61 protein-coding genes and 7 pseudogenes (1 of these 68 cut by a window edge) are annotated in these 55,375 nt (G+C 52.2%); 6 read left to right on the plus strand and 62 right to left on the minus strand.

The annotated features are described in order from the left end of the window. Nucleotides 1-74: 74 nt before the first annotated feature. Nucleotides 75-245 carry a DUF6404 family protein gene (locus ACJHX4_RS24005; RefSeq protein WP_001531603.1) on the minus strand — a complete coding sequence of 57 codons (171 nt, stop codon included), beginning with the start codon at nucleotides 243-245 and terminating at the stop codon, nucleotides 75-77. Between the two features lie 128 nt (nucleotides 246-373). On the opposite strand from ACJHX4_RS24005, the gene ACJHX4_RS24010 reads away from it, so the two are divergent. Beyond that, on the plus strand, nucleotides 374-709 hold the full coding sequence (locus tag ACJHX4_RS24010) for a colicin 1A immunity protein (protein WP_001080729.1): 336 nt from the start codon (nucleotides 374-376) through the stop codon (nucleotides 707-709). A 21-nt stretch (nucleotides 710-730) separates the two neighbouring features. Here the strand turns inward: ACJHX4_RS24010 and ACJHX4_RS24015 are convergent, their stop codons facing one another. The 45 genes and pseudogenes from ACJHX4_RS24015 to traM all read right to left on the minus strand — a co-directional run bounded on the left by ACJHX4_RS24015 (nucleotide 731) and on the right by traM (nucleotide 41,113). Next, nucleotides 731-2,611 (minus strand): colicin Ia central receptor-binding domain-containing protein, encoded by a 1,881-nt coding sequence (locus ACJHX4_RS24015; RefSeq protein WP_001283335.1) that lies wholly within the window; start codon nucleotides 2,609-2,611, stop codon nucleotides 731-733. Nucleotides 2,612-2,796: 185 nt separating this feature from the next. After that, on the minus strand, nucleotides 2,797-3,645 hold the full coding sequence (locus ACJHX4_RS24020; protein WP_001057989.1) for a 3'-5' exonuclease: 849 nt from the start codon (nucleotides 3,643-3,645) through the stop codon (nucleotides 2,797-2,799). Between the two features lie 45 nt (nucleotides 3,646-3,690). Continuing rightward, on the minus strand, nucleotides 3,691-3,969 hold the full coding sequence (gene yacB / locus ACJHX4_RS24025; protein ID WP_001384452.1) for a type II toxin-antitoxin system toxin YacB: 279 nt from the start codon (nucleotides 3,967-3,969) through the stop codon (nucleotides 3,691-3,693). Continuing rightward, nucleotides 3,969-4,238: a type II toxin-antitoxin system antitoxin YacA gene (gene yacA / locus ACJHX4_RS24030; protein WP_000079941.1), complete on the minus strand. Its 270-nt coding sequence runs from the start codon at nucleotides 4,236-4,238 to the stop codon at nucleotides 3,969-3,971. The genes yacB and yacA overlap by 1 nt, the downstream gene beginning before the upstream one ends. Nucleotides 4,239-5,153: 915 nt before the next feature. Further along, nucleotides 5,154-5,982: pseudogene (gene repA / locus ACJHX4_RS24035) on the minus strand (incFII family plasmid replication initiator RepA). Further along, nucleotides 5,975-6,049, minus strand: a complete 75-nt coding sequence (gene tap, locus ACJHX4_RS24040) for a RepA leader peptide Tap (RefSeq protein ID WP_001365705.1) — start codon at nucleotides 6,047-6,049, stop codon at nucleotides 5,975-5,977. The pseudogene repA and the gene tap overlap by 8 nt, the downstream one beginning before the upstream one ends. A 224-nt stretch (nucleotides 6,050-6,273) precedes the next feature. Then, entirely contained in the window at nucleotides 6,274-6,534 is a 261-nt protein-coding gene (locus ACJHX4_RS24045) for a replication regulatory protein RepA (protein ID WP_000083819.1), read from the minus strand. Nucleotides 6,535-6,773: 239 nt separating this feature from the next. Continuing rightward, nucleotides 6,774-7,364: a DUF2726 domain-containing protein gene (locus ACJHX4_RS24050; RefSeq protein ID WP_000766816.1), complete on the minus strand. Its 591-nt coding sequence runs from the start codon at nucleotides 7,362-7,364 to the stop codon at nucleotides 6,774-6,776. 38 nt (nucleotides 7,365-7,402) lie between these two features. After that, nucleotides 7,403-7,612 (minus strand): hemolysin expression modulator Hha, encoded by a 210-nt coding sequence (gene hha, locus ACJHX4_RS24055; protein ID WP_001514235.1) that lies wholly within the window; start codon nucleotides 7,610-7,612, stop codon nucleotides 7,403-7,405. Nucleotides 7,613-7,657: 45 nt separating this feature from the next. After that, nucleotides 7,658-8,119: a thermonuclease family protein gene (locus tag ACJHX4_RS24060; RefSeq protein WP_001514236.1), complete on the minus strand. Its 462-nt coding sequence runs from the start codon at nucleotides 8,117-8,119 to the stop codon at nucleotides 7,658-7,660. Between the two features lie 244 nt (nucleotides 8,120-8,363). Then, the gene (locus tag ACJHX4_RS24065) at nucleotides 8,364-8,576 is read right to left on the minus strand and encodes an ANR family transcriptional regulator (protein WP_001371875.1); all 213 of its coding nucleotides are present in this window, start codon (nucleotides 8,574-8,576) and stop codon (nucleotides 8,364-8,366) included. Nucleotides 8,577-8,708: 132 nt separating this feature from the next. Next, a complete protein-coding gene (locus ACJHX4_RS24070; RefSeq protein WP_000840464.1) occupies nucleotides 8,709-9,269 on the minus strand; it encodes a fertility inhibition protein FinO in 561 nt (186 codons plus the stop codon). A gap of 102 nt (nucleotides 9,270-9,371) precedes the next feature. Then, a complete protein-coding gene (locus ACJHX4_RS24075) occupies nucleotides 9,372-10,232 on the minus strand; it encodes an alpha/beta hydrolase (RefSeq protein ID WP_000704522.1) in 861 nt (286 codons plus the stop codon). 58 nt (nucleotides 10,233-10,290) lie between these two features. Continuing rightward, nucleotides 10,291-11,037 (minus strand): conjugal transfer pilus acetylase TraX, encoded by a 747-nt coding sequence (gene traX, locus ACJHX4_RS24080; protein WP_000205766.1) that lies wholly within the window; start codon nucleotides 11,035-11,037, stop codon nucleotides 10,291-10,293. A gap of 19 nt (nucleotides 11,038-11,056) precedes the next feature. After that, entirely contained in the window at nucleotides 11,057-16,309 is a 5,253-nt protein-coding gene (gene traI / locus ACJHX4_RS24085; protein WP_021533534.1) for a conjugative transfer relaxase/helicase TraI, read from the minus strand. Further along, on the minus strand, nucleotides 16,309-18,462 hold the full coding sequence (traD, locus tag ACJHX4_RS24090) for a type IV conjugative transfer system coupling protein TraD (protein ID WP_001514238.1): 2,154 nt from the start codon (nucleotides 18,460-18,462) through the stop codon (nucleotides 16,309-16,311). Before traD ends, traI begins: the two co-directional genes overlap by 1 nt. Before the next feature lie 252 nt (nucleotides 18,463-18,714). Further along, a complete protein-coding gene (traT, locus tag ACJHX4_RS24095) occupies nucleotides 18,715-19,446 on the minus strand; it encodes a conjugal transfer complement resistance protein TraT (RefSeq protein ID WP_000850424.1) in 732 nt (243 codons plus the stop codon). 13 nt (nucleotides 19,447-19,459) lie between these two features. Next, nucleotides 19,460-19,969 carry a conjugal transfer entry exclusion protein TraS gene (gene traS, locus ACJHX4_RS24100; protein WP_000628099.1) on the minus strand — a complete coding sequence of 170 codons (510 nt, stop codon included), beginning with the start codon at nucleotides 19,967-19,969 and terminating at the stop codon, nucleotides 19,460-19,462. Beyond that, nucleotides 19,966-22,791 (minus strand): conjugal transfer mating-pair stabilization protein TraG, encoded by a 2,826-nt coding sequence (gene traG / locus ACJHX4_RS24105; RefSeq protein ID WP_001007045.1) that lies wholly within the window; start codon nucleotides 22,789-22,791, stop codon nucleotides 19,966-19,968. The genes traS and traG overlap by 4 nt, the downstream gene beginning before the upstream one ends. Next, on the minus strand, nucleotides 22,788-24,161 hold the full coding sequence (gene traH / locus ACJHX4_RS24110) for a conjugal transfer pilus assembly protein TraH (protein ID WP_001137358.1): 1,374 nt from the start codon (nucleotides 24,159-24,161) through the stop codon (nucleotides 22,788-22,790). Before traH ends, traG begins: the two co-directional genes overlap by 4 nt. After that, on the minus strand, nucleotides 24,161-24,523 hold the full coding sequence (gene trbJ / locus ACJHX4_RS24115) for a P-type conjugative transfer protein TrbJ (protein ID WP_010379880.1): 363 nt from the start codon (nucleotides 24,521-24,523) through the stop codon (nucleotides 24,161-24,163). Before trbJ ends, traH begins: the two co-directional genes overlap by 1 nt. Beyond that, nucleotides 24,453-24,998, minus strand: a complete 546-nt coding sequence (gene trbB / locus ACJHX4_RS24120; protein ID WP_000052618.1) for a type-F conjugative transfer system pilin assembly thiol-disulfide isomerase TrbB — start codon at nucleotides 24,996-24,998, stop codon at nucleotides 24,453-24,455. The genes trbJ and trbB overlap by 71 nt, the downstream gene beginning before the upstream one ends. Then, nucleotides 24,985-25,269 (minus strand): type-F conjugative transfer system pilin chaperone TraQ, encoded by a 285-nt coding sequence (traQ, locus tag ACJHX4_RS24125; protein ID WP_000624110.1) that lies wholly within the window; start codon nucleotides 25,267-25,269, stop codon nucleotides 24,985-24,987. Before traQ ends, trbB begins: the two co-directional genes overlap by 14 nt. A gap of 118 nt (nucleotides 25,270-25,387) precedes the next feature. Continuing rightward, nucleotides 25,388-25,735 carry a conjugal transfer protein TrbA gene (gene trbA, locus ACJHX4_RS24130; protein WP_001287677.1) on the minus strand — a complete coding sequence of 116 codons (348 nt, stop codon included), beginning with the start codon at nucleotides 25,733-25,735 and terminating at the stop codon, nucleotides 25,388-25,390. Between the two features lie 15 nt (nucleotides 25,736-25,750). Continuing rightward, nucleotides 25,751-26,494, minus strand: coding sequence for a type-F conjugative transfer system pilin assembly protein TraF (traF, locus tag ACJHX4_RS24135; RefSeq protein ID WP_001514239.1), 744 nt, complete (start codon nucleotides 26,492-26,494; stop codon nucleotides 25,751-25,753). After that, nucleotides 26,487-26,744 (minus strand): conjugal transfer protein TrbE, encoded by a 258-nt coding sequence (locus ACJHX4_RS24140; RefSeq protein WP_000864325.1) that lies wholly within the window; start codon nucleotides 26,742-26,744, stop codon nucleotides 26,487-26,489. The genes traF and ACJHX4_RS24140 overlap by 8 nt, the downstream gene beginning before the upstream one ends. Before the next feature lie 26 nt (nucleotides 26,745-26,770). After that, complete coding sequence (gene traN / locus ACJHX4_RS24145) at nucleotides 26,771-28,579, minus strand: type-F conjugative transfer system mating-pair stabilization protein TraN (protein WP_000821846.1); 1,809 nt, start codon at nucleotides 28,577-28,579, stop codon at nucleotides 26,771-26,773. Further along, a complete protein-coding gene (trbC, locus tag ACJHX4_RS24150; RefSeq protein ID WP_000777693.1) occupies nucleotides 28,576-29,214 on the minus strand; it encodes a type-F conjugative transfer system pilin assembly protein TrbC in 639 nt (212 codons plus the stop codon). The genes traN and trbC overlap by 4 nt, the downstream gene beginning before the upstream one ends. An 8-nt stretch (nucleotides 29,215-29,222) precedes the next feature. Beyond that, nucleotides 29,223-30,215, minus strand: coding sequence for a conjugal transfer pilus assembly protein TraU (traU, locus tag ACJHX4_RS24155; RefSeq protein WP_000830839.1), 993 nt, complete (start codon nucleotides 30,213-30,215; stop codon nucleotides 29,223-29,225). Next, entirely contained in the window at nucleotides 30,212-30,844 is a 633-nt protein-coding gene (gene traW / locus ACJHX4_RS24160; protein WP_001203720.1) for a type-F conjugative transfer system protein TraW, read from the minus strand. The genes traU and traW overlap by 4 nt, the downstream gene beginning before the upstream one ends. Further along, nucleotides 30,841-31,227 carry a type-F conjugative transfer system protein TrbI gene (gene trbI / locus ACJHX4_RS24165; protein WP_000214082.1) on the minus strand — a complete coding sequence of 129 codons (387 nt, stop codon included), beginning with the start codon at nucleotides 31,225-31,227 and terminating at the stop codon, nucleotides 30,841-30,843. Before trbI ends, traW begins: the two co-directional genes overlap by 4 nt. Further along, nucleotides 31,224-33,851, minus strand: a complete 2,628-nt coding sequence (gene traC / locus ACJHX4_RS24170; protein WP_001064252.1) for a type IV secretion system protein TraC — start codon at nucleotides 33,849-33,851, stop codon at nucleotides 31,224-31,226. Before traC ends, trbI begins: the two co-directional genes overlap by 4 nt. A 159-nt stretch (nucleotides 33,852-34,010) precedes the next feature. After that, on the minus strand, nucleotides 34,011-34,232 hold the full coding sequence (gene traR / locus ACJHX4_RS24175; RefSeq protein ID WP_001278689.1) for a conjugal transfer protein TraR: 222 nt from the start codon (nucleotides 34,230-34,232) through the stop codon (nucleotides 34,011-34,013). A gap of 134 nt (nucleotides 34,233-34,366) precedes the next feature. Continuing rightward, nucleotides 34,367-34,882, minus strand: coding sequence for a type IV conjugative transfer system lipoprotein TraV (traV, locus tag ACJHX4_RS24180; protein WP_000809841.1), 516 nt, complete (start codon nucleotides 34,880-34,882; stop codon nucleotides 34,367-34,369). Beyond that, complete coding sequence (trbG, locus tag ACJHX4_RS24185) at nucleotides 34,879-35,130, minus strand: conjugal transfer protein TrbG (RefSeq protein ID WP_001038342.1); 252 nt, start codon at nucleotides 35,128-35,130, stop codon at nucleotides 34,879-34,881. The genes traV and trbG overlap by 4 nt, the downstream gene beginning before the upstream one ends. An 11-nt stretch (nucleotides 35,131-35,141) precedes the next feature. Then, a complete protein-coding gene (locus ACJHX4_RS24190; RefSeq protein ID WP_001324648.1) occupies nucleotides 35,142-35,339 on the minus strand; it encodes a conjugal transfer protein TrbD in 198 nt (65 codons plus the stop codon). After that, the gene (gene traP, locus ACJHX4_RS24195) at nucleotides 35,326-35,916 is read right to left on the minus strand and encodes a conjugal transfer pilus-stabilizing protein TraP (RefSeq protein WP_000002796.1); all 591 of its coding nucleotides are present in this window, start codon (nucleotides 35,914-35,916) and stop codon (nucleotides 35,326-35,328) included. Before traP ends, ACJHX4_RS24190 begins: the two co-directional genes overlap by 14 nt. Continuing rightward, nucleotides 35,906-37,333 (minus strand): F-type conjugal transfer pilus assembly protein TraB, encoded by a 1,428-nt coding sequence (gene traB, locus ACJHX4_RS24200; RefSeq protein ID WP_000146685.1) that lies wholly within the window; start codon nucleotides 37,331-37,333, stop codon nucleotides 35,906-35,908. Before traB ends, traP begins: the two co-directional genes overlap by 11 nt. After that, the gene (traK, locus tag ACJHX4_RS24205; protein ID WP_001230787.1) at nucleotides 37,333-38,061 is read right to left on the minus strand and encodes a type-F conjugative transfer system secretin TraK; all 729 of its coding nucleotides are present in this window, start codon (nucleotides 38,059-38,061) and stop codon (nucleotides 37,333-37,335) included. Before traK ends, traB begins: the two co-directional genes overlap by 1 nt. Then, complete coding sequence (gene traE / locus ACJHX4_RS24210; RefSeq protein ID WP_000399785.1) at nucleotides 38,048-38,614, minus strand: type IV conjugative transfer system protein TraE; 567 nt, start codon at nucleotides 38,612-38,614, stop codon at nucleotides 38,048-38,050. Before traE ends, traK begins: the two co-directional genes overlap by 14 nt. Nucleotides 38,615-38,635: 21 nt before the next feature. Further along, complete coding sequence (traL, locus tag ACJHX4_RS24215; protein ID WP_000012106.1) at nucleotides 38,636-38,947, minus strand: type IV conjugative transfer system protein TraL; 312 nt, start codon at nucleotides 38,945-38,947, stop codon at nucleotides 38,636-38,638. Between the two features lie 14 nt (nucleotides 38,948-38,961). Further along, the gene (gene traA / locus ACJHX4_RS24220; RefSeq protein ID WP_000994779.1) at nucleotides 38,962-39,327 is read right to left on the minus strand and encodes a type IV conjugative transfer system pilin TraA; all 366 of its coding nucleotides are present in this window, start codon (nucleotides 39,325-39,327) and stop codon (nucleotides 38,962-38,964) included. Nucleotides 39,328-39,359: 32 nt separating this feature from the next. Next, nucleotides 39,360-39,755, minus strand: a complete 396-nt coding sequence (gene traY / locus ACJHX4_RS24225) for a conjugal transfer relaxosome DNA-bindin protein TraY (protein WP_001309237.1) — start codon at nucleotides 39,753-39,755, stop codon at nucleotides 39,360-39,362. A gap of 98 nt (nucleotides 39,756-39,853) precedes the next feature. Further along, nucleotides 39,854-40,543 carry a conjugal transfer transcriptional regulator TraJ gene (gene traJ / locus ACJHX4_RS24230; RefSeq protein WP_000283385.1) on the minus strand — a complete coding sequence of 230 codons (690 nt, stop codon included), beginning with the start codon at nucleotides 40,541-40,543 and terminating at the stop codon, nucleotides 39,854-39,856. Between the two features lie 186 nt (nucleotides 40,544-40,729). After that, nucleotides 40,730-41,113, minus strand: coding sequence for a conjugal transfer relaxosome DNA-binding protein TraM (traM, locus tag ACJHX4_RS24235; RefSeq protein WP_001151524.1), 384 nt, complete (start codon nucleotides 41,111-41,113; stop codon nucleotides 40,730-40,732). A 414-nt stretch (nucleotides 41,114-41,527) separates the two neighbouring features. Here traM and ACJHX4_RS24240 point away from each other — a divergent pair, with 414 nt between their 5' ends. Then, a complete protein-coding gene (locus ACJHX4_RS24240; protein WP_000759163.1) occupies nucleotides 41,528-42,037 on the plus strand; it encodes a transglycosylase SLT domain-containing protein in 510 nt (169 codons plus the stop codon). A 295-nt stretch (nucleotides 42,038-42,332) separates the two neighbouring features. Here ACJHX4_RS24240 and ACJHX4_RS24245 read toward each other — a convergent pair whose 3' ends face one another. The 3 genes and pseudogenes from ACJHX4_RS24245 to ACJHX4_RS24255 all read right to left on the minus strand — a co-directional run bounded on the left by ACJHX4_RS24245 (nucleotide 42,333) and on the right by ACJHX4_RS24255 (nucleotide 43,790). After that, on the minus strand, nucleotides 42,333-43,154 hold the full coding sequence (locus ACJHX4_RS24245; RefSeq protein ID WP_001234468.1) for a DUF932 domain-containing protein: 822 nt from the start codon (nucleotides 43,152-43,154) through the stop codon (nucleotides 42,333-42,335). Nucleotides 43,155-43,272: 118 nt separating this feature from the next. Further along, on the minus strand, nucleotides 43,273-43,560 hold the full coding sequence (locus ACJHX4_RS24250; protein ID WP_000107520.1) for a hypothetical protein: 288 nt from the start codon (nucleotides 43,558-43,560) through the stop codon (nucleotides 43,273-43,275). Nucleotides 43,561-43,584: 24 nt separating this feature from the next. After that, nucleotides 43,585-43,790, minus strand: a pseudogene (locus ACJHX4_RS24255) (single-stranded DNA-binding protein). A gap of 70 nt (nucleotides 43,791-43,860) precedes the next feature. On the opposite strand from ACJHX4_RS24255, the pseudogene ACJHX4_RS24260 reads away from it, so the two are divergent. Then, nucleotides 43,861-44,182 (plus strand): annotated as a pseudogene (locus ACJHX4_RS24260) (hypothetical protein); the annotation flags it as partial. A gap of 276 nt (nucleotides 44,183-44,458) precedes the next feature. On the opposite strand, the gene ACJHX4_RS24265 reads toward ACJHX4_RS24260, so the two are convergent. From ACJHX4_RS24265 to ACJHX4_RS24295, 7 genes and pseudogenes are all read right to left on the minus strand, one after another. Continuing rightward, a complete protein-coding gene (locus ACJHX4_RS24265) occupies nucleotides 44,459-44,581 on the minus strand; it encodes a Hok/Gef family protein (RefSeq protein WP_223195199.1) in 123 nt (40 codons plus the stop codon). After that, nucleotides 44,526-44,678: pseudogene (locus ACJHX4_RS24270) on the minus strand (DUF5431 family protein); the annotation flags it as partial. The gene ACJHX4_RS24265 and the pseudogene ACJHX4_RS24270, both read right to left, overlap by 56 nt. 150 nt (nucleotides 44,679-44,828) lie before the next feature. Further along, nucleotides 44,829-45,615, minus strand: a pseudogene (locus ACJHX4_RS24275) (plasmid SOS inhibition protein A). After that, the gene (gene psiB / locus ACJHX4_RS24280) at nucleotides 45,612-46,046 is read right to left on the minus strand and encodes a conjugation system SOS inhibitor PsiB (RefSeq protein ID WP_000845922.1); all 435 of its coding nucleotides are present in this window, start codon (nucleotides 46,044-46,046) and stop codon (nucleotides 45,612-45,614) included. The pseudogene ACJHX4_RS24275 and the gene psiB overlap by 4 nt, the downstream one beginning before the upstream one ends. Before the next feature lie 54 nt (nucleotides 46,047-46,100). Continuing rightward, entirely contained in the window at nucleotides 46,101-48,059 is a 1,959-nt protein-coding gene (locus ACJHX4_RS24285; RefSeq protein ID WP_000117202.1) for a ParB/RepB/Spo0J family partition protein, read from the minus strand. A gap of 63 nt (nucleotides 48,060-48,122) precedes the next feature. Further along, on the minus strand, nucleotides 48,123-48,356 hold the full coding sequence (locus ACJHX4_RS24290) for a DUF905 family protein (protein ID WP_000005988.1): 234 nt from the start codon (nucleotides 48,354-48,356) through the stop codon (nucleotides 48,123-48,125). 67 nt (nucleotides 48,357-48,423) lie between these two features. After that, a pseudogene (locus tag ACJHX4_RS24295) lies at nucleotides 48,424-48,951 on the minus strand (single-stranded DNA-binding protein); the annotation flags it as partial. A 300-nt stretch (nucleotides 48,952-49,251) separates the two neighbouring features. Here ACJHX4_RS24295 and ACJHX4_RS24300 point away from each other — a divergent pair. Next, entirely contained in the window at nucleotides 49,252-49,671 is a 420-nt protein-coding gene (locus tag ACJHX4_RS24300; protein WP_015056142.1) for a hypothetical protein, read from the plus strand. Nucleotides 49,672-49,756: 85 nt separating this feature from the next. On the opposite strand, the gene ACJHX4_RS24305 is transcribed toward ACJHX4_RS24300, so the two are convergent. From ACJHX4_RS24305 to ACJHX4_RS24315, 3 genes are read right to left on the minus strand one after another with little or no spacing between them, the layout of a single operon-like run. Continuing rightward, the gene (locus tag ACJHX4_RS24305) at nucleotides 49,757-50,320 is read right to left on the minus strand and encodes a class I SAM-dependent methyltransferase (protein WP_021533536.1); all 564 of its coding nucleotides are present in this window, start codon (nucleotides 50,318-50,320) and stop codon (nucleotides 49,757-49,759) included. 47 nt (nucleotides 50,321-50,367) lie between these two features. Beyond that, nucleotides 50,368-51,729 (minus strand): DUF3560 domain-containing protein, encoded by a 1,362-nt coding sequence (locus ACJHX4_RS24310; protein ID WP_000170680.1) that lies wholly within the window; start codon nucleotides 51,727-51,729, stop codon nucleotides 50,368-50,370. Between the two features lie 51 nt (nucleotides 51,730-51,780). Continuing rightward, nucleotides 51,781-52,011 (minus strand): hypothetical protein, encoded by a 231-nt coding sequence (locus tag ACJHX4_RS24315; RefSeq protein WP_000218642.1) that lies wholly within the window; start codon nucleotides 52,009-52,011, stop codon nucleotides 51,781-51,783. A gap of 516 nt (nucleotides 52,012-52,527) precedes the next feature. Here ACJHX4_RS24315 and ACJHX4_RS24320 point away from each other — a divergent pair. Next, nucleotides 52,528-52,787 (plus strand): annotated as a pseudogene (locus ACJHX4_RS24320) (hypothetical protein); the annotation flags it as partial. Between the two features lie 217 nt (nucleotides 52,788-53,004). On the opposite strand, the gene ACJHX4_RS24325 reads toward ACJHX4_RS24320, so the two are convergent. The 3 genes from ACJHX4_RS24325 to ACJHX4_RS24335 are packed head-to-tail and all read right to left on the minus strand — an operon-like array spanning nucleotide 53,005 to nucleotide 54,073. Then, nucleotides 53,005-53,187 carry a hypothetical protein gene (locus ACJHX4_RS24325; protein WP_001027505.1) on the minus strand — a complete coding sequence of 61 codons (183 nt, stop codon included), beginning with the start codon at nucleotides 53,185-53,187 and terminating at the stop codon, nucleotides 53,005-53,007. Then, nucleotides 53,187-53,648: a DUF1380 family protein gene (locus ACJHX4_RS24330; RefSeq protein ID WP_042007484.1), complete on the minus strand. Its 462-nt coding sequence runs from the start codon at nucleotides 53,646-53,648 to the stop codon at nucleotides 53,187-53,189. Before ACJHX4_RS24330 ends, ACJHX4_RS24325 begins: the two co-directional genes overlap by 1 nt. Then, nucleotides 53,648-54,073: an antirestriction protein gene (locus ACJHX4_RS24335; RefSeq protein WP_001198922.1), complete on the minus strand. Its 426-nt coding sequence runs from the start codon at nucleotides 54,071-54,073 to the stop codon at nucleotides 53,648-53,650. Before ACJHX4_RS24335 ends, ACJHX4_RS24330 begins: the two co-directional genes overlap by 1 nt. Nucleotides 54,074-54,474: 401 nt before the next feature. Here ACJHX4_RS24335 and ACJHX4_RS24340 point away from each other — a divergent pair, with 401 nt between their 5' ends. Next, a protein-coding gene (locus ACJHX4_RS24340) for an IS110-like element ISEc32 family transposase (protein WP_000082154.1) crosses the window boundary here: on the plus strand, nucleotides 54,475-55,375 show its 5' portion. The gene runs 71 nt beyond the window's last position; only the first 901 of its 972 coding nucleotides appear in the window; it begins with the start codon at nucleotides 54,475-54,477; its stop codon lies beyond the right edge, outside the window.

Here is a 55,375-nt window from a genome sequence, read left to right on the forward strand (position 1 = left end):
GGCGATTACGTCTGGCGGCAGAGCCGCAGACTGGAAGACGGGAAGTTTCGGCCCTTACGGATGCCCGGAAAACCTTAGCGTACGATTTTTTCCGAATTCTGCGGGCTCCCCATAAAGGGTAATGGCGGAAGCCGGATACCCAGCCGCCAGAGAATACACAGAAGAGGAGGGGCATAATTGCTCCGCCACATCTTTTTGCTGTCCATCAGGGCAATGGCCCGGGCTTTTTTCTGCTCAAAGGTCACAGGAGCACCTCCGTTCCATGATGTAAACGTGACACAGCTTATTGTTATTGATTATTATTATCATGCTGTGGTTATGTTGTCATGCATCAGTACACTGACAAAAGTGCAAAAGAAAGGAAAACAGGCAGATGAACAGAAAATATTATTTTAATAATATGTGGTGGGGATGGGTGACGGGGGGATATATGCTGTATATGTCATGGGATTATGATTTTAAATACAGATTACTGTTCTGGTGTATTTCTCTCTGCGGAATGGTTTTGTATCCGGTTGCAAAATGGTATATTGAAGATACAGCTCTGAAATTTACCCGGCCTGATTTCTGGAACAGCGGTTTTTTTGCTGATACACCTGGAAAAATGGGATTGCTTGCTGTTTATACGGGTACTGTTTTCATATTATCTCTTCCGTTAAGTCTGATATATATTCTTTCTGTTATTATAAAAAGGCTGTCTGTAAGATAGACAGCCTGTCTTATATTTTATTTAAATACCCCAGAACTTATTCGCTTTTTCCACAAGCGATTCATCAATCAGCGCACCGGTGACAGCCATCAGTAAACCATACCCGATAATGCCTAAAGCGCTTCCGGTAAGAATACTGAAGACCAGTGCAACAAGAGCCGTTGCGGCATTGCCTGCTATAATGGCTTCTGTTTTAACAAAAAGAGGACGCCAGTTCTCTGTCCGGACACCCTTACCAAACTCAGTGATCCAGTCAGCAAGACTTGTAAATTTTCCTGCATATCCCAGTCCCCGACTGAATCTGTTCAGATTAGACGATATATCAGACAGCTTCACTGACTCAAGGGCTGCGGCAATCGCTGCACGATCTTTTGCATTAATTTTTTTGTTAATGTCAGCCCGGTACTTTTCATACGTTTTTAATGCCTCTTCAACATTACGTATTTTCTTCCCTTTAGCCTGCCCGGCCATCTCTCTGGCTAACTGCTCAGCTTTTGCACCATATTTTTCTGAAACTGATTTCAGGAACTCTGTTGTGAAATTAATTGCGTCTTTCGTTGCCTTCAGTTCATCCTGTTTTCTTTTCTCTTCCGCTATCTTCTGATTGATGCCGGCAAGCTGGTTACGGATATTCTCTTTTTCCTTCAACAGGGCATTAAGAGCGTCATTTGCATGCTTTTGCTCATTTGTTCTGGCACTGAGGTTATTTCTCGCAGAATTTACCGCAGATTCAGCAGAGGTGATTTTATTTCTGGCATCAAGCAATCTTTGCCGTAACTTATCCCATTCAGCAACTTCAGCATTATAAATTTTCTTGTCACCTTCCACATCCTCTGTCACCACCGGATTCCGGTCATTCAGAATATTGCGTTTATAGTCCAGACCGGAATGGGTCAGAAGATAATTCAGGTTTGCACGGTTATCGATGACTGCGCTGGTTGTGATTTTTATCGTACCGGCAAATCTCGGATCACCGCTCACAACAATAGAATGATTTGTTGATGAACGCCCCGGGAATTTTTCAGGGGAAACTATCGTTTTGCCGTCAAGCGTGTTTTTCTGTTGCGTCAGCTGTTGCTCAGCTCTGGTTAATGCATTACGGGCCGTGTTAAGCGATTCCGTCACTGAACTGAGTTTATTCCGGGCCTCTGAAATGGCCCTGTCATTCCGTGTCTGCTGCCCGAGCAGACGGGCCTGTTGTGCATCAAGAACGGCAAGGGCTGCCCCGCCATTTTTTTCCAGCTCTGACAACCGCGTGTCCAGAATACCTTTTCTGCGCTCGTATTCAGCAAGCATATCAGCGGCCTTCTTGTCTGCGTTCTGCGCATCCTTCTGCCGTTTTTCAGCCTGTTCGATTAACGACCTGGCCTCCCGGGGAGATATACGAAGAGAATCAGCATCAGCAAAGAGCATCCGGCTCTCTGTATGCAGCCGGAGGGCATCATATCCGGCGATTTCAGTACGGAATCCGTATTCTCTCAGCTCTGCCTGCAGGAGTCTGAACTCCTGTCGTGTAATATCAGCGGCATCTGCGTTTCCGGCACGGAGTGTTTTCAGTGTGTTTTCATCTTTTTCCCTTGCAGCAATCGCCGCAGAGAGGCGTTTTGCGGCTTCAGTACGCTTATTCTCATTCTCTTTCTGCTGCGCGCTGAGCGTCATTTTGTACGCTGTGATTTCCTTGTCCCTTTTTTCGATATCACTTCGGGTTGGGGAATCATCGACCCACTCGTTTCCGCCCCAGATGGTTTTGTTCCCGAAGGAACTCCATGCAGGCGGGGTACCATGAAAGACATCGACACGTGGAGGGTTTACATAAATATCAACGGCCATAATTTCATGGCCATCTGAATCATACCCCAGCGATTCTGCACCGGGATTTGTAATACGTACAGGGTCAGACATTCGGTATCTCCTTCATCCGCTGAGGAAAACAAATGAATTAACTGCTTACGTATGTGGATACATATACAGTATTAATTTATTAAGGAGAAAATGGCATGTCAAGATTTAATGATAGTGATTATCATTAACATGAAGTGATTTTACGTCTGGATAACGTAAATGATTGCGGTATACAGGCCAGGCGGTCAGATTTTCAGCCGTGCCTGTTCCTGCAGCAGTTCCAGATGATATGCAGCAATAGCGTTTACCACCCCTGCCGTCATCCGTGCGTCGGCGATCGCTGAGTGTGCCTGCCCTTCCCAGGTCAGTCCGGCCTGGCTGGCAGCACAGGCCAGTGAAATCGTGCCATAGCGGTTGGTGGCCCCATAATATCCTGCAGCCAGCTCCATCGCACAATATACCGTCAGTTCTTCCAGCCAGTCAGCCGGATCGCTATGTGCGGCAGCAGTCTGTTTCAGAATGCGGATGTCGAACCGGGCATTAAAGATAATTACTGGTCGGTCCCCGATTGCATGACGCAGTTGCCGCGCCACATCTGTCCATGATGGTGCGCCGCAGAGAGCCTGCTCGCTGATACCATGCACAGCGGCGGCCTGCGCCCCGATGGCGACCGTGGGCTTCAGCCTGGTTTCAAATACCACCTGACCGGACGCATCGGTCAGGCCGATTTCCAGAGCTTCCGCGGTATTGTCCAGTCCTGTCGTTTCAGTATCCAGAAAGAGCGGTGCCAGACTCAGCCAGTCATATGCCTGCCGTGCCATCCGGCCACTGGTGCTGTTAAGTCTGGATAAAACGGAAAGTCGCTGGCCAGCCAGAAGTTGTTTACTCGTCAGTGGGCGTTTCTCACGCATCGGAACACAGTCTGCAATTCGGTATACAGCGAACCTGCCACCATAAGTGTTTTTATACCACTTAACCGGCTCAGCACCGGGGGCTGGCTTCATTCTGAATTCATCGCGCAGCCGTTCTTTCGAGAAACACCTGTCTTCGGCAATCGCCTGCGCACGTCTGGTGGCCAGCTCATCATTATTCATGGTTCTTGCATCTCCGTCAGACCTTTTTATATCCGGACAGCCCCTCTATGGCCACTTCTGTGCAGTATGCAATACACGCAGGATATACACTTTTCCCCACTGGCTGTCGACCTCATAAACCAGAACAAAATGCGGGTGAATAACCAGTTCCCGGGTACCTTCCACACGACCGTTGCGGCCTTTATACGGCTGCCCGGCCAGGCTGCTGGCTGAATAACCAATCCGTTCGTCCAGTTCAATGGCGGCCATCAGGTTCTGCTCCGCAATGTACTCACGAATGCGCTTCCTGTCCTGGCTGGCCAGCATGGTCCAGAATATCTCCATCATTTACCGGCGACTTTCCTGCTCATTTCATCCCGCCATGCAGCAGCGGAAGATTCGACCATGTCATGGGGAAGCACATCGCCGCGCTCGAGTTGCTGACGTCCTGCCTCAACCTGGTCACGGAACCAGGTATTATGCTGCCGTTCCACGGTCTGGCGCATAAAATCCCGGATTAACTGAGAGCCATTACGGTCCATGCTTTTTGCAGCGGCCATAAAAGCATCCTTCAGTTCAGCGTCAATTCTTAAACTCATATTAACCTGTGCCATTTATCACCTCGTCATTACTACGTATATACACAGTATATAACGATTCAGATATCGTCACCAGAATATGCCGCGTCAGCGGCATGGAAGGCGGCACTCTGTTGTTGCATATGACACAGGAGTAAAACCGCCGAAGCCCGGCGTAAGCCGGTACGGACTGATAGATTTCACCTTACCCATCCCCAGCCCTGCTAGGCCATATCCGCTTTCAGCCATGATAAAGCTTCTGTGCGCGGTCGGAGTGGTCCCGACGAGGGTTTACCCGAAGTCGGGGCGTATCTCCGCGTTAGCGGGCCGTCAGGGCCGCTTACGAGCGTGTACTCAATACTTTCAGCGAGAAGACTGACAGCCATGATGGAGTATAGTTACAACATTCATAATTAAAAGCGACTCTGTTCCGGCCCGAAGGGCCGGGGCGGGGCCGCTTTTCAGTTATGAGGGAGGGGCTTTGTGGTTTCAGTTCTGCGCTGGTTCGGGGTTTTTCTGGAGGTTGGTTTTGTGTGTTGTAACTAAAGTGGCTCCGGTTGGGGCCCGCCGTTTACGGTGGGAGGTGCATATCTGTCTGTCCACAGGACAGGCAGTGAATAGGTTTTCTTTTTAAATGAATGTAATTAAGTAGTTTAAAGGAGATATAAACAGGTGTTTAAAAGATACATTGCACCCTGTAAGACTGGCGGCTGGCGCTTTATGACATGAACGGTTGTAACCTTATGGGGAAGTCCATTGTAGTTAAATGTGGATAAGCAAATTTCCCCGTCTGTGAGGCGTGTTTTGTATCAAAAACAGGAGGGACCGGATGCACCTGAAGGTGGATGATGAGGTTGTTTTTTGTATGCGGTGCTGTTTTTTTGTTCGCTGACAGGCTTCAGGCGTGCAGATGCCTCCGGTGCGGGCCGGATTATTCAGAGGAGGTCACTTTCAGGGGGAAGCTGTGGCCAGCCGGCTGTAATTACGGTTACGTGACAGAATCATGCGCTCTTTCACACGACGCTCCACTTCGCGTTTTACCGCCTCACGATTGGCAGTGAAGCGCCCTTCCGAGATTTCACGCGTCAGCTGCCGTTTCACCAGGGTGACGATATCCTGACGTTCCCTGTTCGCATCACGACGCGCACGGGCACGCTTTATTCCACGGGACTTAAGCTCTGTCTGGTAACTGCGGAAACGCTCACGCACAAAACGCCAGGCTTTCGCTATCAGTTCATCCATACCCAGGGTATCCAGTCCCTGCTTTTTACGCTGTCTGTTTTCCCATTCAACACGACTGCGGCGCGCAGCAACCACTGCATCCTCAGACACATCAAGGGCGGCAAATAGCGCCGGTGTGAACGTGATATCGGTCGGAATGTAGCACCCGATAAGCGGATCATATTCCGTCTGGTAGGTAATCAGTCCCAGCTCTGCAAGGAACGTCAGGGCTCGGGTGGCCCGGGTGATGGAGAGTTTTCCGGCAGCAGACTCCGTCGCCAGTCCGCACTCAATGGCCAGCGTAGTGATGGAGCACTGGACGCGGTTGGCCAGCGGGTCATAGTGAAAACACAGCCCCTGCAGCAGCGCATCAATAGCCCGTCGACGCAGCACCGGTGGCATGCGCCACATGAATGGCGAAATCAAAACGGGAGGTGAAGCCCACCGCCTTTTCCATCAGTTTTTCGCAGAACTTCAGCGTTCCGGCACCTTCACGGGGAGTGAACACCGGATTCGGGTTCTTTACCTGGCGGTAATACGTTTGGTGAAGATCAGTCACACCATCCTGCACTTACAATGCGCAGAAGGAGCGAGCACAGAAAGAAGTCTTGAACTTTTCCGGGCATATAACTATACTCCCCGCATAGCTGAATTGTTGGCTATACGGTTTAAGTGGGCCCCGGTAATCTTTTCGTACTCGCCAAAGTTGAAGAAGATTATCGGGGTTTTTGCTTTTCTGGCTCCTGTAAATCCACATCAGAACCAGTTCCTTGCCACCTTACGGCGTGGCCAGCCACAAAATTCCTTAAACGATCAGTAATCTAGCATGCTACGCCACAAAGTAAAGTCTTTACTTTAGTATATCCAGTCTCTGCAGTTCATCTTTGATGATTTTCTCAACGAACTGAGCCTGTGTTATCCCCTCTCTCTCGCAGTACTCAACCATGAGATCTTTCAGAGGATTTTTGACAAAAACTTTTATCTCTTTGTGTGTAAGACGTTTTCTTGCAACAGCGGCCATTTGTTTCTCAGAGTCAGTCATAGGCTTACCTCTGCGCACAAACCGCTTTTGACTCAATGAGGAAGTCACTGCATTTTCTGTCTGCGACATCTCGCCTCCTCAATACTCAAACAGGGATCGTTTCGCAGAGGATACTACAGTTTTTTGAAATCAGCGACTTGAGAATTGTGACGAAGATCTGTGTTGGCGCACAAATCAACGGGGATTACTGTCGTTTAATGTGATTTAAACTGTGAAATAGTATGGTTTTCAGTTATAGAAACGCCGGGAGCGGGGAAAACTTGCTTTTTCCCGTTTCCGGGGTTGGACAACTGAGCAACGCGAAGGCGTCAGCTACGATGTTCCGGGGACTGCTGATCAGCCCCTGTTGTATTCAGCCATTCTCCGGTCATCTGCAGCAGTTTTCTGGCATCGTGGCTTCTGAGCAACGGAATACCAGCCTGCCTCAGAACCTCTTCCAGAAGAATATCCCGGCGTCTGCGTTCCGGTCGTAAATGGCTGGCATCATCCAGCTCTACTGCTGCAACAATACTGAACGAACGCCGCTCAACGATAACCACATCAACATGCCACTGAGACACCATCCTGAATAACTGCCACCACTGGCGTGATCGTGGCCGGATATTCCCGTTCAGCTGGACGATATCCGCGACCCGTACCTGCGGACACAGATACCACCGCTTCATATCCACAATTCTGAACAGTCCTTTCATAAAACTGACTTCCCTTTCTGTCAGCAGCGTCTTCTGACGTTGCCAGCATTCACCGCTGGACAGTATTCGCTCTGCATCACCGGTCCGTATACCTGCCGCATGCAATTGCATCAGCAAAGGAGAATGCTGATTTACACTTCTGAGGATAATCCGGATAAGTAACGCTGCAATAATCAGAACAATAAGAATAAAAATAATCAGCTTCATTGTTTATCTGCTCCTGGTAATTAATTATTGCTGAATTATTACCTTACATATTTCCATATTTCTTTTGGTATACTGTCATATAACTTTCCGGTGATTAATTCTGCTAACCGGTGATCTGCTGCTGAATTAAATGATTCACGTTCACTGTTCGATAAACTGTCTCTGTTTTTATGAATAATTTTTTCCAGCGTATTGACTGATGAACATCGCCGTAACTGATACAGCCATTCCTGTTTTGTTTTTGCCATTTTTATTCCCGCTGAGAACAAATGAATGATAGGATTGCCATCGCTTTATTTACGGTGCCTCCATATCCAGGGGGGAACCGGATCAGCATCTGACCAGAGCCCACGTTTTTGTTGTCTGGCTTCGTTCTGAAGGACAGGCAGCACGGGATCTGTGTTGTACTGCTCATATACCCAGGCAGCCCCGGCCCGGACCATAAACTGATTAATATTCATTCCGTCTGGCGCATAAACCTGCCCGAGAATACGACCATAACGATCTCGCTGAAAATATGTGACGGTAACCGTTTTTCCTGCAACCAGTGATTTCATCATGTCTGTCGACCACCGGCCATAATCCTGTTTCTTTTCCGGCGCATCAATATTTACCAGCCTGATCCGCACCGCCTTCCGTGAGTCCATGACCTCGATGGTATCACCGTCCAGTACACGAACAACCCATCCATGAATATCTGCACACAATACCGGCCATGAAAAGATAAATAATACCAGTGGAATATATTTCCTCATGTTATTCTCCGTATCAGATAAATAGCACCTGTATTTCAGGCATCCTGAATATTGCAGCACACACTGAATAACACCTTATTTTGTGAAATTAATCACAAAATATAAAATCACGACTTAATACGGAAAAAACTCTGTGCTACTCAGAACTGTCCGGTCATACTGCCCGACCGGATATTAAAAAAAGCAAATCTCATGCATTATTCAGCCTTCTGAATCCCTGGAGTAATGAAGGCTGCTTTTTTCGTTACACCCTTCCCCGGCAGCGCCGGTGGCAGTGTTCAGCCCTTTTTCGGGCAAACTGCTGCCAGTCTGTCCGGGGTGCAACACCGGCAGCCCGTCGCCATGCTTCTGCCGCTTCCATCCAGCGTCCACTGACTTCCAGAATAACGGCCCGGCTTCCGGCACGCTGGTAACGCCAGACCTGACCGTTCCGTGAACTGTTTCTGAATCCATTCATCTTTATCACTCCTCTTTAACCCGCCAGTATTATGGTGTTAAATAATCTACTGAATTGGCTTCCTTTCGGGTACGGAAGTTATTTCCTTTTAAGCCTTATTTCCCTGCCTCCTCTCTCTGAGGGAGGCTTTTTTTATTTCTCATCAAGCACGGCCTGAAGTTCTGCCTTTATCCGGTTCTGGCGGCGGATTTTATCCAGACGCGCTGCCGCATACGCTTCCTCCTCCTGAGAAATATGCTCCGTCACATACCCTTCCGTGTCATACCGGCAGGCACCGGCTTTCATGGCACACAGATAGCTTTCTGAACGGGTGATGGCCTTCAGCGCCCTGCGCAGCTTTTTATGCGAGAGCGGGATATTCCGCTGTGCCACGTCTTCCAGTAACACGTCCCGGATACCGCAGGCCAGAAGCCGGGGCGTGTCACCGTCAAATAATCCCGGCCACCAGGGTTTCAGGGTGTTCACGGCCTCATCCAGCGTGGGCAGGTTCAGATAAATGGACAGCGCCTGTCTGGCCTGCGCTTTTTTTGCCGCCAGCTCCGCTTCCCGGGCTGCTTTCTCGGCCAGCTTCTGCTTTTTCACCTTCCATTTTGGTGGCGTGGTGACATTGATGATGGTTTTCCGGCTGCGGACAGGCGTCTCTCCTTCCGTTTTCCGCTTCAGTGTCAGTACCGGTCGTTTTTGCTCTGCCATGCTTACTCTGACCTTCGTGAAAATATGCCCTGCAGGCCGTTGAAACAACTCATCGTAACAGGAAGTTAATTTCAACGACCTTTAACGTATAAATACTGACAATTAAAGATATTGTTTAAACCATTGTGTCTGCACAGCTACTACACGTTCAAAAAACGCGCCCTCATAAATATCATAATGGCATGCATCAGCTTCCTCGTATAATTCCTTAGTACCAGAAGCAACAGCATCATATAATGCTCTTCCCTGTTCCGGTGGATTAACGCTATCCTGGCCGGCAATAACAACCAAAACTGGGCACTGGACGCTGGCTGCACTCTCTGCCGGTTTATATTGCAACGTTTCCATGACCGTAAGGAAAGGTATTTTTATATCCATTTCGGGATGCCGGGCTTTGATTTTCTCGAAGAATACCTTCGATTCATCATCACTTAGTACCCGTGTAACCCCCACAAACATCTCTTTCCCGGTGTTTTTCTTCTTCTCTGCCATTTTATTCAGCGTGGATAGAAAAGACGCTCTCTCCGATTCATTCATCTCTCCGGTAACCAGAACATCACCGTCAGCAAAAGCCAGCTGGCTGACAATACATTTTACGCGTTGGTCCTGCGCAGCTGCACTGAAGACATGCCCCCCTCCCAGCGATGTTCCCCATAACCCAATACGCTGATTATCAATACATTCCTGCTTTTCTGCCCAATTGATAACTGAAATAATATCTTCGGTCTGCATTGCAGGAACCAGACGCCCTCGTTCTCCATCACTCTCACCGAATCCTCGATAATCAAAAGTAATCGTTGCGAATCCTGCTTCTGTGAAGGCATTCGCAAAGCAAGGGAGCAGAACATTCCTGATACCGCAAAACCCATGGCATAAGATAATCAAAGGATGTTTTATATTTCCTTCAGGAACACGAAATGTCAGGGCAATACCTTCAGAGAGTTTGTGATCCGTAATTTTCATAAATATCCTGTGTTATGTTGTTTATTAATAAGCAGAATCAGCGTCAGTATCATACCAGTCACAACGCCAGAATGCCCAGCACAGCCAGATGACAGCCATAGAACGTCGGGAAAAAATCTCCGGGCCAGAAACGGGGTAATGATTTTCCTGCACGCGACACCAGACCAACGGTCAGCACCGTCATCACAAGACCAGCTACAGCCGCCGCATCACTGGAGGCAAGGTTAAGTGCCGGAATCACGGCCAGCAGGCATGCAACCAGCGCCAGACGTTCCGTTCTGTCTTCCGCCCGGTACAGCCGGTGACTGACTGCCAGCATCAGCAGCCCGGTAATGCCGTAACTGGTGCCGGACAAAGGCCCCCACAGTGCCATCAGGAGTATGGCCGCAGCAGTACGCCACAAGCTGCGCGTCTCACACCACGTCAGCACCTGTGCCGCCACTGCAAAGGCAAACAGGATATTCCCCTCATACCACGGAAAGCCGGCCAGATAATACGAGAACTGGGCAATCACTGCCCATCCCCACAGCCGGTTAATGGCCACCTGCCGGATATGCGCATGACGGGACAGATTCCGCCCCCACACCAGGGCAAACAGCGGAAAGGCTCCACGCCCGGCCAGAAACATCCACGTCTGGTCCAGATGCAGAATGCGGTTTGCATGGTCCAGTACCATCAGCACCAGTGCCACCGTTTTGATGATATCCCGCTGTCCGGGTGACCAGACCAGCAACGACTGCAACCAGGTATCGGTCCGGGCAGCCAGTGAATCGTTACGTGTCGTGTTCGTGTTATCCGTTGTCATCAGCGTTTATCTTCCTGTATCAGTCTCCGCCCAGGGTTTTCTCTTTCTGCAGGTCACGAACCATATCCCGCTCCATCTGCTGCAGACGCTCCTGCAGCAGGTTTTCCCGGGCAACCTCGCGGACCGCTTCCCGTTCCCGTTGTGGTTCACGCAGTACACTCTCCGGCAGCGCGGCTTCCCGTTCAGTTATGGCAGCCCGGTCACGCTCCTGCCCGGTAATCTCCCTGACAGCCTGCTCTGTTTTGCCGTCCGGCAGGTCAGGTTTGTTCTCTGCCATTTTACGGACAATTTCATCCGCACGGCGTTCCGTTTCACGGCGGATGGCCTCTTCAGCCTGCCGCTGTGCCAGTACCTCTGCCGTGATCGGTTCGCCATTTCCGGCTCCCGGCTGGACGCTGTTGTCCGGGATATCCCCCCACACGCGGCCACCGGTGATGGCACCGGGATTCCACGGACGGCCTTCACCGGCGATTCTCACCACCACACCGCTGTCGGGGTTATCACGGGCAATCCGGACGCCATCCTGCATGTTATCCGCCAGCAGGCTCTCGCCGTTACGGCTGCCCTGCAGGGCCACGAACTGCGCATCCCCGCTGCCTTTCACCCGGCCTTCACCACTGAATCCCCGCAGCCCGTTTCCGTCATCCGTGGTCAGCGGGTTCAGCCAGATACCGGCTGACTTGCCGTTACGGTCAAACGCCGGCAGTGCCACATACGGCTGCGGATATTTGCGCCCAGGTGCAATAAACCGTGCCGGACTGTCCCCCCCGGCAAGTCCCGCCTGACGAAGAACGGCGCGGCCTGCCGCCACGTCCCGCAGTTCCCGTGCCGTACTGAACAGCCGCTCTGCATTCATAACCTCCCGGTCAGACCCCGGCTCCAGCACATCGTGGGCAGTTCCTTTCTGTACGGCATTGTTGATGGCATCCGTCCAGCCCTGACGGTTATCGGTGTACACCTGCACATGCTGCTTCATACGCGACAGGGCCACGTAGGCCGACTCAAAGCCGGCCATCTGTTTCCGCCCGCCTTCCGTGCCTTCAAGCGCAATGGCAAAGGTTTCACTTGCCCCCTGCGCACCGTGGGCGGTGATGGCATAGGCCAGGTCAATATGTTGCTCTGCCCGCTCCTGACCGGGGCGAATCACCCGGGTCTGCTGTCCGTCCGACAGCGTGACACTGTCACCGGAAACCGCTGTCACCGTCCAGACGCTGTTGGCCACATAACCGCGCTCCCGGTCACTCTTCGTGAAGCGCATCCGGTCACCGGTTCCCACCCGGATGGTGTCCGGGGTGTACAGTGTGACGCCTTCAGCCACCGCCTCCCGGGGCGAAATCAGCCGCGTGTTACCTTCCGCATCCTCCAGGGTTATCAGCCCGTCATCCTTGCTGATACCGGCAATCCGGTGATACACACTATCCACCAGGGCAAGGGCATCCGGGTTATTCTCCCAGGTGGAGAGACGACGCAGTTCTCCGTCACGTATATTCGCTGTGTTCAGGACAGGCACCATGACCTGCTCTTTCCCCAGCTCACCGGCCTTTTCCCGTGCATCATGAATCATGCTGTTCAGTACGCGCCGGTCCTCATTCAGGTGTGTGACAATCAGCGTCTGCTCCCGTGCTTCCGGTGTCCTGCCGGTATAGTCGCGGACAATGGCTTCATACAGTGTCATGGGGATATCCGGGAAAGCCTCGCCTTTCAGCATCGCCTTCTGCTGCGCTTCTGCCAGTTTCGCTTCCTGGCTGTGACTGAACTCCGTCACGGAGTGCTCCGGTGCCCATGCGCCCTCCTGACGGGGAACCTGAGACGGTTTCACACTCTCAAGCCCGGACAGTGCCCTTTCCACATCCCGGTTAATCAGGCTGTATACCGCCTCCCGCAGTTCCGGCGTCTGACGCACAATCTCCTTCATGATGGCCACATCGGCAGCACTGCGCGTCTGCTGGAGACGGAAGGGCTGACCGGGCGCGATGGCCTGCAGCTGGTCCGTATCACCGCTGGCCACGGCACGACCACCACCGGCCGCAATCAGGGCGTATGCCCGTGCCATGTCGGTATTGCCCACCATTGAGCTCTCATCGAGCAGGAACAGCGTGTTGCTGAAATCCGGCGTTTCTCCGCTGCGCTGCAGCAGCTGCGTGTCATGCAGAAAGGACGCCAGCGTCTGTGCATCCACGCCGGCGCTGCGCATCTCACCGACCGCACGGTGCGTGGGCCCCAGCCCCACGACACGGGGACGTTCACTCTCCGGCAGCATGTTCACGGCTGACATCACCGCCCGGAACTGTGTGGTCTTACCCACACCGGCATAGCCCTGCACCACCGTGAAACGGTCGGACGTTTCCAGTATCATGCGGGTAGCGGCACGCTGTCCTGATGTCAGTTTCTCCATGAGTTCGCCAGGTACTCTCTCCATCAGCGGCGTGACCGCCTCCTTACCTTCGAGAATATGGCGAAGAATGCTCTTTTCTGCCTCATACGACGCACGGGAAACCAGCAGGCCTGTGCCATAGCCTTTTGCCACATCCACATACAGTAAATCACCGCGTTTTATCTGCGCATTGATTTCCCCTCCCAGTTCAGTAAAACTGGTTCCTTCTGCAGCAAACGACTTCACCTCTGTCAGCAGGTCCACCATGCTGAAGGCCAGGTTTTTACTTTCCACCACAGGAAGCGCCAGATGAATAGCCTGCTGTGCCGGCGTGTGAAGCCAGGCTTTCTGCAGACTGATAGCGGTTTCCAGCAATGTCTCACCGGCACGCGCCTTTATCTGCTCAGAAACCACCGTAAAGGAGGGATGGCGGGCAAGTTTTTCCGCAGTACGGGTTTCATCCAGTGAGGAATACAGCCGGACATCACGACCGCTGCGGGCCAGACCGTTCAGGGTGGCGTTGTCCATTGCCATCTGTGTGACGGAGGCAAAAACCTTCGCACTGTCGCTGACGGAATGCCCGGGCGTTTCCACCCAGCCGTTCTCCAGCTTCAGTGCCGTGAACGGTGAATCAGCCACAGGCAGGGTGGCCGGTTCAGCCCGCCCCGGCACAACAACCGTCATCGCATCTTCACTGACGGATGCCACCTGCAGGCGGTCACCGCCGGAGACGCGGAGTCCGGGAATTTTCCCTGTCACCCTCAGACGCTCGCCGTCTGCCACCGGCATTTTTTCCGGCCGGAACAGCGACCAGCTGCTGTCCAGAGAAGAAATACGCACCACCTGCGTTTCACCCTGCGCATCCCGCAGGGTCAGGCTGTGACTCTGCGCCGTCACCCGGTCTATCACATAGCGGTCATGACTGCGTGTCTCCGGGTTCCACTGCTCCATCACCATTCCCGGGCGGTACATATCCCGCAGATAACGGCTCCGGCTGTCCAGCCAGACCGGTGACAGTGCCGTCATGGTCACCTCCTGATGTCCGAGCACGCCCTGTGTTTTCAGCTCACTGCGAATGGCCTGTGTCAGTATGGCCTGTTCCCGTACCCCGCTGACCTGTGCCACGCTCTCTTCTCCGGCTTTCACGCTGGCCGCAAAATCTCCTGCCAGCCGGGCATAGCGGACATTACGGTCCGGTTCACTGATGATGGTGGCCGGTCGCTGTTCTCCCCCCTGCCAGCGATATGTGTTCACCCCGGCATCCTTCATGGCCATCAGCGCACTGCCTGTACCGGTTCGCTGCCCGCTGTCGGTTATCAGGACCTGTACGTTATGACGTGCGGCACCGTCCAGCAGGGTTAACGTCTCTTTCAGGGAGAGTTTTTCGCCCTGGTCAACGATAACAGTACTGCCCGGCGTGAAGGCCATGCCTTCCAGCAACTGACGACGTCCGGTTATCAGCTCACCGGACAGCCGTTCATCCTGCTTCAGGTTCATCTGCGAGCGACGGTCAGCAGCGATAATCTGCACCTCCCGCCCCTGCTCCCGGACCATCATGACCAGTTCAGCCACCCGCTCACGCTGCCCGGACACAATGGCCAGCGACGGACGGTCCTGTGCCAGAACACTGACCGCATCGCTGTAACCAGCCGTCCGGGGGACACTTTTCTCCGGATGTACGGTCACCCGGTTCTGTTTCATGATGTCACGACTGAGTGCCCGGACTGACAGCTCATCGAGCACATGAATCCCGGACGTGAACAGCCCCTTCTCACGATCGAGGGGAATGAGCTGCTCACGGCTGATGGCCTCATCGATACCGGCGCGGGCCCGCTCAATCACACCATTTTCCGGCGGCAGTATGCCGACCGTTCTGGCCAGCACGTCCGTGTACGTAAACTGCACTTTTCGTTCACTTAATCCGGCAATGGCCTGTGTCACCGCCTGCTGCACATCCGGCCCCTCCTGTGAAACAGCCCCGGGCGCCTGCGTGCGGGTCTCCGCACGCTGATCCGCCGCGTCACGATATGCCCGGATGTCGAACCCGGTTTCCTTCAGCGTCTGCATCCATTCAGCCATTCTGACTTCAGGATCGACGTGCTGTTTGGATTTTCGCGTATCCAGTGCCGCCACATCCCGGGATTTCAGCGAGGCATCTTCCCCGACGGCCTCCCGGATTGCCTGTGAGCGTCCGGAAAAGGCCTCCACCGGTACGCCCGGCATCTCCCACATACCGTGCTTACCCACCACTTCGGTTTCATAGCCCAGCGCCTCAACCTGCTCTTTCAGTTTTTCCCGGTAGAGCCTGCCAAAGGTAATCTGATTAGCGTACACATTCTCAATGAACCCCGTTTTCCCCACTTTGTCACTGCTAAGTGTCTTCCATTCGCCGTTATGCTGCGTGACATTAGCCACCACCGCATGCGTGTGTAACTGTGGTTCCTGATCGCGACTGGTGTCGTGGTTAAACAGTGCCATCACCAGATTACCGGTCAGCACCGTTTCTGACTGTCCGTCCGTCATCACCCGTGTGGAGGCCAGCGCCTCCACCTGACGAACAGCAAAGTCCACGGCCTGGTTATGTGCATCAATCAGGCGCTTATCGCCACCTAACATGGCCATCATGGAGACACTTTTGGGGGCGGAGAAGGTCAGATCGTAGCCGGGACGATGCCTGTTACTGCCATCCTGCATGCGGCTTAGATCCGCTCCGTCCGGCAGCCTGCCCTCCAGAAGACGGGTAAAAACATCCTTATCGACACTGCCCTGCAGTCCCAGCTGTTCAGCCCCCCTGCCGGCCCAGCGTTCTCCCATGCTGCCCAGCACATAGTAATTATCCTTGTCGGTATAATAGTTACCGGCACTTCCGGCCGATCTGACCTGCGCGATACTCATCATCAGAAATCATCTCCCGGCTCAACATCCTCCCCGCGCTCCCGGTGCACATTAATGTTCACCTCTTCACGACGCTGCATCTGCTGCTGGATGTCCGGATGATTTTCCTGTTGCCATGCCTCATAAGCGGCCATATCCACCACTTCACCGGATTCACTGATCCCGGGTGGCAGTTGCTGTTCCATCTCTTCTTCCGGTTTCATTTTCAGCTCCTGCTCGATCCCCCCTGCCGGAACATTCACACCTGAATCTGACTTCTTATCGTTGATGGCAGGAGACACCGGCTGTTGCGGCTGTTCAGCCTGAGTCACGTCTTCTCCGGAAACAACCTCCGGCACATCCGGTTTGAAGAGGCTGGCCATCTGACGACCTTCTGCTTCCCTTGCGGCAAGTACGGCGCTCAGGCGGTTCTCCATTTCCGGGTTGATGTCACGCGGAATAAACTCAGGGGCAACCTTCGGACGTGCCTGATATTTCAGTGAGAGTTTTACTGCCGGATACGGTCCGGGCAGGGTGACATAACAGGTCAAATCCGGCAGAGACTGAATGTCGGAATAACTGACCAGCGTCTGGCGCTCCATATCCTTACCGGTCGATACCCCGTCACGTACCGGATCAGCACCGTAGGAGTACTGCTCGCTGGCTTTCAGGTGCTCTTTCTCACCAATCTCACCGGCAGCGAACTCTGCAATCTTATGGCTGGGAGAACGGAAAAAGGCACGGGTGTTCATGACGTCAAACAGCGTGGCAGCCGCTTTCTCACCGTAGATATCTTCCAGCTGGGCATAGGACTGGATACCAAACACATAACAGCCACCGAACTTACGGGCTTCCGGCAGGATCTCCACCAGGTCCGGCAGTTTGTGTAACGTGGGTAGCTCATCACAGAAAAACCACACACGACGGTTACGGTTTTCTCCCATTGCCAGCAGACCACGAATGGCAATGGACAGCCACATGGAGATCACCGGCTTCAGGGAGGCATGGGTGTCGGCATTCGACGAGATAAACAGCCAGCCGTTTTTCTGATCTTCCCGGACACCCCGCATCCAGTCACGGATGGTAAAAGACTCACCGTTATGCTCAATCCCCTGCAGGTAACGGATGGCTTTCACGTAGTTGGTCAGCACAGCACGGATGGAAATCGCCGTTTTCTCAATTTTCTCTTCCACCAGGTTGGCCGCCGGTGAATTACGCAGGAAGGTACGCAGTTTTTCGATTTTGATGGAAAGCAGTGTGTCCACCAGTTTGCTGTAGCTGCGGTTGGGGTCATTACGCATCAGGTACGCCGCTTCCGCAAAAATGGTACGTCCTGAACCCTGCCAGAACGGGTCCTCTTTTGTGCCCATCGGGATCAGCGTGTTCGCGGTATTATCAAAATCCGGCTGTGTCAGGCACTCCTTCCACAAATCCCAGGCGGCACAGCGGGCATCCAGCGGATTCAGGATTTTATCGATGGAGGGATCATAGTAACTTTTAACAAATTCCCCTGAACGGTCATAAATCACCACCATATCTCCACGCTGACGGGCGTAGTTGGCCAGACGACGGATAACTTCCGACTTACCGGCCCCGACCGTGCCGTGCAGACAGAAGTTCTGGATTTCGGAATCCCGGATAATCGGCAGGTCGCCAATCCGGATATCGGAGTCCTTGCCGTCTTTTTTCAGCATCCGGGCAACGTCTTTCGGGTTCTCCGTCAGCTGACGACCACCTGTGACTTCATTTTCGCTCTGTTGTTTACCCTGACGCCCCAGAATCCAGGAGACAACAAAGAAGGTAATCAGGCAAATAACCAGTGCCACAACTGTAGCCAGAACGAATGCGGACCATAGCTGCTCTCCGCACCAGATCATATATTTATCATGCAGTACCTGAGCAGCGTTCATCCGGAAGGTTTTGCCGTAATACTGGATCTCATATACCGGCTGGGACTTGATTAAATCCCGCATGCCTTCCAGCGTGGTACACCACCAGTAAATACAGCCGTTCACAAACGTCTGCCAGCTTATTTTTACCCATAAAACCAGACCAACGAGTATCCAGAAAAAAATAAACAGGCAGTAAAGCATGATATTGGCGATCTGGCTGAACATGCGGATACGCATGGACGCAATCTGACCGCCCTGGGTCATATCCTTTGCGTTAAAACTCATGATGATATTCCGAAGAAAAAAAGTCAGTCGGACTGATTATTAATGATGAAAAGATTAATAACCGTTAAATTCCGGCTTCGCCGGCAACACTTCACGGTCGCACAAAGAATTTGCACAACCGCTCAGTGTTTTCATATTTATTTCGGAAACGCCGGGGAGAAATAAAATTTATTTTATTTCTTTCCGGGGTTGGACAACGAGCAAAGCGAGGCGTCAGTCAGGAGGCCGGTCAGACCAGCCTCCGGAAGATAATCAGAGAATATTTGCGATTGATTTGGCCAGCTGGTCTTCGAGAACAGGCTTCGCCTCTTCAAATTTCAGGTTAACCTTGTTCGCATTTGAGACCACACGGGTCTGGTATTTATGCTGGTTACCTGTTTCAGTACTGGTCTGAATTTTCGCACCTGATGTGCCCTGACGCAGGGCGGCAACATTATCCGTTGTCACCGTTGCCTTAGTACGCTCTGCAATCTGCACATCCGTGATCATGGTATAGTTCACATCTTCCACCATCGCATCTGCAGCCATACCCACCAGACCGGCAGCAAGGCCCACACCGAGTGTGGCACCGGCAGAACTGGAATTATATCCGGTGATACCGGCACCTAACGCTGCACCAACTGCTGCGCCCTCATAACCACGGTTCAGCCATCCCTGAGACTCCCGCAGATCCATCTTATCGGCCTTCAGCACATTCGCCTGAATCCAGTAGTAGGCTTTATCCGGAGAAGTCACCACCTGATATCCTTTTGCTTTCACAGCATCAGCAATTTTGCCCTGCAGCCCACTCATGTCTTTATCAGACGTGTTTTTGATCTGCAGAAATACCGTGCGTTCGCTGGCGGGTTCAAGCCAGATGGTCTCACTCATCTGAGTCTTCACCTCAAGGTTACGCTTCTTGATTGCTGTGCTCATCGCACCACACCCTGAAAGGGCCAGAGTGGAACTGACCAGTGCAACCATCATCAATTTTTTTGTTTTCATCCAAAATATCCTTTTAACTAACAGACTCTTTTTTGAACAGTCCTATTACTGAGGCTATAGCTGAGAGATTATAACGATTTATATCTATGGTATACACCAAGAAAAATAATATGAATGTAATCATTAGTGCAAAAACATATAAGATAGAATGCATAAACGAAACCATAGAAAAAACAATCAAAAACAACAAAATATATGTCTTACTCTTAGAATACATAAAATTTATTATTTTTGAATCCTTTCTGAAACTATCAGGAATCGCAAGGTATAACATCATTCCATTTGTAATAGCCACAAAAAGCAGGAACCCCATCATTCCACTAGCACATATATCAAAGCCAACATCCCTGACATCACTTTTAACCGATACTAAACGCAGAAAAGTTGGCCATAATAAAACCCATAAAAACACATAAGTTCCCGGCTTTATGACTTGTAATAATGATGGGATATTAACACCCTCTACAGAGAGTACCTCCTTTAGTTTTTGCATCTCCATTTTTATATCATAGTGAGTGATCATAATGGCCCCTTCAATCGTTCTTTCTTATCATCCACCATCTGTTTTAATGCATCTTCAGACGGTGTTGGCATTAATTTCTGTCGTTTATTTTCTTCATTATATCTGTTGTTTTGTTGAATTTCTTCCTGTTTGTGATTATTTTTTAACTCTGAATATTGTCTGTCTACAATATTTTCTTCGCCATGAATACTATTCTGAGTATCTCCGATATTCCCTTTATATTCTGTGACCATATTATCAACCTGATGTTTTACATCATTACGGATATTACTGTCCTGCGTTCTTTGATCAATAATGGCCTGATGCCCCTGATGGTCAGCAATAATATCCTGGCTGCCACCACCCGAAGGTACGCTCTCCATTCCTTTACCAATATCCCCACGGGATTCACGCCAGGCATTATCAACACCAGGCTGCACCTGTTCCTGAACAAAAGACCATGCCATCGCCCGACGGCGTTCTGCAATCTCCGGTGAACTGGTGTTTGTCAGAATAGCTTCGGCATCCTGCGGTGCGTGTTTCATCACATACAGTGCAAACTGTTGCGACAAATCTTCGCTCATCTGCCCACTCATGCTTTCAGTACGGGATGCCATTTCAGCATATTCATGGCTGCGGGTCATATTCGTCGTGTACTGGTCGTAACTCTGTTTCGCTGAGTTCAGGGCTGCAGACAACTGGTCCACGCGGGAATCGGCATTATTGTCAGTATGGCTGCCGGATTCACTGACTTTGCGACTGGTAAAGTAATCGCTGGCCTCTTTAAAGTCCTTACTGGCTTTAGCATCGATATCATGGCGAGCATCATGGGTAGCCCTGCTGCCACTACTTGCTGAATGTGAGTCATCATCCGTTGCATCCAGGCTCCCCTTAAATCCACCTCTGATGCCTACCCCACCACCAACACCAAGAATTTTAGGTTTAACCCCCCATTCAGCATGAGCATCAGCATACATTCCACCAGATAGCCTGGTACTTGTTGATGCCAGTTCCTGAGTCGCCTGCTCATTACTGATATTATGCGCCTTCGCATAGCTTTCCACTGCACTGCGCATACGGCTGGCCATCATGGAGTCCTGTGCACTCATCGTGCTGTCAGCACCACCGGTGACAGAATCACTGCTCCCCCGGTTAGAACCAAACTGACTGAGCGTGTTCCAGGCACTGGCAATACTGCTGCTGAACCCATGCAGGGCACTTTCTGCTCTGTTCGATGCTTCCCGGGCCATTTCCTGTTGTGCCGCCGCAATCTGACGCGTTGCATTGATGCCGACCGGTAACCGGGACATCGCTCCGCTTGCATCCATCACCATATTACCGTCACGGGTCTGTGTGGCGGTTGCGCCACTGCCGGTCTGGTACATCATCTGACCAAACGACGTGGTGCTGTTGGTGCTCCAGCTGAAGCCGTTCACGTTTTCCGTCTGCATGTTGCCGTAGGAGTAATTACCGTCAACCACACTGCCTGCTGCACTGGCGGTCGGGCTGATAGCAGAGGAAGCGAAATGGCTGTACACACTGGAAAATCCTGCCCCGAGCCCCCTGACCATCATCCAGGATAATGGCGGGATCATCATGGAAAGATACCCGGCAGTGGAAGCCAGATCGGAGTATTTCAGCTGTATCTGTGAAATTTCCGAGAGCACCACCGGTGCACCATTCTGCTTTGCATAAAATGTCATGGCGCTGTTCAGAATGGCGTACAACATTGGCCATGACTGCAACCACATCAGGGCAAACACATAGCCTTTCAGGACGGACAGCGTCAGTTTGTTGAAGACAGCCGCCAGTACCAGGAGCGGGAAAATACCGATGGCGATCCCCGTCAGGATGGTCTGCGTCATGGGCAGTGTCCGCATCGCCACATGACCGATGGAGACATGTGCCAGACGTTGTTTCTCCATCGATGACGTGGTGGCCAGATTCACCAGGCTGGCCGAATCACCATTACGTGCGGCATAACTGGTGATCCCCTCCTTCAGCGCATTGATGGTGACATTCTGGCGGATGATCTGGCTGGCTGATTTACTTGAGCCATAGAAGTAACTGTAACTGTCGCCAATCAGCGTACTGAACAGCAGGTTAGGATCAGGGCGTCCGCCAAATAGCTGCTGGGCATAATAATGCCAGGTTTTTCCGCCACTCTGTGTGTCCAGATTCAGCTTGTCTTTCAGCGAAACCGAAGCGTCCTTACAGGTTACGAAATTATTATTGCTGTCATAAACGCCCCGCAGCGGGCTGGGGCGGGAAAAAATCAGCGTGTAGGGATCAGCGGAGGCCATCAGCTCCTCCAGCGTATATTTGTGGTTCAGGTAAATATCCCCCATCACGCAGTTCTGCACATAATCCTGGAAAAGATTGGTGATTTCCGGATTCCGGGACAAAAAGTCGGTGCTTTTTGATACCAGTTCTGCGCCAAACAGCATCCCCGTTTTGCTGTAGGTGACGCTGTCCGGTTGCGTGAAGATCATCTCGTAACTGGCCACCATTGCATGCCCGATACGGGTCGTCAGTGAAAGTGGCATCGCCAGTCCGACCGGCACATTATCCACCCGGTGAACTTTGACCAGGTCACTGTTATCAATAACCTGCACCGATGTGCGGACATTAACCAGCAGGCTGATAAGCACAAACACGGCCACCCAGCCCAGCAAATCCATCACGTTGTGCCGCTGTACCCACATCACGGCCACCGCGAGAACAGACAATGTGAGCGCAATTTTTTCAATGGAATCCCACGTCCTGGTTCCCATAAAGGCGGCAATGGCGTTCAGGTTATTCCGCAACCACTCACCACCGGCAATCACATAAACTTCATTCACAGCGTGCTCCCTCCGAAGTGATAGTTGTTCTGGTAACGACTGAGCATGCGGGCGGAAAGCTGCTGACGCATGTAGCTCATCTGACGATCGACAACCAGCAGCGCATCCTGCTGTACCTGCACCTGTGACTGAAACGCCGCAATCTGCCGGGTGGCATCATTCATGTTGTCGTTAATATGTTCGATAACTGCTTCGTCATAATTTCCTGTGGCCACCATCGCCCTGGCCTGCTGTATCAGCTCCTGAATGTACTGCAGCAGGATGTCGTAACCGATATAGTCCGTCAGCTGGTAAATCATACTGTTGGAAACACCGAGCATCTGCGGGTCAACCAGGTATTTGAAGACGGGGATGGTGGTACTGGAAATAAAGCCTTTTTCCTTGTCATCCAGAGGCGTGTCACTGACAGCCTTGTTCTGAATGCTGGCCAGAAGTTTAGTAATCTGAGACTTCAGTGCATTATCCCGGCTGATGGTCACCGGTGTGTCTGCCACCACTTTCAGGCATTTATCAGAATCGTTGCAGTGATAAATTTTTGCTGTGCCGCCTTCCATCATGGCCCGGATAATTGAGCGGTCAGTGGTTCTGGCTGACAAGGGTGTGATTTCGCCGTTAGGCCCAAACACCAGTGAGCCGGTCAGCGTCATCACAAACTCTTTCAGCTCTTTGTTGCCGTCAAACATTCTGTTTTTGGAAAGCGCATTCCACATGATGTTGATGTTTTTGGTCACCCGCTCCTTATCCTTGTCGCTGGCTTTATCCCTGACACTGTCAGATTTCCCGCCAACGGTACATCCCTGCCGGGAAGCCGCCCAGTCAGCAAAAATATTGCTCTCACCGGCAATGTCCTGACAGACTTTCTGCTGGGACACCTGCGTCCGGGGGAAGAGCCCGCCGATAATCCCCTGTGCAGCCTGGCAGGAACTGAGGTTCATACTGTTAATGTCGCTTGCCATTTTCTGCAGGAAGTCTTTTGCGGTTTTGATTTCCGGCACCGTTGTCTGCAGGGCAAGGTCAAAAAAGTAACCGGCAGCATTGCTCATAATCTGCTTAACAAAACGCTGCAGCTGCTCGCCATTAATAAAACTGAACGAGCCGAGATAGGCGTCGATGCCGCCACATCCGGCATTGATATCCGGCAGCGTCATGGAAATCAGCTGAACATTTTTGACCTGAGTACGGGCATACAGGGAGCCACCGTAAGCATAACCGGCGGCCTGCCCCTGCCAGACGCCCGGCTGTGTGGTATTGGAGGCGAAGCCCAGCTTGTTAAAGAACTGATTCATGTCGCTGTTCACATCCGCTGACGCTGCGGGTGTGACCGTCAGTAAAGCAGCACAAAGAACCAGAAGAGGTTTAATGCGTGGCATCATTCTTGCCCTCCCTTAATTTGTTCTCCCGGCGCATACGACATTTCAGCAGGAATATCCCGATATTTCCGTCCAGTCCTGCGGCTGTAATATATTTCAGACACCGAAATCCATCCCACAATTGCCCCCACAAAAAACACAACAGAAACAGAAAAGGTAAGGCACAGCGAAACGACAATTTCTACAGGGCTGGCGGGATAAAAAAGCCCCTGATGGATAAAGGGGATATTCAGGCTGACGATTATTCCCGTCGCGATGCCGGATATTCCGGCAATGAGTAACACCACCTGCTTATTTCGCACCTTTTTTTCCTCCGTACATCTGCAGAACGGTATCCATCCGCGCCATAAAACCGGCGGCATCCGTTGCCCCCTGTAAAAGCGGTAATGCCTCAAGCGTGTTGACGTTGACCAGGAAGGTGGTCGGTGTGGCCACCGGGATATTCGGGAAGAAGGTCTGCATCACGTCCGGTGGCACCGGTAATGCTTCCGGAAAGGCGGTATCCCCCTGACCATCCAGGGTGTAGGGAAAAACGGAAAAGCCGTACTGCTGTGCCAGCTGTTTCAGTACCGGGTCAAACTGGTGACAGTAAGGGCAATGCCCCTGCATAAACAGCACCACCTTCCAGTCGGCCAGGTTAACCTGCCTGCCGTTGCTGAGGCGGAACCAGCGGGGAGCCGGCTTTTCTGTCCTGGCTGACGTGCCTGCTGCCGGTTGTGCAGGCTGCGCGGCCATGCCCTGCGGATTCCAGAGTCGTTCAATTTCATCCCGGGTGGAGGCCTGCACGGCAGCGGCTGCCAGCAACAGGGTGAACAACAGTGATTTAATGAGAGACATGTCTGCCCTCCTGCTGCCCTTCCATCATGGCCTGTTGCCTGGCTTCCAGTGCCTCACGCTCTTCCCGGCTGACACGGGCAATCCATGCATCCAGCACCTGGTATGCGCCGAACAGCACAAGGATGGCCGCAATCAACTCCGCCAGAAAAAAAGCCATCCAGGGTTTGCTGTAAACAAGACGGGCGACGATATGAAACCAGACACCCAGGGAAAATACCCACATTCCCGTAATATCAAGCCGGGGTAAAGAGAATCTGCGTTTACTTATCATGTTAAACTCCGGTTATTATTTACATGAGAGTATTTATGTCTGTAATATTCGCGTTTGTGTGATATTAATCAGATCAACCTCATTATTTTGTATGGTTTTTATTACCGTTTTATATGACTTAGCCTGTCATAAGCCCCCTTATAAAAAACCACATCACTCCGGACCATACTGATGACAACATAATACAGATAAATATTCTTCTGAACCCGTCGAAGCTCGTAACGTTCGGTAATGAGCCAATAACCATTGGAACAACCATTGCTGCGCCCTGATTCATAATTGCACCACACAGAAACCAGAGACTGGCAGTCAGCACATATAAACACGCGATATTAATAACAAGGAAAACCAGTGAGCTCAGGAGAAACATTTTCCTGTCATTACGCTCAGAAAAGAAATAACCGGCAATAATGACAAATATTAACAGAACAACACCTGTAAACATTTTCAAACAATCTTCACTCATAAATCAAATCCGCGATTAAAAATTGGGTTTAAAATCTTCAGAAACGTTCAGGAATTGTTTTGCCAGGTCGTCCTGCGAAATAAAACCGTATGATAACGGGCGAACACTGCCCTGTTTCGGGTCAACCAGCATCATGGCCGGGAAATATTTCACGCCGAGGCGCTGCGCCTGCCCCTGGTCAGTCCGGGAATCCGGCAACAGCGGATTAATCACGCCATCCACGGAAACGGGAATAACACTCAGACCATAGGTATCCCTGAAGCCATTAATGACCTGCGCCAGCTGCCCGTCGATGGGGCCCTGCCCCCGGTAAAAGAACATGATGCCGTAGTGTTCAGCCAGTTTCGCAATGGCCTGTCGCTGCTGCACCTGGTCTGCCGCCAGCTGGTTCCGGACCGTGCCGTTGTAATGGCTGTACTGCAGGTTATAGTCCAGTTCGGGATGCGCCAGCATGGCTTTTTTGGCGCTCATGGTGAAAAGCCCGGCCTGCTGAGTCCAGTAATTCTGCAGCCGGAAATATTTCACAAAATTATCCACGCCGGGATACAGAATAGCTTCGTACAGCGCCCGCTTTGTTGCCGTCTGCAGTGCGGCCAGTTTCTGCATAATGTCCGGCTCCTGACGGGGGGCTGCAGGTACTGGTTTATTTTCTTTTTCCTTCGGATTTATTTTCTCGTTATACCACTGCCAGCCTGCATCTTTTCCTGACGCCGGAAAAATAAAGCAGCAGAGTAACAGTGGCAGTAATGCTTTATTCATCTTCATTCCTTTCATCACTTTTTCTTTCATCAGGTTTCTGCAGGTCAGTCAGGGCAGAAAAACAAAAATACAGAATAAACAGGAGCACACCGGAGTAAAAAATAACGAAAGCAGCAGCAAGTATCTCACCTGCAGTGGTTTCTTTTACCGTATCCCACGACCAGATAATTACCGGGGAAATGACAATCGCTGTAATCAAAAGCCGGATAAGAAAATCAATAAAACGGTTCGACGTGAATATGACTTTCATCATTTTCCCCGGTTATTTTCCCTACCTTACTGTCCTGCCTGTTTCAGCTGGTCAGCAATCTGCTCTTTCACTTTCTGCGTCAGAACACCACTGTCCGGGATTTTCTGGTTATTCATCAGGTCTTCGTAGAAGTTAGTGAAATCCAGTCTGTCGAACTGAATTTTCTGCAGCTCATCAACCGTAATCCCCCGACAGTCAGGATGCTTCGCACTGCCAAAACTGATACGCAGCTGTCCGTTGCGCCCCTGCTGCTGGACTATCTGCGCCAGCTTCGAATCAAACTGACAGTAACTGCGTTTTTTCTCCAGGCAGACACCCAGCACTTTCTTCGAACAGAACTCTCCGACACTGACGGTCAGTTTGTTTGATTTTGCTTTAGCCAGGGCTTTTTCATCACTGCTGCATTTGGCCAGCCCGATATCCTGTCCCCAGCCGCTGTCCTTACAGCAGTTGCTGTATCCGGCTGCAGCCTTCTTACAAAATTTCGCCTGACCGGTGAAAGCACGGACATCCACCCCGTTCAGCGCCGCAACATCCTTACCTGCTGCGGCCAGTGCCGCCAGCTGAGAAACGGCTTCGGCAAAATCATTACTCTTCCCGCTCTGAGCCTTATCGCATTCGCCATCGAGACAGAAGACGTCTCCCCCACAGACCATCACTTTCCCGGATGTTTTTGACTCACAGGAGTACGTGGCATATTCATGCAGACAGGCACCTTCTTCGGAGTAAAAGGTGCACTGGTGTGACACCAGGGTACAGGCAGGATTGTCGGCGTAGGTCTGACAGGTTCCCTTGTCTGCTGACTGTGTGACATACGTGTCCCGGTATGCCCAGCAGCTCTGGTACATGCTGTATGACTGACCGTCTTTCACCAGCGTCCTGTTCCCGCCAGCCTCCGTACATTCTGTTTTTGTCAGTTTCCCCAGCTCCTTGCTGAACGGGCAGCTTTCAGACCAGACAACATACGGGGTGTACGAGGCTTTTTTTACCCTGACAACCAGACGCAGCTTCATTGCCGTATGACGTTTGAATTTTGTATTCCCGACCCGGACGGGGTGAGATGACGTAAAAGCAACACCGGCAGTCAGTGTTTTCTGTACTGGTGTAAATGAGGCATCTGCTGAGTATTTGGCATTCCAGCTCAGTGGGGTTCCCAGTACTGTAATTGTCATAGGTACACTCTTCTGCAGGTAAGTACGACTCCAGCTGTAATGCGCATTGACAATTTCACCGGTAACGGGAGAGGTAATGGAGACAACATACTGACCATTCACTTCACGTGCAGGTAGCTGACTCATTTCATACTCCAGCGTCCGGGTTTCCCATGTGGTACTCCCCTGCAGCTCCATACGGGCAGTTCGTGTGCAGTACTGCTCCACCTGTAAATCCCGCTCACAGGTGTAATTCGTGTATTCACTCCGGCTAATCTCCTGCGCACTGCACTGCTGCCCGGTGTTTCCCACAATGCTGTCAGCCCGGTTCACCACATCCCTGCCGGTCTGGATAAACGGTGCATCCGGTGAAAGAATGTCTTTCGGCTTGTTCATGAATGACTCTGTGATGGTTTTTCCGGTTTCACCGGTCGCCCATTCCGTGGTGCCGTCATTTTTCAGGCCGCCATCCCCGCCGGCAGTCACGCCACCGTAGTATTTTGTCTCGTCCGGATTCGCGTTATAGCCGGGGATACTCTCCTGTGGCTTAAAGCCCTGAATACTGCTGCTTCCCTGCCCTTTGATCTGGTGAGCAAAATCAGAACCGGCCCGGTAATCACTGTTGCTGTCAGCCTGTGCCATGCCGGCAACCAGAGCCAGTATCAGAGGTAAAATACGTTTCATTTCCCGGAAACTCCTTTCCCTGCCAGTAAATCATGAGCCACCTGCCGGCAGTCACCCGTGGCGGCCACTTTCTCCAGCGCCTGGCCGACCCGCAGGTTTCCCCGGATGATGTCGTATCCCTGACTGCAGAACACCACCAGTGCCGGTACACTGCGAATGCCGTACTGTGAAAACAGCGTCGGGTCGATCTGAACACCATCAGTCGCGCCGTCTTTCACCAGGGACAGCACGGCTTCAGCGGTGGTCTTCAGGTCATTGTTCACCATGCCCCGCAGTGTGGCGGGTATACCGTAGTGCCGGGTTTCGCCCAGCATTCGTTTCAGCCCCTCTTCGGGAATGGAAAACGACACAAAATACAGAGCACCCTGCCGGGGTTTCCCGTCCTGCGAAGCCTGCTGTTTACGAACCAGCTCATCCAGGAAATGGTTATCTGAACGCTGAAGGGGGTTTTCCAGCACCTGCTTCTCCGCCCAGGCTTTCAGCTGATGGTCAGGTTTTTCACGCAGTTGTCTGCTTAAATTTTCCTGCTGCTTCAGGAACTGGCGGTTTTCAGGAGTGTTCACGTTTTCTGACGCCATAACCGCCCCGTTCAGCATCATCAGCAGTGCTGCCAGAGATTTCATACTCAGCTTCATCATTCACCTCACAGGAAGACACAGTTACGTTTACGCCACATCAGGTAGCCGAAGTTTTTCTTTGTATTGGGCGGATTTTTCCCGGTTTCCCAGCGGGTCACACTGCGCCCGAACGGGTGGCACTGTCCGCTGTCCGGGTACATATTCACCATCTGGTAACGCCAGCGTTCTTTGGGCAGGATTGGGGACGGATATTCATTACAGACGGCGTTATTTTTCCCGATGGTTTCCATAATCATGCCCTGACGGTGCAGCTTGAACGCCATGCGTTCACTGACCAGCAGGGAGGACTGCAACGGACTGGACTCATTACTCACCCAGCCATTGAACGGGTACATACTGCCCTGCGAACCGGCACACCAGAACAGAACATCGAGAGGCATATTAAAGGCGCTGGCAATGGCATCTGCTGCACAGGCCCCCTGTGCTATCGGATTGGCAAAGATGACAGCTTCCGGATTGAGAATGGTGGTCAGGCTGCTGTCCGTCCAGGTGGGGTCGATTTCAGAAAGATAAGCGATATCCAGGTCACCACCTTCCAGACAGCCCAGCGATGTGATGATGTTAAGCCAGTACGTCAGCGGGTATTTGTACCAGTGAACGTGATAGAACGCCCCGTTCACCTGCTTCTCATCCTTTTTCGCCGTTCCCTGTGCCGTTTTACCAAAAGCCGGCAGGCTGAAGCCCAGGTTAACCATGCATCCCGGTGATCGGGTGACGTCCGTCAGCGCCATCGGCTCCCAGTAACCAATGGCCAGCCCGATACGCCTGAACAGCGGCGGCGGTGCCGGACAAATCTGAATGGGCATCGACGGGTTCGCCGTGTCGGGGACCTTACCCTGACTGACTTTGATACTGCCCAGCGAGAGCGGGAAAATACAGCTCCAGCAGATATCCGTGATCGGGTTTACAAAACGCCCCTCACAGGCAGAATCCGCAGACGCTGCAGGGACATGACCGGCGAGAAGGAATAACATCAGCAGCCACAGGCTTCGCTTCATTTTCTGCCCTCCTCTGCCGGAATAAATTCCACCTTCAGGAAGCGATCGCCGGGAACGGCGCTCACCCGTGCCGGGACCTGATCAATGCCGAGGCGCTGGCAGAGCACACCGTTCTGGTCAAAGTAAACACGGCTGTCCAGAGACTTCTGCATCTCCGGGATACTGCCCTGCACGAGGATAATTTTGCTCTCCAGTGTGGGCGGCGTCTGGCGTTTCATCCAGGCCACCTGCGCCGGATCATCGCCATTGATGAAATACAGCGTCTGGTTAAAAGGAACATACTGCAGCGGATTCATCACTTCACCCTGACGGGCAAACACCCGCCCTTCGTTATCCCGGATATCCGCAGCCAGTCTGACGGACGGGTCAAACAACCGGCTGCCGTATTTCTCCGTGCGTCCGATACCGGGCACGGCAGGGGGCCGCAGACTGTTGCGGATCACCCGCTCCTTAAAGGCATCCATTTTCCGGCCCATCTCACCGGACTGCTCCAGTGCCGTCAGGCGCTGCATGATCACCGTCAGCATGTCCGGCTCCTTTACCGGCCACAGATCGCCCCAGGTACCAAGATCGGCGGCGGCCACACTCTGCCCCCATATCAGCAGGGCAATCAGCCCCCGGCATCTCATGGCTCCGCCCTCATTCGCCGGGCGATATCCTGCTGGATTTCCCGGGTGATATCCGGAGCCCCCTGTACCACGGCAGGCGACACCAGAATGACCGCGTGGTGTTTCTGCTGCCATGCCTGCAGGCTGGCTTCCAGTGCCGTGTTAAAACGCGCTGAAAGGGCTTTTGACTGTGCTTCTGACAGTTGTTTCTGACTGGCGCTGTCAAAAAACGCATCCACGGTCTGTTTCATGTTGAAGGCGGCAGTCACCGGTGCGTTCAGTCTGACAATGCCGTAACTGATGGCTGCGTTCAGTAACACCATTGCCAGGCATCCCGGCACCGTCCACCACCAGTGGCTGCGTCGGGGGGCTGTAACGTCAGTCGTTTTTTGCGTTGTGGTCATGCAACACTCCTGTATTTCTCATGTTCTTCCAGCCAGGCTTCCAGCGAAGCCATCTCCGGCCCTGACTTCTTCCACGCCAGCTGCCACACTGCCTCATGAATACTCAGCCCCTCTTTACGTTTCTGCTGCACAAACTCAAAATCCGGGCCGTCAGAGCTGTACATGGCGCGGCTTAACGGGTCCACAAACAGGCGGTGCCAGGAGGAATGGTTTTCCACCTGCAGCAGGAAGGAACTGAACCACTGATCTTTGGCCGCACCGAACTTACCAATCATGTCACGCTGCAGTGGCAGGAACTGGTCCGGATACAGCTGGTTGTATTTCGCGAACTCCTTCGCACTCTGTTTGAGGATAATTTTGTAGGAGGAGTTACCCCATGCTGCACGGGCCGCACTGGAGGCCTTGTCAGAGTCAAAGTCGACGATGTTCTGGGTGATGGTGATATAGGCACCGGTATGACGGCGGGCGGTACGGTAGCCTTTCTCAATAAATTCACCGACCTTGTGATTTTTGAAGTCCAGCAGACGCCAGCCTTCATCAATGACGTTCAGTTTCTTGAGGTTACGCGGCGTGCGGTACATCCGGTTCTCAATGTAAATGATAAGGCTGAACATCACCGCAACCAGCAGGGACGGACGGTCTTCCAGTCCGCCCAGCTCCAGCACCACCATTTTCGCATCATCCCGCAGGGACGGCTCATCGGAGTTGAAATACTGGCCATAAGTGCCGTTAGCAGTGTACTGGTCAAGCAGCACAATCATTTCGTCCAGACGGCTGCGGATGGTCGGTGACTCGGCATACTGCTCGCTGTCACTGGCGTTTTTCAGGAAATCCACCACGTCATCAATACGTGCCCTGTTCTCTTTGGCCAGCCATGATGCCCTGACTGCCTGCAGCAGCAGACCTTCATGCACTTCATCCAGGTTACCGTTGGGGCTGGCCATCACCGACAGCTGGTCACGGACACGCTCCGCTGACTGGTCAATATCGGTGATGTTCGCAAACGGGTTAAAGCGCAGGGTTTCACCGTCCAGATACACCCCGCCCATGTTCTCACACAGGGACTTGTATCCATCCCCCATGTCGAACACCACGGCAAAGCCTCCGGAGTCCAGCACGCTGCGGATAAGTGGCTGTATCAGCCCGGTTTTACCGGCCCCGGAGGTGCCACAGACCGCCATGTTATAGTTGGTGTTATTCATCCCCCGGAAGAAAATATCGATAAACGCCAGCTGGTTACGGTAGGTGGGTGCCAGCAGACCTGCCGGTGTCAGGGGGTTATCCGCCACTAACGGCATCAGGTTGGCCACATTAAAGCTCTCTGCGCGCTGTACCACTCCGGCCTCTTTCAGCTGTTTAAACAACCCTTTCCCGGCCATAAAGGGCAGACAGGTCAGGAAATTGCGCATGTGGTTAAAGCGCGGTGAAATCAGCTCAAAACCGTTTTTACGGAAGCTGTTCAGGATGTCCTGCTCCACTTCCAGTGCCGTTTCATTATTGTCCTTGCAGAAGGCTGTGATGTTGAGGAAGTAGGACACGACAGAGGACTGACCGGAGCCCAGCCGCTGACGCAGTTCCCCCCACTCCTTCGCTTCTTTCTCCACGGACGGAAACCATTTGGCATAGGAGGTCTTCGACTTTTTCTCCAGGTCCATGTACTTCAGGTTGGCTTCGCTGTGGGTTTTCACCTGGTCTTCCACCACCAGAGTCAGCGTCAGGATGAACGGGCAGGAGATGGACAACTCCGGGTTCAGCAGGTTGCTGTAGTTGTCGGCCATGTTCCACAAAAAAGCGATTTCCGGGTTACGGGCCAGATGGAAATTCAGGATGCGGGCCGTACTGTTCCTGCCGCTCTCACGCAGGCCCAGCGTCAGGTAATCAGCCCGGACTTTCAGGTCAAAACTGTCCTCCACACACTGATAATTCAGATCAGAATACGGGTCCAGCTGGCGTCTTTTCGGGTACAGGGAGTCCGGGTTATGGTTAATCATCTCCCCGACAATATCGATAAAGGCCTGTGCATCCACCGTCTGTGTGGTGATACTGGCCCCCTGTAACGACGCCCGGATGATTTTCACCAGGTTTTCCATTTCCAGAATGTCGGCCCGGCTTTTTTTCTTCGAAGGAGAACAGTACGAGATAAACACCCGGTAATGGCGCAGGGTCAGGGGCAGATTCATCCCCTCCGGCAGCGGAAACTGTGTCGCTGCCGCTTTCATATAATAGGCCCGGGTAATGGCGTTAAACCGTTCAGCCTGTTCACCTGACCAGGAGAACTCACGCAGCCCGTATTCAATCCTGTCACCAACCAGCTGACTGGACATCAGATGGATACACAACGGAATACCGCGCGGCAGTTTGGTGCGCAGCATGTGATCGAGGGCCTCCACAATGGACTCATTCGCCCCATTGATGGGAATGGCTTCCAGCATAAAGCCCATCGTGGTGTCATTCATGAACAGACCGGATTCCTGGTTGTAATCACGGTACGGCAGCAGACGGCTGAACTGCGGGAAGCTCATTTCGCCCAGAACTTCATTGGCCTTTGCGGATTCGTCAGGCAGTTTCAGTGCTGTGACGAGGGAGTTAACCGCCTGAGTGACGGCCTCAAGTGGGTTATTCACATGAATTCCTTAGTTGAAAAATAAAGCGAGAAATGCGGTAGCCATGAAGGGAATACCTGTAATTAACGCGCCATTTCCCGGCGCATATACAAAGATTTCTGTTTTCTGAATATCCACTCATGTTCATCCGGAATTAAATCACTATGTTCTGCGACTGACTTATGCATAATGTTTTCTCTGTCTTTCCTGATACGCCTGACATTCAACGCACAACGTCACACCGGGAAATATTTTCCGCCGGGCTTCCGGAATAGGATTTCCGCATGCTTCACAGAGATAAACAGGAATACCATGAGCATTTATTTTCTGGCGTATCCGGTTTATTCCTGTCATGGTCAGTTGTTCTGTCACTGAATATGCTTCATCGGCTTCATCACTCACGGAATATTCCTCCCGACATATTCTGACACGCTACCGCCCATCCCTTTTCACGCACAGGGCACTCGTTTTACAGGCAGATTTTGAATACAGAAAGCCCGCCGGCATTGCCGGCTGATATACAACTTCAGGGCCAGTTAATTAATACGTGGTTTTCCCCACGCAGACGGTTTAATAACAAAAAACACGCTGGATGGCTGATGATAAACATCCTGGTTATCAATATAAGGCGCTATCCATAATGCTGCCGTCTGCTCACCCGTTCTTAGCGGACGAGGAGGTGTTACCGGCGTAACTGAACTGACCGGAACAACCGTTTTCACTTCCCGGGCAGCGGTAAACAGCGGGCGAGGTGCCAGCAGTTTCTGCTCCGGATGTGCTGTCACCGCAGGTCTGCTGCCGGACGGAGTGGTCGCGGTGACGGTCTGCACCGGCATTGTCCGGAAGTTCCCTTCAGCCAGGCGCGGCAGTGATGCCGCAACCGGCTTTGCTTCTGAGGACCGCTCCAGTTTTTTGGCCTTCTCATTGGCCTGCTCCATCGTCATACAGGTATCGGATGTGGTGGCGTTACACTCAAATTCCGTACTGGTTCCGGCACAGCCGGAAAGTAATAAGGTCCCCAGCAGAGGAATAAAGAAAGAAATCTGTTTCATTGTCCCTCACCTTTCTCATCGCAGTTCACAAAATCCTTCTTCAAATCCCTGACCGTACAGGTTTTTACAATGTCAGGATTTTCAAAAACCGTACTCCGTGATGATTTATAAACATATGCCACAATGCGTTTCCCACCCGCATCAGGTTCTGGTGCACTGACTTCACATAACGGAGGTGTTATTCCGGACTCATACAGCACCGGATAATTTATTTTTTTGACGCTGCCATCAGAAACCAGCTTATTCATCGAAGGGTTCCTTATATTTCTGAATTCTTCATCACACCGACAGCAGTCATATTAAAATTGTCCGGCAATGACTCAGAACCGAATTTCTCCGGTGCAGGAAGTACGATTCTTGTGGCGCAGTTACTGAGAACAGCATGCATAAAATCATCTGACACGGTTTTACCCGGCACAGAGAGGGCTGTAATAACATTAATATTACGCATGTTCATTTTTATCTCCGTTGTTTCTGTTTGTTCTGTCATCAGGAAGATAAACAGGGCATTTCCTGATTTTTCCCGGCAGGGAAGCGTCTTCCGTATAAACTTCCTTCAGATGTTCATCTGCGGTTACCACCCGGATACATTTCATTTTTCCGGGTCGCACCGGATATTTCCCGGTGATCGCTGCCAGCGAGACATACATCAGTGCCAGTGTTGCCCATAATGCGGTGACCAGTTGCATCAGTGACCGGTCAGTCTCCCTGACATAATCTGCAGCATCAGCCGCGCGGTAATGGCAGATACCCTGTATTTCTGATCTGCCTGAAGAATCAGAGGAAGAAAACCAGCATTCACTGACCGGGAACTGTCCGGCAGGTGCTGTTTGTCTTACGAAGTTAATCTCCTTAACCAGTAATTTCCCCGGCGTGGTGTTGTCCTTCCATAAAACAAACAGAGTCATCAGGGCCATTGTGGCCAGTGGCAGAATGACGGTGTACTTCAGACACCAGAACAGTCCTCGCAGAACCCGGGCGACAACATACCGGGCGGCATGGCACGCCTGACGGGACGACATATTATTTGCCATCGTTGCCCCCTCCCTGGCTGCCGGACATAAACTGCTGCGGATTCAGGTTGCCCAGCTGCTTCAGCATCTGGTCAGTATTAAAGCCGTTAAGATGACTTTCAGCCGATGGCGGAACAGGAACCGGACTTTCCGGATTGTCTTCTTCCGCTCTGCTCTGCGTGCGTTCCAGCGCCATCTCTTCCACGGTTTTCAGCTGGAAGCCGTCCTGGAACACCACGGTCACTTCGTTGCCCGCACCAATCGGTATCACCGGGTGATACTGTTCGGCACGTTTGATGTAGTAGTCACTGAGCGTCTGTGCGGCTTTCGATGCGCCGCCACCGATACCCATTTTCAGGACATCACCAGCCCCGTAAGCGGCTGTGGCACCCAGCCCGACAGCCGGCTGGGAGGCGCGCTCCATTCCCTGACCAATACCGTCAACAAATCCCGCGCCCCATGCCCAGCCGAGGATTTTGCCGTTACGCATCACCACTTCGCCCTTGATACCGTTTTTACCCCGGAAGCTGACATGCCCCTTAATCGGCATATCAATAGTTTTGCCGTCCTTCAGGCAACTGATATTGCGGGTGCGTACAATGGCACGCTCACTGGACACATCCCCCCAGGCTTCCAGACCCACAAAACATCCCGTTGCGTCATACGTCTTGCTGTTCGGCATTTCCACCAGGCCGGTGATACGCAGCTGCATCGGCACCGTGGATTCATTACCGGTGACAGAGGCATTGGCATCCGCCCCTTCAATCAGCATGGCTTTCGCAAAACTTCCTGACGGAATGTACGGCAGTGATGGTCCCTGTTTTCCCTCATTACGGGTAAACACCTTACGCTGTATCCGGTTAGGCACCGGCACAGACTGGTACGTCACCTGTGGTGGTGGCGTGACACCATTCCCGGGATAAAACGCCGTCGGCGGTGGAACAGCAACGCTGCCCTGCGGCGGGAAGGATACGGGGGTGTTTCCTGGCTGTGGTTCGCCTTCCGGGCCGGGCGGTGAGGCAGGCATCTGCGGTACAGGCTCACCGGTCGCCGTGACGGGATTAGCACCCAGGGCTTTTACCTGCTCTGCCAGGGCGGCATTGTCCTGTCCCAACTTTTCAATACGACGCTGGTCATCACCGCGCTGTTTGTTCAGAACATCCAGCTCACGACGGATTTCCTCATACTGCTTCTGCATCTGCGCTGCCGTCACCTGCATCTCGGTGGTGGCATGCTGACGCACCTTGTCATCAAAGGTCGTATCCACCACACCGGTCATATCCGGCACAGGCTCCTGTTCAGCCACGGTTTCACCGTTACCGGACATGTCCACATCAGACAGATACAGTGCCCCACCAATCGCGGAGGCTGTACCGACAACCACAATCCCCAGCCACAGGTACTGCTTGCGTTTCACAATGGTATTGATACTGGCCATCAGTTGCCCTCCCCGTCACGGATGACATACACATCCATGCGCGCACCTGCCAGTAACTGGCTGGCAGGCTGGCTGAACATCACGGCACGGGTTCCCGGCTGCCAGAAGTCACTTTCCCGGATATTCAGGGCAGACAGCGTTTTATTTTCCACGGCAAAGCGGACCATCTTCAGGTGATTCCCCGTCCATACGGCATCTGCCACTGAAGACAGCCCCGCCGGGGCCTGCAGGGTTTCCTTTGTCACTGGGACCTGATACCAGCCTGCGGGTAATTTTCCGCCACGGACGGCCTGGCTGATGGTCACAAGCAGGGATTCGTAAGGCGTGGACGTTTCCCACGCACCGGCTTCTTCTCCGGTTCCGCGCAGGTCACTGACCAGCTGAATGGTACGCCCCGCGCCTTCACGGGGAACGGCCTGAATGGAAAGATTCAGACCACGTTCTGTTTCCAGAATGAACGTAAAGGGCTTTTTGTTGACGGTGGCAACCACCACACCGCCGGAGGCGGTCTGCTCATTATTGGTCAGGGCACCATCCAGACTGTTCACGGCGATAATCCGATCACCGGGAACGGTAAACAGATTCGGGCTGGTATTGCTGATGGCAATACTGGCCTGACCACCGTTCACCATTGGCACCACGGTGGGGGCCAGCGTACCGTTTGCGGCCATCACGCTGCAGGAAAAAAACAGGCTGCCGAATATTATTGCCGTATTATTTTTTCTCATCGTCTGTTTCCCCGAAATTATCCAGCCAGGTCACCCCGTTTTCCCGCTTCAGAATAAGGATGTAATGTTTGATATCAGTGAAAGGTTTTGAATCACCAATCCAGGTTTTAAGCACACCTCGAATTTCCACACGGCCATACTGAGGCCAGACACGAACACTGGTCTGGAAAAAGGCTGAGTTCACGTTATCGTTTTTAATACGCTTCGCTTCTTCAGCCAGAATAACTTTCATCTGGTTCTGTGCGCCCGGGCGGATATATTGCAGAAGCGCCTGATGTGAGGCATCGACGGTTTCTGATGAAACATTCAGACGGAGGGCAATAAATGACAGCGCCATCTGCTGTAAATAAGAGGCGTCGGCACTGTTCTGTGACACGGCAAAGGGGGCATTAAATGCCATTGGCGTCACGGCAGTGCGTTGCTCATTCTGAAGACGGTAGTTATTCATCCCCTGAATGACGTTAACAGAGAGGCTGAGAACAATAAGCACTGACATAAATATAAAGGCGATGGCCATTACACGACTGGTACTTAAACGGGCACCGTGTTCCATATAACAATCCTGGTATCAGTTCTATTTAATCCACTGCCGGAAACACGAATCGGGAACATTATGAAAAATACCGCGCAGCAGGGCTGTTGGCATATACCAGTAAATCAGGTCACGTAACCAGGAACTGCCCCGCCCTTTTTTCAGTTTTTTAATCCCGAAATAAACCAGAACCGCTGCACCAATACCGAACAGATATTTCGATGTTGTGATACCCCAGCCAATACAGATTGCTGCGGGGATCAGTTCATCCAGTGGCAGGCCAAACCAGCGGCTCTGGTTGGTCAGTGTTTCCGGGAAACGATATTTCTTAAGTTTATTCTCGTCTCCCGACATCGTTTTATTTCCTGTCAGAGGCCAACGACGGCCATACCCACAGCAATAAATACAGAGATGATGGCAAAACCGGCCAGGAACTTGACGTTTTTGGTCATCATGTACATGACAGCACCGACCAGAACTTCAGCCAGAACAACCCATTTAACAACACTGGAGTCCTTACCGAAGGTCGCCTTAACCGTGGTGTTACCGCTTGCCATCAGGTCCTGACCACTGCTGCCGGCGGCCATCGCCAGCTGCGGGAAGAACATCATCAGAACAGCAGCCGGGATCACTGCGCGAGCCAGGCGAAGCATATTCAGACGAGTGAATTTGGAAAAAAACGACTTCTTTTTGACGGGCGCAGAAGCACCCTGAACACTTAAAACAGCATTCATAAGTTACCTCAATTTCGGATAAATGAATAAAACTAGAGTGTATTAAATGTTATATCTTCCTCTTTATCTGCCTCCCTGAATATCTCCGAGTTATAAAAATCAGGAAACTTGATCAAATGATCAATAACTCTGTCTGCAGCCTCATCTGTTTTACACCATCCACTACGATTTTTGGCTGCAATAAGTAGCTGGTTAGTTTCATCATCCAGACGCATTGTCAGATACTTAACCAGCGACTTACCATAGATATTCCCTGCCCTGTTAAACTTTGGATAGCGGTGAAGATGATCTTTAAGTCTTATTACTGCCTCAAACGATCGACTTCTTCCGCTTCTGTTACTTGCCTCAATTAATAGACTTTCCACATCTACAGGTAATTTTAGTTTTACCATCTTACCTGTTGCAGAACGTGTACCAAATCTTTTCAATAACACCTCCCGCTGTTTATCTTCTGGTTACCACTTATGTTTGCAGAATAATCAGAAAAGGTAAATAGACGGAAAGTCTATATTTTATTAACACCTTATTAACGCGTATTTATGATACACATAGCTTTCTCGTATAAATAATAAATAAACTTTTTATTGTAGAGTAAGATAATTAACTCATCTTTATTAGAAACAGAGAAGTAGTCGCATATCAGAGATGCGTGTTTCTTTGATGTGGAGATGGATATATTTAATATTCTTGCTATAGCATTATGACTGATTCCGGTGCTATATAAGTAAAAGACATCATTTACATATGATGATACAGAAGAATCATCACTCATTCTTCTGATTATATTTCTGATATCATCACTGACAATCGTTTTTTGATTATAACTGTCTTTATGACGAACATGAGCAGCATCATAAAATTGCCACAGAATAATATTTCTGTGTCCATTAAGAAATGACTGGACAGATATTGTCCAGAATCTGTTCTGAATAAAAACATCCTCTACAAGATTAAGATGCGTATGCTCATTCCTATATGCTTCCATCTCTGTGACAGAGATCAATTCACAAAAATCTCTCTGCGACAGAAGCCATTTTTCAGCACTTTGATCTTGTGTAAGAAATGACTCATGAAACAGCGTATTGCAAAAAATAAATTTTCCAGTTTCGTCCCTGATACAGGCTGGATTTGGATAATCCTGAATAACTGCCGTCAGATTTTCCAGCAGATCTATTTGACGAGCATGTTTTTGTTGAATACGATCCATCGGATACATAGGAACCTCCTCACAAAGGATTCTATGGACAGTCGATGCAGGGAGTTCACGTCTCCCTGCATCGGCGATTTTCAATTTCAAATTTTAACGTGGCATTAACCACGTAATTAATATACTAATTATCTTTCGTACTGTCACCTTTTTAAATCATAAAAACTCTGATATTTGAACGAAGTCAAATTTCTTTTATTCATCATCATTTTTTGGAAAAAATCGTTCCATCTCAGATGATACCTTCTCCCTGATATCTTCAACCATATTGGCATATTCAAACTTTGGATTTCCGGAGACATGAGGACTGAGAGACTCAATACCCAAAATTTTCGCTACTGATGATTGTGTTTTTACAACGCATTCAAGAAGCAATTTATTAAACTCAGTCTGATTAAATGCAGACTCTTTACGCTCCATCTGAGCCTCATGTACACGAAGCCCCAGTTCAAGAAGCATTGAAGCTGTTGCTGAAAAACTGACATCTTTTTCCCTTGCCCCTTCCTGTCGACGCTTCTCAATAATCGCATTTATTTTTTCATAGGCATCATTGCTGATATACAGGTTCACCTTAGCCATTAGAGATTACCTTTTTTGAACATAAAATAAAGTTAATTTCGAAACACTAAAATTCATAATGCAAACAGGGACGCACCGCTAGCAGCGCCCCTAGCGGTATCCTATAAAAAAACACACCGCGCCGCTAGCAGCCCCCCCTAATATAAAATAATGTTTTTTATAAAAATAGTCAGTACCACCCCTACAAAACGGTGTCGGCGCGTTGTTGTAGCCGCGCCGACACCGCTTTTTTAAATATCATAAAGAGAGTAAGAGAAACTAATTTTTCATAACACTCTATTTATAAAAAAAAATCAGCAAAAACTTGTTTTTGCGTGGGGTGTGGTGCTTTTGGTGGTGAGAACCACCAACCTGTTGAGCCTTTTTGTGGAGTGAGTTAAATTATTTACGGATAAAGTCACCAGAGGTGGAAAAATGAAAAAATGGATGTTAGCCATCTGCCTGATGTTTATAAATGAGATCTGTCTGGCCACTGATTGCTTTGATCTTGCAGGCAGGGATTACAAAATAGATCCTGATTTACTGAGAGCAATATCATGGCAAGAATCCCGTTACCGGGTTAATGCCATCGGTATTAATCCGGTAACGGGATATGGCAGCGGACTGATGCAGGTAGATTCCCAGCATTTTAACGAACTGGCCCGCTACGGAATTAAGCCGGAACATATGACAACAGATCCCTGCATGAACATTTATACCGGTGCTTATTATCTGGCAATAGCATTTAAAAAATGGGGCGTCACCTGGGAGGCCGTTGGTGCATACAATGCCGGATTCAGGAAAACCGAACGCCAGAACCAGAGGCGTCTTGCCTACGCATCAGATGTTTACCGGATTTATACCGGGATAAAAAGCAGTAAAGGTATCCGGGTTCCGACCACGAAGAAATCACTTTCCCAAATGAACAGTGTGCAGAACAATTAATATTGTATACATTGTCAAATACCGGTTATGCCGCGACAGCGGCATGGAAGGCCACACACAAAAATATCATATGAGTGATAATGCTGACTGGCCGAAGCCCCGCAAAGCGGGAACCCATATTATATATATCCGGTAACTGCGTAGCCTCCTGCCAGACCATTTTTCGCGGGCACAATATTTACAGACTACCGAAAAGCCAGTTGATGAAATTGAGGCATATCAGACGACATAGCAATGCCGAAGGATGACAATATAAGTAAAGCCCCGAAAATTTTTCGGGGCTTTACCTATATTATCACGACTTCCACTCCCTGAACTGTTCGGCAATCATCCATAATGCTTTGTTGATTCTTATATCACCATCAATACCTGTAATGGCTCTTGTCCTGGTATTTTTCCCGGAGGCACTTCGCCCCGATAATCCACCTTTTATCATATTCTCCTGAACCCGCTGCCAGGTTGTCCAGAGATCGTTCTGTTTATCCTCCCGACGACGGGGAGTAATTATCTGTTCAGGCGTCACCGGCGTTTTATTTTCATCTTCATACCTGACCATCAGTGCAGCTCTGCCAAATAAATGTTGCTCGTCACTGTTAAGATGAATTTCTTTCATCGCCTCCATATTATCAGTGACCTTATCAAAGACACCGAGCACTTCATACGCTCCCTCGATAACCTGCCCGACAATATCACCTTTATGTGGAACGCGGATTTCGCCAAAATTATTTCCGCACACCAGGCCATTTGTGCAGACAAAACGAAAAATTCCGGGGATCATCTGATAACTGGATGAACCATCATGTGAATTAAGCAGGATAATTTCAGGAACTTCCTGCCCGTTAATATGCCCTTCCCTGCGAAGACGTAACATATGTTTACTGTATTCGCGACGTCCCAAATCACGAACCCGACTCTGACAGGCAAAGAATGGCTGGAAACCTTCATCACGTAACTTATTGATGATATTGATTGTTGGAATATACGTATAACGTTCACTCCGGGACTCATGTTTATCACCGGAAAACACCGAAGGCACAAACTGCATTAATTCATCATCCGTTAAAGGACGTTCACGGCGGATGGAATTATACCGACCAAAACGGGAAGCTAATCGCATAACAGCTACTCCTTTATGAAAGAATAAATTTAATAAAAAATTTTTCCGCTTAATATCATCCCTCCCGATCTCCATTAACAAGATTGCAACAATCAGGAGGGATATTCATCACATCCGGTCAGCAGATAGCCCGGATATCGAGGCCGGTACGCTTAATCTGACGCAGGAACTGTTTGAAGTGATCGGCTTCCGCAATGTTGATATGGCGGAACTGCGTATCCACACCCCGGCTGAGCGCATAGCTATAGCTGAAGGCCATCTTTTCCGGGTGGCTTTTGCGATATTTTTTCAGCTCAGTCAGGCTGCTGAATTCCAGGACGTCCCACTCTTCCCCGGTGTATTTTTTCTTCCCGGCAACAAGAAGCGTGTACGACGCGATGTTAACGTGGATATTTCGGGTACTCATCCTGCTTTCTCCTCTCTCTGGTTTTCAGCCCCCATCATCTGTTGAGTTTCGGGAGCCGCGGTTTTGACGTTTTGCGGGGACCTGCCGTTTGTTCCCTCCGGTATTCACCATCACCTGTTTGAGAACCTTCGCCGCAAGGGGCATCACTGCCACGGCCTGACGCACCTGTCCTGGGCAGAACGCAAAATTTTTTACCGGGTTTTGGGTAAAAAATTTTGTGGGCTGTTCATTTACCCTGGACAGTCAGTGCGGCAGGTTGTGGCTGTATCAGCTCCCGGCGACAGGGGCTTAAACAGGTGAATGGCACCGGACACAACAACGGGCAGGAACCCGCCGCAACGACGTGAAGCGCGGTTTGCGAAACGGCGTTGCCCCTTACATCCCGGCGGCCTTTTGCCGGGATGCCGGGAGCGCAGGCCACGGCGCGACAGAGGCGGCGCGACCGGAACGGTCGCTGCAAGCCCGGGGTTTCGCGTCAGGGATGGAAGCCCGCCAGGGCGGAGACAGCTCCGCTGGCTCCGTTCACGACAGCCCGCCCCGCCAGGGGGACGCCCGGAAAAGGCATAAGCAGGAGAACAACAAAACAGACAATAATCAGGGCAGCAGTAATCAGAGTCAGAACAGGAGGAAAAAGAGAATAATCAAAGGGAAGGTGATGTGATTTCTGACAGGTCATAAACAGAGAAGGCGGGGGAAAAGAACGGGCGCCGCAGGCGCACGTTCATCCCCGTTCCCGGAGGGAAACGGCCTTCCTGGCAGTCTGGTTGTTCATGCCCGCACAATGCCAGCAAGGAGAAAGGGGCCACCGGCGAACCAGCAGCCCCTTTATAAAGGCGCTTCAGTGCAGTCAGACCAGCATCAGCCCTGAAAAGGCGGGCCTGCGCCCGCCTCCAGGTTGCTACTTACCGCTGGATTCGTAAGCCAAACTTGCCGTAACCTCCCTGTATCCGTCCTTCAGCCGGACTTCGCACAGACGATTCCGGGTCAGGAGTGTGAATATTAACAACGTGCAGCACACGATTAATACGCACCAGATAAGGGCGTTTCCCGGTAGTTTCATGGTTTACTCCTCCTTGCATTAAGCACGGTAAGAGGCCATACTGTTGTTGATCAGACATACAGGGGGCCTCGTGGGTTAATGAAAAATTAACTACGGGGCTTTCTGCCTTCTGCCACACAACACGGTAACAAACCACCTTCACGTCATGAGGCAGAAAGCCTCAAGCGCCGGGCACATCATAGCTCATATCCCTGCACGCTGACCACACTCACTTTCCCTGAAAATAATCTGGTCGTTCAACCAGTTCACGGGTAATCCGTGTGATTATTGCCGCATCACGCTGCCTCCCGGAGTTTGTTCGGCACCATCCACCGCTCCATCTCACGGACAGCATGACCGGCCTCTCTGGCTGCCAGACTGGCTTCCGCGATAACCTGCCAGAATGGCATATCCTGCCACTGCCAGCGTTCCATTCCGGCCAGTGACGGAAAACGCTCGCCCCACTGCCAGAACAGGGGTTCCAGGTCATGCTCTGCCACCCGGTCACTCCAGCGTGCATGCCAGCTTCCGACTGTTTCCGGTGAATGAAATGCCAGTTCGATTTCAGCCTGAGCAACCAGCACCTGGTACGCACGGGCTTTCTGCTCTGCCTCCCTCGCTTGCTGGCGGCTGTACTTCTGCATGACCAGCGCGGATTTATGGCGACTGCGTTCCCTGACACGAAACCGCACCGACGGGAACAAGCGTTCTGCTGCATCGCCGGGAAGGGGAAGGAGGCAGACCTCGCCCTGTGTTTCAATCAGCACATCGATGGCACACAGCCACTGAAGACGGTTGCCGTGCAGTTCTTCTGCGGTCAGGGACGGCATGAAAAATCGCAGGTCAGACAGCGAAATCCGGCGGCTTCCGTTCAGACAGCGGAAAAATGCTCCCGCATACGGATATTCCGCCAGCGTGTTTCCCTGATGGCGGCGTTTTTCCGTCTCCGCCACCGCCCGCCATGCGGCCTGTTGCTCTGTGCTGAGGGGAACCAGTGCCCGTGAACGTGCGTTCATACCTGACCTCCTTCCGCCATCAGGATATGGATGATGTCGTTAACGCTGTACCCCTGCGCATCCAGTGACGCCGCCAGTGCCAGTGAATGGCTGACTGCTTCCGGTGCAAACCGCCGCTGTACCTGAACCACCGCAAACGGCTCACCACCGGCATTCACCAGAACCAGCACCCAGACCTGGGAGACATCACCCGGTGAACATAACGCCAGGTGAAAACGTTCGTGGGCAGGCGTGAAACGGACCTGGACGGGGAAAAAGCCGCCGAACTCGCTGCCGTACTCGCCATTCATCGTCCAGTTGTCCGGCGCATCCAGTTCCCGCATCACGGCGTGTGTCAGCTCACGGCGTTCATCACTTCCGGCAGCCCTGATATCTTCATATTCCTGTGCGTTCATGGTCTGTAATACATTCAGGGTCAGTTCAGTTTTCATCACGGTATCTCCCTTGCTGCTGCCCCGTCTCCGGCGGGGCGGTGTGGTTGTTCATCAGGCGGCATCAGCCAGGTTATCGGTGCGTTCAGTGGTATCCGTCTGTGGATGTGGTGCACACATCCAGCCAGGCACCCAGCGGTTGTCTTTCATATGGTGCTCTGCATGTTCAGCCGCATCACCTTTCTTCATCTTCTCTGCATCCCGTGCGGCACCGGACAGTCCGGCATCATTCAGAGCTGCGATAATCTGCGGCTTTTTCAGGTGTCCGAAGAAGTTTGCTTTTGTCGGCTGCCACCAGTCACGCATGTGAAAACCGATGGCGCTCTCCAGCGTGTCCAGCGGGCTGCGTGACGTGTGACCACACTCGCGGGTCTGAACGCCGTGGATGCTGCACGCGGTGCAGAAACTGAGCAGGGATAACAGCACCTCCTGACTGAGTGACAGGAACGTCGTCATGTCCCGTGACCATCCCTCCGGTAACAGGGCCGCAAGACGGGCTTTTTCTGCCATCATCGCCATGAACGCGGCACCTTCCTTCCCTGACGGCGCATCGCTGGTCAGCGAATAATGTTTACATTCCAGGCTGATTTGTGCTGGTTTACTGTACGCTCCGCTGCCAAACACATTCAGGCAGAGCGTCCATGCCAGCAGTGCCAGGGATTTGTCCGGTTGCTGCATGAGTGCCGCCTGGACTGCCAGCGTGCGTTCGGAAGACATTTTCGTCAGCAGTGGCAGACTGATTTCCTCCACTGATGCTTTCTCCTGCACCTGTTCCGTGCGGTCAGCGTCGTCAGCCGCGTCATCCTCGCTGCGCAACTGCACACCACGCTGGACACACACATTACCGTAACGCCAGGACACCACCACACCGCTTCCGGTACGCATCTCCGGCGTCCACGCTCTGACCTTCGCCATGCAGCGCATCAGCTTCATTTCTGCTTCCAGCAGGTCGGATTCCTCACACTGGTTTTCCAGCGCGTCGTAACGCGTCATCAGTTCGTTCAGGCGTTCTTCTTCCGCCTCCGTCAGCACCGCGTCCGGCTCCGGCAGACAGCGGTATGTTCCGGCATCCTCACGGCACTCACCGACAGGCTCCATGCGTCCGGCGCACCATTCCCAGCCTTCGGCTTCCCGAAGGTGTTCAGCGACAGCCTGGAGTTTTTCCAGCAGGGCAGCATCGAGCGCCACGCGGTCGACATAACCGTCCCCGTCATCGCTGAACAAATCAGTACGCAGTTCGTCAGGTGAGAAAGCATCAGCCCCCACGAAGCGGAATTTACTGTTCCCCGCCACCGCCACTTCACTTTCCGTAATCAGATTGCGGATAACCCGCACATCCGGTTTTCCGCCCCATCCCGACTGACAGGCGGCTTCAAACACCTGTACCTGACGCGCGGTGTCGTTCTCCAGCGCCAGCGCCTGACAGTGTTCGGTAGTGATGCGGTCTTCTGCCAGCGCATCGAGGATGACAGGCGCAAGGTCAGCCAGTTTCAGCATTCGCTGGACATAGCGGGGTGAATAGCCCAGCAAATCACCGATTTGTGCAGGTGTTTTGCCTTCCTGCGCCATTGCGCGGAATCCGGCAATCTGTTCAGCAGGGTGCATATCCCGACGATGACCGTTTTCAGTCATTGATGCCGCCGTCGCCAGCTCCTGCGGAATGACCTTCACACGGACAGGCCAGTCAGCCGGAATGATGCCACGCTCTGCCAGCATGTTGAGTGCAGCCAGTCGGCGACCACCTGCGGCGACACCGTAACGGTCACCAGGCAGGGTATGCACGACCAGATTCTGCAACAGGCCAACGCCCTTAATGGACTCCGCCAGTTCGCTGACAGACTCCGCAGAATACGGCACCGTGCGCACATTCAGTGGTGATTTAATCAGTGAGGCCAGCGGCACGCTCACTTCCGCCGTCTGCGCCAGCAGGGCAGACAGGGCAGTCTCCTGCTCTTTTGACGGTTTACGGCTGGATTTACGCTCCGTTTTTGTCTTAGACTCTGTAACCGACATATATTTCTCCTTTGACCGGGATGGTTGTATGTCTGCCGGACGCATTCCCGTCCGGCACCTCTCTTACTTAAGAATGCCGAAATCACGGATGGCATGGTTCATCCAGTACCCGGCACCGTCCTCAAAATTCCAGGTACGCCAGACCATTGCACCGTTATTACGGACAACCAGGCGAAACTGTTCGCCGTGGTCATCCTCGATAAAGACGTTCCGGTACTGTGCGGCAACAGCTTCGGCATGTTTGCGGGTAAAAGGACCGTCAGGCAGCCCCTGAAGTATTCTGAAATATTCGCTCATCCTCATCTCTCCGGTGATGCCCCGCACAGGACGGAGCGGTTGTCACAGTCAGTCGTTCAGAACGGGTATCATCTGAAAACCCGTAATCGTCACTCTCCGGCGGTTGCGGCTGCGACTCCGGCTGCGTGGCCTTACGTCCACGGCCTTTCGTTTTTGCGCCTCCTTTTTTCGTACCGGCCTCCGCCTGTGGTTCCGGCTGAGACTGACCGCTGAACTGTTGCCCCTCTTCCGGCTGAGTCTGAGCACCTGCGACACGTCCCAGCATCTGCATGGTGCCCGTGGTCTTAACAAGAATTTCGGTGACGTAACGGGTGATACCGTTATCCTCCCAGCTACGGGTGCGAAGCTGACCTTCGATGTAGACCTGCGCGCCCTTGCGCAGATATTCACCTGCCACTTCCGCGAGCTTGCCGAACAGCACCACACGATGCCATTCTGTCTGCTCCCGCATCTCCCCCGTCTGTTTGTCACGCCAGCTTTCTGATGTGGCCACCTGCAGGTTTGCCACTGCGCCCCCGTTGGGGATGTAACGGACTTCCGGATCTTTTCCCAGGCGTCCTACGAGAATGACCTTGTTAATGCCACGAACTGCCATGATGTGTCTCCTTCTGTTGATGTTTTCAGCCCCATCATCTTTTGAGTTTCGGGAGCCGCGGTTTTGACGTTTTGCGGGGACCTGCCTTTTGTTCCCTCCGGTATTCACCATCACCTTTTTGAAAACCTTCGCCGCAAGGGGCATCACTGCCACGGCAGGAAACGACTGTCCGGGGGCAGACCGCAAAAGTTTTTGCCTGCTTTTGGGCAAAAAGTTTTGCGGGATGTGCATTTCACCCCTGGACTGGCGGAGACGGTTGTGGCTGTCTTTGCCCCCGGCGACAGGGGCTTAAACAGGTGAATGGCACCGGACATAACAACGGGCAGGGACCCGCCGCAACGACGTGAAGCGCGGTTTGCGAAACGGCGTTGCGCCTTACATCCCGGCGGCCTTTTGCCGGGATGCCAGGAGCGCAGGCCACGGCGCGACAGAGGCGCGCGACCGGAACAGTCGCTGCAAGCCAGGGGTTTTGCGTCAGGGATGGAAGCCCGCCAGGGCGGAGACAGCTCCGCTGGCTCCGTTCACGACAGCCCGCCCCGCCAGGGGGACGCCCGGAAAAGGCACAGGCAGAAGAAGAACAAGACAGACAGTAATCAGAGCAGCAGAAAAAAGAAAAACAGTAGCAGTAGCAGGAACATCATCAGTAACAGACAAATGACAGATCTGAAAAGACAGAAGCCCACAGCAGAATTTCCGCGTAATGAAAGGGGCGGCGCGTGAGCGCGGCCCCTTTCAGCGCCACCGGCGCGCGGTCTTTTCCCGGCGCGGGCAGACGAGCATTTATCCTCCCGCCTGCCCGGAGTCTTCAGGCACGCAGACGAATAATCATCGTCGGGACATCGGTATAAGCAAATGTGCCGCGCGGCAGCTCCTCGCGGACGTCAGAAAACGGTAACAGCTTCTCCTGCTGGCGTGGCCCGTTGAGACAGACGGCGACCAGCACGCCACCCGGACGCAACAGGGAAAAGGCCCGCAGGATATGCCGGATATCCTGCCCGTGGCTGAACGGCGGATTCATGATAACCCGGCTGTAATACTGCACCGGCTGCCATTCCATGAAGTCGCCACACTGAACCCTGACACCGTTAAAATTTTCCCGCAGATACCGGACCAGCCCGCTGTTGATTTCCACCGCATCACACATGGCTACCGGCGCGGTATCCCTAATCGCCCGCAGTATGGCCCCGGTGCCGGCAGAGGGTTCCAGAATGTGATCACGGTTGCTGATCCCCGCCAGCGTCACCAGGCGATCACAGACCGGGGCAGGAGTCACAAAAAGCTGAGCTTCAGCCCGGATTTCAGCAACCGGCGCGGCGTTATCCAGCCTTGCGCGCATCAGCCGGATACGTTCTCTTAACTGACTGTACATGTCATTATCTCCGTCATCCCCCGGGGATTTTCCCGGGAGGATATACCTTATTTCTGTGGGATTTCCGTAATCTTCATGTCGGTGATATACACATTCACCAGGCGGAAATTATTGTCCATTGTGCGGCGGTAACGATATGCCCCGTGGTCTTCTGCCTCTGCCACACTGCGCACGGCCTTACAGTCCCGGGGCAGGGCAGCCCACTGTGCCTTTGTCATTTCCCGGAAACCTTCTCCCGGATAGTTGACAACAGGCGGACGCTTAGCGGCCTGACTGGCGACGGCAGCCTCTTCTGCCGATGGTGCTTTGTAGTCCGTAATGCGATCGGGCGTCACTTTCATCGTGCCACTGTACCCGAGAAAACTGTAATTCGGCGTTGTGACTGAACTCACCGTCCCGTTGCTTTTGTTCACGCGGATGATGGTCAGCCACTCGCCCCGGCTGAAAACCTGTCCGCCCGGCTCAAAATCCTGTGTCCGGGTAACCACGCCGCCGCTTTCGTCCAGCATGGCACGCTCATAGATCAGGCGGTTCTGATAGTGGTTAACCCAGCGTTGCTGATGCTGAATCTGCCGTTTATGACAGCGGATCGCAATTTCGCGGGCCTGCTCCGTGGTGATGATGTCATCATCCAGGGCCGACCATAACGATCGACTTCCTTCATACTGGCTTTTTTCTGCCGGGCGCGGATACGTATCCAGCGGGAAACAGGCACTGATACGGTCATGACTACTGATGAGTTTTGCCATATTCAGATCCAGCGATTCAGCCCGCCATATCGTCAGATATTTCTGCGACTGCGCGATGGTCTTTTCAGCCTTGCGCAAATCAGCTTCGATTTTTTTGATACGACGCCAGCGAACGTCCGGACGTTCTTTATACTTCGCGTGAAGCAGTGCCGACCGCGCCCGCTCTTCCCAGTATTCCGCACGTTCAACGAGCATCACGGCACGTTTCATGCCGTTTTCAATACGCTGCGCATCACGACGGGCGCGGCGTTCGCTGTGATGCCCCACAAGAATGGGCTGACCGGGCGGGATCATCGCGGCCAGTCTTTCCACTTCATCAAGTGCCTGTGCGGATTCACTGGCCCGCTTTCCGCTGTATCCGGTAAACCGCTCCGCCCGTGCTTCCTGACGTTCAGCGAGCGTGCTGTCTTCATCCTCAATCTCTCCGGCAAGTGAGAGGAGCACGTCTTCCCGGCCCGGTGTCCAGGCTGGAGCCACAAACAGCGCCTGTTTTGGTGCCCAGCGAAAACCGGCATCATGCACTTTTTTATACGTCTCCGGGTCAAGACGTGACGCAGCATACAGGCGCAGTTTGTTGTCATCCGGTGAGTAGGTCGCGCGGTACATCTGCACAGGGCTGGCGGCTTCTGGGGCGGTCATGGTGATTGCTGCTAATGTCATAAAATGTTCTCCTTCCGTCTGTTGCCGCCCCTCGCGGGGCGGCTCACCTCATCAGTTAAAAGCGCGTTTCAGTTCAAGTGTGCGGAGCACCTGCCCGAAAGCCGTGTTTTTCATGGCGGGGATGTGTACACCACGTCCCCGGTGAAAACTCCGGGCTATGTGTCGCCCGAATGCTTTCAGCACGGGGTCAATTTCCGGCGCGGGGATGTCTTCGCGTCTGAAACGGGGATGACGGCGGGGCTTTACAGCCGCTGCGGAAGGTGAAACAATACTTACTGTCATAAATGAAACTCCTTATGACACAGGTTAGTGAAGCCGTGAAAATCGATTGCGGCGATTTCTACGGCGTGGATTAAGCAGGTCCCTGACCTGCTTTTTTCATATCTGCATCTGACGCTTTCCGGTGTTTTCCTCCTTCTGTTCCTGCGTTCTCATTACCTGCCAGCCGGATGACTGACAGAACAAATAAATGCGTATTGCCGGAGCCTGAAATAAATCCTGATTTTTAAAGAACATCACCCGTTGAGTTTCGGGAGCCGCGGTTTTGACGTTTCGCGGGAACCTGCTGCTGTATTCCCTGTGGTATGAACTTCACCCGTTTGAGAACCTTCGCCGCAAGGGGCATCACTGCCACGGCCTGACGCACCTGTCCTGGGCAGAACGCAAAATTTTTTACCGGGTTCTGGGTAAAAAATTTTGTGGGCTGTTCATTTACCCTGGACAGTCAGTGCGGCAGGTTGTGGCTGTCTCAGCCCCCGGCGACAGGGACTCATACGGGTGTGTGGCACTTGGCAGGCAATGAGCAGGGACCCGCCGCAACGACGTGAAGCGCGGTTTGCGAAACGGCGTTGCTCCTTACATTCCGGCGCCTTTTGCCGGGATGCCGGGAGCGCAGGCCACGGCGCGACAGAGGCGGCGCGACCGGAACGGTCGCTGCAAGCCATGGTTTCGCGTCAGGGATGGAAGCCCGCCAGGGCGGAGACAGCTCCGCTGGCTCCGTTCACGACAGCCCGCCCCGCCAGGGGGACGCCCGGAAAAGCCATAAACAGGAGAGGAACGGAAAGAAGAGGAAGAGGAAAAAGAAGAAGAACAATAACAAACACGGTAACCACAGAAAAATAACATCAGAAAAAACATTCCGGACACATCACTAACGGGAAGGGTAACGGGCGACGCGTCAGCGTGGCCCGCTTCCCTTCCGGCAGGCGTCAGCCTGCCAGGGGGGTTCGCGCGGGCTGACAGGCGGCCTCCACCGCCTGCCCTGTATCACCTGTTTCAGCTGCCCTGAAGGATATAGTGACCACCGAGGAAAACCGCCTGCTGATTCGTCACAAAATCGCAGATTTCATCAACAATCTGCGCGGTGGTGAGCGGTTTCTGCCCCATCTCACGACGCCGCGCATTAATCACGGTTTTGTAATTACGCAGAATTTCGCGGGTTTCCGTGCTGATATTCATTACCCGTTCTCCCCGTCCAGCGCCTGACGCATCACCCGCATAATCTCACGTTCTTCCCTGACAAATGCGTCACCGTCGCCCCCGTTCTCGCTCCCGACAGCATGGAGGCGATAAATTTCACTACCAGCCATCACCATCACTTTTTCCAGCAGCACCGCAGGGACTGTTACAAGGCGGTTTACGCGCTTTTCCTCCATCAGTTCATTGACAATATCGGAAACAACTCTGTCACATGCGCCATATACAAAAGCATCGTCCAGCCGCTGCATGACGGTTTCCAGCTCATCGTCTGACAGGTTCCAGTCCTGAGCCATATGGCGCACATTCCCACGGGTCAGCACCACGGCAAAAACGCATTCACTGTCCGGCACGTCTGTATCCAGTACATCGCGGATAATTTCTTTAACAGTACATGTTCTCGTCTCCTTTACAGGGGCGGCATTGCCGCCCCGTCCGTTAATCAGTCCAGCGCCGCGTAAATCGCGTTACATTCGGGGTGAAATTCGATGTGGCTCCACAACTGCGCATCACGCATCCGGTACAGGTGTGTCAGCCCTGCGTTACCGCTGTCGTGGTACAGCCACAACTGGCGGTTAATCACAAGGGAAGTCAGAATGATGCCTGCGGCATCGGCACTGACCGTGCGGTCAAACCAGTTTTCACCGTTAACCAGATGAAAACGGTCGCCATCCGGCATCATGTAACCGCCACCGTCCGGCAGGCGGATGAAGTGCCAGAAGCCTCCCTGATATTCCGGCATCATTTTTTGCGCCAGCGCGTACACATATGCTTCGGCATACAGAAAATCGTTGCCAAACAGGTAAGGCAGAAAAGACAGACGGTCGCACTCTTCAACATTCAGAGTGACAGGTTTCGCATACTGCATGGGATTTCCTCCGTTGTTCACATATTCCGCGACACCGGGCTGTGCCGTGCCTCCATAAAAGCCGGGCGATAAGGCGGGGATGCAAAGGGCGCAAGGGAAGCCGCAGCCTGACACACACGGCTGGCGGGAGTTGGAGGGTGAGACCGCGAAATCTGAGCGGGTAAACGACCGGAAAATCACGGCAGACGGGAAGGAGGGACCGGGTGACCGCAGCGGCGAAGCGTATCCTTATATCTTGAAGATGGCATAAACTGAATCTGTAGGTCTGGCAAAGCTCATGCAGCACGTGCGAACCCGAGGGTATTAAGCCCGCATGCAAGCGTCCCGCGCATGAGCTGAGTCACTCATCACAAATCCGTACAGTTGATTGAAACCAAATTCGTATCGTAAGGAAGGGTCATATGAGTCAACCAAATCTGCAATGCATGGGTATTGATGTTGCCAAACTATCGCTGGACATCGCCACCACCGACACGATTGAGCCATTCACTGTGGGTAACGATGAGGATGGTTTCGCTGTTATCACAGATAAACTGAAGCACACCAAAATTAACCTGATTCTCATGGAAGCTACCGGTGGCCTTGAAGCAGCCATTGCCTGTAAGCTTCAGTCAGAAGGATACGATGTGGTTGTGATCAACCCACGACAGGCTAGGGATTTTGCCCGTTCAATGGGATATCTGGCTAAAACAGATAAACTTGACGCCGCCATGCTAGCACAACTGGCCCTGGTCATTGATCGCCATCCGGACCGCAGTCGTTATATACGGCATCTGCCAGATGAGGCACGAGCAGTACTTGCCGCAATGGTCGTCCGTCGTCGTCAGTTGAACCATATGCTGGTCGCTGAGCGTAATCGTCTCTATCCTTCTCATCCCCAAAGCAGGAAGAGTATCGATAACATTATTGATGCGCTTCAAAACGAGCTCGACCGGATCAATGAGCAAATGAAACAACACATGACAGCATTCTTCCAGGAGCAGGCCAGACTGATAGGCAGCGTGAAAGGCGTCGGCGATATCACCGTCGCGTCGCTGATTGCCGAACTACCGGAACAGGGGAAACTCAATCGACGGGAGATTAGTGCTCTAACTGGCGTCGCTCCTCTAAACAGAGACTCCGGGAAAATGCGAGGGAAACGGACCACGTTTGGTGGCAGAGCCGGAGTGAGAGCAACGTTGAACATGGCAGCTCTGGTGGCTACGCAGTTTAATCCTGCCATAAAGCTGTTCTACCAGCGTTTGCTTGCCGCCGGAAAACCCAAAAAACTTGCTCTGGTCGCCTGCATGCGCAAACTCATCA

This window comes from Escherichia sp. WS2035 (assembly GCF_046487065.1).
Classification (GTDB): domain Bacteria; phylum Pseudomonadota; class Gammaproteobacteria; order Enterobacterales; family Enterobacteriaceae; genus Escherichia; species Escherichia coli.

Excerpts from the sequence above, each read along its gene's own strand:
- ACJHX4_RS24010 (WP_001080729.1), top strand. The coding sequence starts at position 374 with ATGAACAGAAAATATTATTTTAATAATATGTGGTGGGGATGGGTGACG.
- ACJHX4_RS24015 (WP_001283335.1), bottom strand. The coding sequence starts at position 2,611 with ATGTCTGACCCTGTACGTATTACAAATCCCGGTGCAGAATCGCTGGGG.
- ACJHX4_RS24020 (WP_001057989.1), bottom strand. The coding sequence starts at position 3,645 with ATGAATAATGATGAGCTGGCCACCAGACGTGCGCAGGCGATTGCCGAA.
- yacB (WP_001384452.1), bottom strand. The coding sequence starts at position 3,969 with ATGGAGATATTCTGGACCATGCTGGCCAGCCAGGACAGGAAGCGCATT.
- yacA (WP_000079941.1), bottom strand. The coding sequence starts at position 4,238 with ATGGCACAGGTTAATATGAGTTTAAGAATTGACGCTGAACTGAAGGAT.
- ACJHX4_RS24045 (WP_000083819.1), bottom strand. The coding sequence starts at position 6,534 with ATGTCGCAGACAGAAAATGCAGTGACTTCCTCATTGAGTCAAAAGCGG.
- ACJHX4_RS24050 (WP_000766816.1), bottom strand. The coding sequence starts at position 7,364 with ATGAAGCTGATTATTTTTATTCTTATTGTTCTGATTATTGCAGCGTTA.
- hha (WP_001514235.1), bottom strand. The coding sequence starts at position 7,612 with ATGGCAAAAACAAAACAGGAATGGCTGTATCAGTTACGGCGATGTTCA.
- ACJHX4_RS24060 (WP_001514236.1), bottom strand. The coding sequence starts at position 8,119 with ATGAGGAAATATATTCCACTGGTATTATTTATCTTTTCATGGCCGGTA.
- ACJHX4_RS24065 (WP_001371875.1), bottom strand. The coding sequence starts at position 8,576 with ATGAATGGATTCAGAAACAGTTCACGGAACGGTCAGGTCTGGCGTTAC.
- ACJHX4_RS24070 (WP_000840464.1), bottom strand. The coding sequence starts at position 9,269 with ATGGCAGAGCAAAAACGACCGGTACTGACACTGAAGCGGAAAACGGAA.
- ACJHX4_RS24075 (WP_000704522.1), bottom strand. The coding sequence starts at position 10,232 with ATGAAAATTACGGATCACAAACTCTCTGAAGGTATTGCCCTGACATTT.
- traX (WP_000205766.1), bottom strand. The coding sequence starts at position 11,037 with ATGACAACGGATAACACGAACACGACACGTAACGATTCACTGGCTGCC.
- traI (WP_021533534.1), bottom strand. The coding sequence starts at position 16,309 with ATGATGAGTATCGCGCAGGTCAGATCGGCCGGAAGTGCCGGTAACTAT.
- traD (WP_001514238.1), bottom strand. The coding sequence starts at position 18,462 with ATGAGTTTTAACGCAAAGGATATGACCCAGGGCGGTCAGATTGCGTCC.
- traT (WP_000850424.1), bottom strand. The coding sequence starts at position 19,446 with ATGAAAACAAAAAAATTGATGATGGTTGCACTGGTCAGTTCCACTCTG.
- traS (WP_000628099.1), bottom strand. The coding sequence starts at position 19,969 with ATGATCACTCACTATGATATAAAAATGGAGATGCAAAAACTAAAGGAG.
- traH (WP_001137358.1), bottom strand. The coding sequence starts at position 24,161 with ATGCCACGCATTAAACCTCTTCTGGTTCTTTGTGCTGCTTTACTGACG.
- trbJ (WP_010379880.1), bottom strand. The coding sequence starts at position 24,523 with ATGCCGCCGGTTTTATGGCGCGGATGGATACCGTTCTGCAGATGTACG.
- trbB (WP_000052618.1), bottom strand. The coding sequence starts at position 24,998 with ATGTCTCTCATTAAATCACTGTTGTTCACCCTGTTGCTGGCAGCCGCT.
- traQ (WP_000624110.1), bottom strand. The coding sequence starts at position 25,269 with ATGATAAGTAAACGCAGATTCTCTTTACCCCGGCTTGATATTACGGGA.
- trbA (WP_001287677.1), bottom strand. The coding sequence starts at position 25,735 with ATGAGTGAAGATTGTTTGAAAATGTTTACAGGTGTTGTTCTGTTAATA.
- traF (WP_001514239.1), bottom strand. The coding sequence starts at position 26,494 with ATGAATAAAGCATTACTGCCACTGTTACTCTGCTGCTTTATTTTTCCG.
- ACJHX4_RS24140 (WP_000864325.1), bottom strand. The coding sequence starts at position 26,744 with ATGAAAGTCATATTCACGTCGAACCGTTTTATTGATTTTCTTATCCGG.
- traN (WP_000821846.1), bottom strand. The coding sequence starts at position 28,579 with ATGAAACGTATTTTACCTCTGATACTGGCTCTGGTTGCCGGCATGGCA.
- trbC (WP_000777693.1), bottom strand. The coding sequence starts at position 29,214 with ATGAAGCTGAGTATGAAATCTCTGGCAGCACTGCTGATGATGCTGAAC.
- traU (WP_000830839.1), bottom strand. The coding sequence starts at position 30,215 with ATGAAGCGAAGCCTGTGGCTGCTGATGTTATTCCTTCTCGCCGGTCAT.
- traW (WP_001203720.1), bottom strand. The coding sequence starts at position 30,844 with ATGAGATGCCGGGGGCTGATTGCCCTGCTGATATGGGGGCAGAGTGTG.
- trbI (WP_000214082.1), bottom strand. The coding sequence starts at position 31,227 with ATGACCACAACGCAAAAAACGACTGACGTTACAGCCCCCCGACGCAGC.
- traV (WP_000809841.1), bottom strand. The coding sequence starts at position 34,882 with ATGAAACAGATTTCTTTCTTTATTCCTCTGCTGGGGACCTTATTACTT.
- trbG (WP_001038342.1), bottom strand. The coding sequence starts at position 35,130 with ATGAATAAGCTGGTTTCTGATGGCAGCGTCAAAAAAATAAATTATCCG.
- ACJHX4_RS24190 (WP_001324648.1), bottom strand. The coding sequence starts at position 35,339 with ATGAACATGCGTAATATTAATGTTATTACAGCCCTCTCTGTGCCGGGT.
- traP (WP_000002796.1), bottom strand. The coding sequence starts at position 35,916 with ATGGCAAATAATATGTCGTCCCGTCAGGCGTGCCATGCCGCCCGGTAT.
- traB (WP_000146685.1), bottom strand. The coding sequence starts at position 37,333 with ATGGCCAGTATCAATACCATTGTGAAACGCAAGCAGTACCTGTGGCTG.
- traK (WP_001230787.1), bottom strand. The coding sequence starts at position 38,061 with ATGAGAAAAAATAATACGGCAATAATATTCGGCAGCCTGTTTTTTTCC.
- traE (WP_000399785.1), bottom strand. The coding sequence starts at position 38,614 with ATGGAACACGGTGCCCGTTTAAGTACCAGTCGTGTAATGGCCATCGCC.
- traL (WP_000012106.1), bottom strand. The coding sequence starts at position 38,947 with ATGTCGGGAGACGAGAATAAACTTAAGAAATATCGTTTCCCGGAAACA.
- traA (WP_000994779.1), bottom strand. The coding sequence starts at position 39,327 with ATGAATGCTGTTTTAAGTGTTCAGGGTGCTTCTGCGCCCGTCAAAAAG.
- traJ (WP_000283385.1), bottom strand. The coding sequence starts at position 40,543 with ATGTATCCGATGGATCGTATTCAACAAAAACATGCTCGTCAAATAGAT.
- traM (WP_001151524.1), bottom strand. The coding sequence starts at position 41,113 with ATGGCTAAGGTGAACCTGTATATCAGCAATGATGCCTATGAAAAAATA.
- ACJHX4_RS24240 (WP_000759163.1), top strand. The coding sequence starts at position 41,528 with ATGAAAAAATGGATGTTAGCCATCTGCCTGATGTTTATAAATGAGATC.
- ACJHX4_RS24245 (WP_001234468.1), bottom strand. The coding sequence starts at position 43,154 with ATGCGATTAGCTTCCCGTTTTGGTCGGTATAATTCCATCCGCCGTGAA.
- ACJHX4_RS24250 (WP_000107520.1), bottom strand. The coding sequence starts at position 43,560 with ATGAGTACCCGAAATATCCACGTTAACATCGCGTCGTACACGCTTCTT.
- psiB (WP_000845922.1), bottom strand. The coding sequence starts at position 46,046 with ATGAAAACTGAACTGACCCTGAATGTATTACAGACCATGAACGCACAG.
- ACJHX4_RS24285 (WP_000117202.1), bottom strand. The coding sequence starts at position 48,059 with ATGTCGGTTACAGAGTCTAAGACAAAAACGGAGCGTAAATCCAGCCGT.
- ACJHX4_RS24290 (WP_000005988.1), bottom strand. The coding sequence starts at position 48,356 with ATGAGCGAATATTTCAGAATACTTCAGGGGCTGCCTGACGGTCCTTTT.
- ACJHX4_RS24300 (WP_015056142.1), top strand. The coding sequence starts at position 49,252 with ATGGCACCGGACATAACAACGGGCAGGGACCCGCCGCAACGACGTGAA.
- ACJHX4_RS24305 (WP_021533536.1), bottom strand. The coding sequence starts at position 50,320 with ATGTACAGTCAGTTAAGAGAACGTATCCGGCTGATGCGCGCAAGGCTG.
- ACJHX4_RS24310 (WP_000170680.1), bottom strand. The coding sequence starts at position 51,729 with ATGACATTAGCAGCAATCACCATGACCGCCCCAGAAGCCGCCAGCCCT.
- ACJHX4_RS24315 (WP_000218642.1), bottom strand. The coding sequence starts at position 52,011 with ATGACAGTAAGTATTGTTTCACCTTCCGCAGCGGCTGTAAAGCCCCGC.
- ACJHX4_RS24325 (WP_001027505.1), bottom strand. The coding sequence starts at position 53,187 with ATGAATATCAGCACGGAAACCCGCGAAATTCTGCGTAATTACAAAACC.
- ACJHX4_RS24335 (WP_001198922.1), bottom strand. The coding sequence starts at position 54,073 with ATGCAGTATGCGAAACCTGTCACTCTGAATGTTGAAGAGTGCGACCGT.